The sequence below is a fragment of the Paenibacillus sp. SORGH_AS_0306 genome, from assembly GCF_030819345.1.
GTDB classification, from domain to species: Bacteria; Bacillota; Bacilli; order Paenibacillales; family Paenibacillaceae; genus Saccharibacillus; species Saccharibacillus kyungheensis.
Genome location: NZ_JAUTBP010000001.1, coordinates 4,650,001 through 4,707,671, shown reverse-complemented (window position 1 = coordinate 4,707,671; position 57,671 = coordinate 4,650,001). Strand labels below are relative to the sequence as shown.

Genomic DNA, 57,671 nt, shown 5'->3' with positions numbered 1-57,671 from the left:
GTACTTAACTCTTGTATCCCTTGTTCACGAATAGACAACGAAGAAGGATGATTTCCTATAGCCATAGACGCTGTAAAAGCAGGCAACAATAACTCTAACAACGATTTAAGCTTGCCTATGACTTGTTGATGATCGCTATCTCGTGACTCTTGCGAAAGACTCAAATTACTTGAAGAAATAGCTTTCGGTTGAATCTGCCATAATGTGACTACAGTAAGATCCTGCTTCACAGCGATCCATCCACTTTCTTCTAGACCTGCTTGATACGTATCCGCTTCCCAATCTTTCAAAGCTACAGACTGTTCTTCAATACGGTAATCTATGATTGATTCAATATGTTCTTTTAATGTACTCCAATGCATATCATAAATTCCTTCCATAGCTAGAATCGTACACTGATGGCTACCCTACACTATTAATCAGAAATAAATAAAATAAGACTACTCCCTCAAATTATACAAAAAAGCAGACAAAACAAAAAGCACCTTGCTTAATAGCAAGATGCTTTTTCATATGATGAGTCATGAAGGGCTCGAACCTTCGACACCCTGATTAAAAGTCAGGTGCTCTACCGACTGAGCTAATGACTCATATTAAGTTTAACGTAAATAAAACTGGTGGAGGCTGATGGATTCGAACCACCGAACTCGGAGAGAACAGATTTACAGTCTGCTGCGTTTGGCCACTTCGCTAAGCCTCCATAATGAACAAAAAAATGGTGGCTCGGGACGGAATCGAACCGCCGACACGAGGATTTTCAGTCCTCTGCTCTACCGACTGAGCTACCGAGCCATACTGTATTCATTACATTTTATTTAATTAAAAAAATGGCGGAACCGACGGGATTTGAACCCGCGATCTCCTGCGTGACAGGCAGGCATGTTAACCCCTACACCACGGTTCCAGGGTTATAATACATAGAAATAAAAATGGTGCCGGCGAGAGGATTTGAACCCCCGACCTACTGATTACAAGTCAGTTGCTCTACCAACTGAGCTACACCGGCATATGGTGGTGGAGATTGACGGGATCGAACCGCCGACCCTCTGCTTGTAAGGCAGATGCTCTCCCAGCTGAGCTAAATCTCCAGGATATGTATGGTAGCGGCGAAGGGAATCGAACCCCCGACCTCACGGGTATGAACCGTACGCTCTAGCCAGCTGAGCTACACCGCCACATTTAAAAACCAATCGTTATGAATTGCTATCCACTAAGAATTTATAAATAAGTTCTAGTGGCGGAGAGAGAGGGATTCGAACCCTCGCACCGCTAACGCAGTCTAACCCCTTAGCAGAGGGTCCCCTTATAGCCACTTGGGTATCTCTCCAATATTAAATCATATACAGACAGGTTAGTTGCTCCCTGAAAACTGAATCCGAAAACAAAAACATCGCGTGTTAGCTTATTGGATAAGCCCTCGACCGATTAGTATTGGTCAGCTCCATGCCTTACGGCACTTCCACCCCCAACCTATCAACCTCGTCGTCTACAAGGGGTCTTACATACTGGGAAATCTCATCTTGAGGGGGGCTTCACGCTTAGATGCTTTCAGCGCTTATCCCTTCCGCACGTAGCTACCCAGCGATGCTCCTGGCGGAACAACTGGTACACCAGCGGTGCGTCCATCCCGGTCCTCTCGTACTAAGGACAGCTCCTCTCAAATTTCCTACGCCCACGACAGATAGGGACCGAACTGTCTCACGACGTTCTGAACCCAGCTCGCGTACCGCTTTAATGGGCGAACAGCCCAACCCTTGGGACCTACTTCAGCCCCAGGATGCGATGAGCCGACATCGAGGTGCCAAACCTCCCCGTCGATGTGGACTCTTGGGGGAGATAAGCCTGTTATCCCCAGGGTAGCTTTTATCCGTTGAGCGATGGCCCTTCCATGCGGTACCACCGGATCACTAAGCCCGACTTTCGTCCCTGCTCGACGTGTCTGTCTCGCAGTCAAGCTCCCTTATGCCTTTACACTCTTCGAATGATTTCCAACCATTCTGAGGGAACCTTAGGGCGCCTCCGTTACACTTTAGGAGGCGACCGCCCCAGTCAAACTGCCCACCTGACACGGTCCCTGTACCGGATCACGGTACGAGGTTAGAACTCAAATGCGATCAGGGTGGTATCCCAACGGCGCCTCAACCGAAGCTTGCGCTCCGATGTCTACGGCTCCCACCTATCCTGTACAAATCGCACCCCAGTTCAATATCAAGTTGCAGTAAAGCTCCATGGGGTCTTTCCGTCTTGTCGCGGGTAACCTGCATCTTCACAGGTATTAAAATTTCACCGGATCTCTCGTTGAGACAGCGCCCAAATCGTTACGCCATTCGTGCGGGTCAGAATTTACCTGACAAGGAATTTCGCTACCTTAGGACCGTTATAGTTACGGCCGCCGTTTACTGGGGCTTCGGTTCATAGCTTCGCTTGCGCTAACCACTCCCCTTAACCTTCCAGCACCGGGCAGGCGTCAGCCCGTATACTTCGCCTTGCGGCTTCGCACAGACCTGTGTTTTTGCTAAACAGTCGCTTGGGCCTTTTCACTGCGGCCCCCTCGTGCTATTCACACTACCGGGGCACCCCTTCTCCCGAAGTTACGGGGTCATTTTGCCGAGTTCCTTAACGAGAGTTCTTCCGCGCGCCTTAGAATTCTCTTCTCACCCACCTGTGTCGGTTTACGGTACGGGCACCTGCTTCCTGGCTAGAGACTTTTCTTGGCAGTGTGAAATCATGACCTTCGCTACTCTAATTTTCGCTCCTCATCACAGCCTGGCCTTGTGGTATGCGGATTTGCCTACATACCAGCCTCACTGCTTGAACGGACATCCATCAGTCCGCGTCACTATCCTCCTGCGTCATCCCATTGCTCATAACGGCTTTCGGTGGTACAGGAATTTCAACCTGTTGTCCGTCGACTACGCCTTTCGGCCTCGCCTTAGGTCCCGACTTACCCTGAGAGGACGAGCCTTCCTCAGGAATCCTTGGGTTTTCGGCGGATCAGATTCTCACTGATCTTTTCGTTACTCATACCGGCATTCTCACTTGAATGAGGTCCAGCGCTCCTTGCGGTACACCTTCAATCTTCATTCAACGCTCCCCTACCCCTGATACTAACGTATCAAGCCATAGCTTCGGTGGTGTGTTTAGCCCCGTTACATTTTCGGCGCAAAGTCACTCGACCAGTGAGCTATTACGCACTCTTTCAATGGTGGCTGCTTCTAAGCCAACATCCTGGTTGTCTGTGCAACTTCACATCCTTTCCCACTTAACACACACTTGGGGACCTTAGCTGATGGTCTGGGCTGTTTCCCTTTCGACAATGGATCTTAGCACTCACTGTCTGACTCCCGGAATAAAGTCTGTGGCATTCGGAGTTTGACTGAACTTGGTAACCCTTGCGGGCCCCGCATCCAATCAGTGCTCTACCTCCACGACTCACCTTCCGAGGCTAGCCCTAAAGCTATTTCGGGGAGAACCAGCTATCTCCAGGTTCGATTGGAATTTCTCCGCTACCCCCACCTCATCCCCGCACTTTTCAACGTGCGTGGGTTCGGGCCTCCAGTACGTGTTACCGTACCTTCACCCTGGACAGGGGTAGATCACCTGGTTTCGGGTCTACGTCCACGTACTTAGTCGCCCTATTCAGACTCGCTTTCGCTGCGGCTCCGGCTTTTCACCTTAACCTTGCACGGGAACGTAACTCGCCGGTTCATTCTACAAAAGGCACGCCATCACCCAGTAATAGGGCTCTGACTTTTTGTAAGCACACGGTTTCAGGTTCTATTTCACTCCCCTTCCGGGGTCCTTTTCACCTTTCCCTCACGGTACTGCTTCACTATCGGTCGCTAGGGAGTATTTAGCCTTACCAGATGGTCCTGGCAGATTCATACGGGGTTTCACGTGCCCCGCACTACTCGGGATCCGTCTCGGAGAGAGCATCATTTCATCTACAGGGCTTTCACCTTTTTTAGCGGGCCTTTCCAGACCTCTTCAACTACGATACTCCTTTGTAACTCCAAAGAGACGTCCCACAACCCCAACAAGCAAGCTCATTGGTTTGGGCTGTTCCGCGTTCGCTCGCCGCTACTGACGGAATCACTCTTGTTTTCTGTTCCTGAGGGTACTTAGATGTTTCAGTTCCCCTCGTCTGCCTCTGCACACCCTATGTATTCAGGTGTGAGTAACTGGAGATGAATCCAGTTAGGTTTCCCCATTCGGACATCCCCGGATCACAGCTTGCTTACAGCTCCCCGAGGCCTTATCGTTGTTCGCCACGTCCTTCATCGGCTCCTAGCGCCTAGGCATCCACCGTGTGCTCTTAGTAGCTTAACCTAAGTGTTTCTAAATCAATAGAAACGGTGTATTTCAATTTCTCGCCTACCACTGTTTACACAGTTTGTAGAGAAGAAACCTTCTAAAACGCGATGTTTCGTTTTCGGTATCCAGTTTTCAAGGATCAACTTGGGTAAAAATAATATGGTGGAGCCAAGCGGGATCGAACCGCTGACCTCCTGCGTGCAAGGCAGGCGCTCTCCCAGCTGAGCTATGGCCCCATAATTGGGAAGTAAATCTATATGGTGGGCCCTAGTGGACTCGAACCACCGACCTCACCCTTATCAGGGGTGCGCTCTAACCAGCTGAGCTAAGGGCCCGTATTGTAAGATTCTTTTCGACATGAAAAGAATGCGCTTGGCGGCGTCCTACTCTCCCAGGACCCTGCGGTCCAAGTACCATCGGCGCTGGAGGGCTTAACGGTCGTGTTCGGGATGGGTACGTGTGGAACCCCTCCGCCATCGCCACCAAACGATGAAACATACGGTAAATATTGAGAAGATTGACCTCTCAAAACTAAACAACGAGTGAGTGGTGTCACCACTTGGGTGACCACAGATCCACCGGAGTGTTCTGCGTTTGTCTTTCCCGAAAGAAAGACGTTCGAATGTTTCCGTTGCAGGAAACGATTCTCCATAGAAAGGAGGTGATCCAGCCGCACCTTCCGATACGGCTACCTTGTTACGACTTCACCCCAATCATCTACCCCACCTTCGGCGGCTGGCTCCTTGCGGTTACCCCACCGACTTCGGGTGTTGCAAACTCTCGTGGTGTGACGGGCGGTGTGTACAAGACCCGGGAACGTATTCACCGCGGCATGCTGATCCGCGATTACTAGCAATTCCGACTTCATGCAGGCGAGTTGCAGCCTGCAATCCGAACTGAGACCGGCTTTTAAGGATTGGCTCCATCTTGCGATATTGCTTCCCGTTGTACCGGCCATTGTAGTACGTGTGTAGCCCAAGTCATAAGGGGCATGATGATTTGACGTCATCCCCACCTTCCTCCGGTTTGTCACCGGCAGTCTGCTTAGAGTGCCCACCATAATGTGCTGGCAACTAAGCATAAGGGTTGCGCTCGTTGCGGGACTTAACCCAACATCTCACGACACGAGCTGACGACAACCATGCACCACCTGTCTCCTTTGTCCCGAAGGAAAAGACTATCTCTAGTCCGGTCAAAGGGATGTCAAGACTTGGTAAGGTTCTTCGCGTTGCTTCGAATTAAACCACATACTCCACTGCTTGTGCGGGTCCCCGTCAATTCCTTTGAGTTTCAGTCTTGCGACCGTACTCCCCAGGCGGAATGCTTAATGTGTTAACTTCGGCACCAAGGGTATCGAAACCCCTAACACCTAGCATTCATCGTTTACGGCGTGGACTACCAGGGTATCTAATCCTGTTTGCTCCCCACGCTTTCGCGCCTCAGCGTCAGTTACAGCCCAGAAAGTCGCCTTCGCCACTGGTGTTCCTCCACATCTCTACGCATTTCACCGCTACACGTGGAATTCCACTTTCCTCTTCTGTACTCAAGCTCTCCAGTTTCCAGTGCGACCCAAGGTTGAGCCTTGGGCTGTGACACCGGACTTAAAAAGCCGCCTGCGCGCGCTTTACGCCCAATAATTCCGGACAACGCTTGCCCCCTACGTATTACCGCGGCTGCTGGCACGTAGTTAGCCGGGGCTTTCTTCTCAGGTACCGTCACTCCGAGTTCAGTTACTCACTCAGACGTTCTTCCCTGGCAACAGAGCTTTACGATCCGAAAACCTTCATCACTCACGCGGCGTTGCTCCGTCAGACTTGCGTCCATTGCGGAAGATTCCCTACTGCTGCCTCCCGTAGGAGTCTGGGCCGTGTCTCAGTCCCAGTGTGGCCGATCACCCTCTCAGGTCGGCTACGCATCGTCGCCTTGGTGAGCCGTTACCTCACCAACTAGCTAATGCGCCGCAGGCCCATCCTCAAGTGACAGATTGCTCCGTCTTTCCAAATTCGTTCAGGCGAACAAATCATGTATTCGGTATTAGCTACCGTTTCCGGTAGTTGTCCCAAGCTTGAGGGCAGGTTGCCTACGTGTTACTCACCCGTCCGCCGCTAAGAATGAAAGAAGCAAGCTTCCTTCATTCTCCGCTCGACTTGCATGTATTAGGCACGCCGCCAGCGTTCGTCCTGAGCCAGGATCAAACTCTCCATAAAGTGTTTGACTTGCTCAATTTGAAACTGGCGAGAACCGAAGTTCTCTATTTTGTAAAGGTCGGCTAAGACCTTCATTACTCACTCGTTGTTCAGTTTTCAAAGATCAAACATTTCGTTTGTTTTGCTTTTGTGCACCGACGCGTTATCGCATCAGCAACTCTTATAATATATCATGCTCATTTCATTTCGTCAACACTTTTTTTCAATCTTTTTTTTAGCTCTATAAGATGAAGCTTTATATTTAGATTAAAACGCTTTGTTAAGCATTGGTGTCAGAAATAAAATGACCGTTGATTAATATAGCACGAATATTTAATAAACGTCAACTATTTATTTAAACTGTTTTTACAATTGATATTGAATTGAGATCTATTGGTGGCTAACTTGCTTTGTATTTATAAATAAAAAGGCACTAAAGCCTTTAATACTGGGCTTTGTGCCTTTTTAAATATGTCTATTAATCCGTAAGAGATATCCATCCACCTCTTACAATTCTCGGCGTCCTTCTAATGCTTTGGATAATGTAACTTCATCCGCATATTCTAGATCTCCACCTACAGGTAATCCATGAGCAATTCTTGTGACTTTGATATTGAAAGGTTTGACCAGCCGAGAAATATACATAGCAGTCGCTTCGCCTTCAATATTTGGGTTAGTTGCCAGAATGATTTCTTGTACACGCTCATCGCTAAGACGATTTAATAGCTCTTTTAATTTGATATCATCAGGGCCAATACCTTCAATAGGAGAAATCGCTCCATGTAACACATGATAGTATCCATCAAATTCTCTAGTACGTTCCATCGCTACTAGATCTTTGGCTTCCTGTATAACACAAATAACAGAGGCATCTCTCGTCTTATCCTGACAAATCTGACATGGATCTGTGTCTGTGATATTACCACATACAGAACAGTAGTGGAGATTACGCTTTACATTAACCAGAGCCTTAGCAAAATCGATCACGTCGTCTTCCTTCATACGGAGCACATGAAAAGCAAGTCGCCCTGCTGTTTTGGGTCCGACTCCCGGCAAGTGTGTAAAGGCTTCTATCAGTTTGGCAATCGGTTCGGGATAATACAATACAGCGATCTCCTTTGAGAACAGTCATTTTGTTAATGACAATTCGTTATTTTAGAACAGGCCTGGAATATTCATACCGCCTGTAAATTTACCCATATCTTTATTAGCAAGCTCTTCCGCTTTGCCCATAGCATCATTAACAGCAGCGATTACTAGATCTTGTAGCATTTCTACATCGTCTGGATCTACTGCTTCTGGTTTGATCGTAATTGCTGTTACTTTTTTATGTCCATTGACTTGTACTGTAACTACACCGCCACCAGAGCTACCTTCTAATGTTTTAGTACCTAGTTCTTCCTGCGCTTTTAACATTTGTTCCTGCATTTTTTTAACTTGTTTCATCATTTGGTTCATGTTACCCATTATGATCATCTCCTCAATTAAAGTATACGTCTTTGTATTACAGCTATTCTTTGACAACAACTAAGCTTTCGCCAAATAGTTGAATCGCTTCGTCTACTAGCGGTTCGCCAGCATTTTCACCTTCGTGTTCTAGCTCTAATGCTTCTACAGGATCTTCATGAGCTCCTTCTATCGCTTCTAACCAATCTTTTTGCATCATAGTGACCAATCGGTGAGAACTTCCTAGAACTTCTTCTAGTACAGACTCTACGATCTGCTTATTCACAGACTTTTCAATCGTTTCCCGATGCATATCGTGTTTGAAAGCAACTAAAACGGCATCTTCATGAATCGAAACAGGTTCACAGTTCACAAACCATGCGTGAATTGTCACCTTCTCTTCTTTAACCCGTTGTAGGATTTTGCCCCATGATCCAGATACTTTTGTAAAATCACTATGATTGCGATTGCTTACATAGCTCTGAATCTGAGAAGGAATCTTAGCGGCTGAAGATACTCTTGCTGTTGGAGTGCGTCTGCCTGAACTTCCTGTTTGATTACGGTCGCTCGCCTCGCCACTCGCTGCTATTCCTGATTTCAAAGCTTTATCTAACTTTTGTTCTAATTGGGCTAATTGCTGTTTGAGTTGTCGAATCTCTGAAGCATCTGTGGGTGCGTGACTACTTGAGGAAGAAGCTACATCTGCTGTAGAACTTCCATTAGCTCCACTGTTCGGGATACTGCCTAATTTTAGTAAAGCGACCTCAAATAACATCTGAGGCTGAGCAGCATACTTCATTTCAGTCTGATAATGATTCAACGTATCAATCATGGCAAACAATTGTTCTTTTGTAAATGCGGACGCTGTTTCACGAAAAATCTCAGGATCTAGCATTCGCTCTGTCAAATCACCTGCTTGTGGAATCATCTTAATCATTAAAACATCCCGGAAATAATAAAGCAGGTTCTCCATACACTTCTCTGCACTTTTACCTTCTTGCATAAATGACTCTACCATCTGTAATACTTTGGCGATATCACCATGTAACAAAGCAGAAGCAAGTTCAGCAAACTGTTCAGAAGCGATACCACCTGTCATTTGCAACACTTGAGTATATGTTACTTTGCCATCTGTAAAAGCAGATACTTGATCCAGAATACTTACTGCATCACGCATCCCACCATCTGATAGGCGAGCAATATATTCTAATGCGTCACGATCGGCTTCAATCTGTTCTTCGCCTGCGATCAATGCAAGACGATCGGTCTGCTCAATCAAAGATACACGACGAAAATCAAAACGTTGACAACGCGATATAATCGTAGCTGGCAATCGATGAGGTTCTGTTGTAGCTAAAATAAAAACAACATGAGCGGGTGGTTCTTCAAGCGTCTTAAGCAACGCATTAAATGCTTCTGTTGTTAACATATGAACTTCATCAATAATATATACTTTGCGTCGTACTTCAGTAGGCGCGTATTTAACTTTTTCCCGTAGATCACGAATTTCTTCTACACCACGGTTGGATGCAGCATCAATCTCAAGCACATCCATAATATTGCCTGATGTGATCCTTTTGCAAGTTTCACATTCATTACACGGCTCTATAGCTGGCCCATGTTCACAGTTAATCGCTTTTGCAAAAATTTTGGCAGCAGACGTTTTACCTGTTCCTCTGGGACCACTGAACAGATAGGCATGTGAAATACGCTCTTCCCGAATGGCATTTTGCAGCGTCTGAATAATATGCTGCTGTCCAACCATGTCCTGAAACGACTGTGGTCGCCAAGCACGATAAAGTGCGATATGCTCCACTTGCTTACCCTCTTTCTTCTTTTAATACTTCACTTAATTATACTATAGATTAGAGCCAAGCAAAACAGCAGTAACCTTATTTAACAAACAAAAAACACCTGATGTCCTAAGACAAAAGGTGTTATTACATACAATTATAATATACCGTGCACCTGTCATTGATTATTGCGATCCAAGCGGTTCTTCTGAACCACGACTCAGGATAGGCACTCCTTCGGCACAAGAACAAAACTGCTTATGGCTGCTTTCTTCCGAACCTGACCAGATTCACAGACGTCCTTTGCGAAGGACCCAGCCGTCAACACCGTATTCAGATACCAGCCTCACATCGACAAAACCTAAAACAGGAATTCAACCTCGCTACAGCGGATTGCGAGTTACAGGGCACCGCTACCTCCCCGTCTAGCACGGCATTAAATTATTATAACCGAGAGAAGCTTCTATTGCAATGGACAGATATATTGTTTTCAAAAAATTCATTTTTATCCAATAAAATAGCGTTCCAAATGTAACCTGCTACTAGATTATAATCTGAATATTATTTAGTTGACGCTGAAGCAGTCGAACGTGTTGGACGTCTTCCAGGACTGCTTGAAGTACTGCTATTTGCTGGCTTTTTAGCACTGCTGCTTTTGCCTTTTGCATTTGTTTCTTCAGCGGTATCGAAAGATGCTAAGAACTCTTTGTTAGTCTCTGTATTGCGCATTTTTTTGAGGAAACCATCAACAAAGTCAGGGGTTTCGTTCATGTTTTTGCGAATATGCCAGATCGTATCTAATTCTTCTTTACCTAACAAATCTTCTTCACGCCGTGTACCGGAACGACGAATATCGATTGCCGGGAAAATACGACGTTCTGCCAATTTGCGATCCAAATGAAGTTCCATATTACCTGTACCTTTAAATTCTTCGTAGATAATATCATCCATACGTGAACCTGTATCGATCAAAGCTGTAGCAAGAATCGTAAGACTACCGCCTTCTTCTACATTACGGGCAGCACCAAAGAAACGCTTCGGACGATGGAAAGCCGCTGGATCTATACCACCACTTAGTGTACGTCCAGATGGTGGAATAACCAGGTTATACGCACGTGCCAGACGAGTAATACTATCTAACAAAATAACAACGTCTTTTTTGTGTTCTACAAGACGAAGTGCGCGTTCAAGTACCAATTCAGCTACTTTAATATGATTTTCTGGCAATTCGTCAAATGTAGAAGCAACTACTTCACCTTTGACCGAACGCTGCATATCTGTTACTTCCTCAGGACGCTCATCAATTAATAATACAAACAAATCAATCTCAGGATTGTTTGTGGAGATGCTGTTAGCAATCTCTTTAAGAAGCAATGTTTTACCTGCTTTGGGAGGTGCAACAATTAGACCACGTTGTCCTAGTCCAACCGGTGCAAGAACATCCATAATACGAGTTGATAGTTTATTTTGAGCGGTTTCTAATACTAATTTTTCCTGTGGATAAAGAGGAGTTAATGCTGGGAAATGAAGACGCTCTGCGGCTTGTTCAGGGCTTGTTCCATTGACTGCATTGACTTGAAGTAATCCAAAGTAACGTTCATTTTCTTTTGGTGCTCTACATTTACCAGATACTAGATCACCTGTACGAAGATCGAACTTACGAATCTGTGAGGCTGAAATATAGATATCTTCATGACTGGGAAGATAATTAATCGGTCGTAAAAATCCATAACCTTCAGGTAAAATTTCAAGTACACCTTGCATAAACATCAAACCGCTTTTTTCAGCTTGTGCGCGCAAGATAGCAAAAATCAATTCTTTTTTCTTGAGCTGTCCATAATAAGGAATCTGATACTGTTTGGCTAGCTTATACAGATCAGTCAGCTTCATTTCTTCCAAATCGGAAATTTGTAAATCCATAAAATAACCACCTATTCAATTTTATCAAGATTGTTGAGACAAATATAAGTAAACTAAAACAAAACTACTATTATTCGGAAGATTGAGAAACTACATGTAAAAGGAGTGGAATTTTTCAAATTTGTTCATAGGATAGCATTACCCATTTTGGGAGGAGATATTCAAGAGGTATGTATTTTATAAAAAATACAAAAGAGTTCTCCTCCCCAACAGAGGGATGACTTGAAATATGATGATATAACCTATTTAGACGATTTCTCTCCACACATCTGCGCCTAGATTACGCAAATTCTCGACCAAATGATCATAACCACGGTCAATAAATTCAACACCAGACACTTCTGTAATACCTTCAGGCACGGTTAAGCCTGCAATAACAAGCGCAGCTCCTGCACGCAAGTCCATCGCTTTGACTTTGGCCGCATTAAGTGGTGCGCCTTCAATGATAGCAGAACGACCTTCTACTTTGATCTTAGCGCCCATACGCGCCAGTTCAGGAACATGCTTAAATCGGCTACTATACACAAAATCGCTAAGTACACTCACACCTTGAGCTTGTGTAAGTAGACTTGTCATCGGTGATTGCAAATCAGTAGCAAATCCAGGATACGTTAATGCTTTTACATCAACATGGTTATACGTAGGTCTCCCCATCACGCGGATACCTTCATCTAACTCTTCTACTTGCACGCCCATCTCTAATAATTTGGCAGTAATAGCTTCCAAATGCTTAGGAATAACATTATCAATTAAAACATTACCACGAGTCGCTGCTGCTGCTACCATATAGGTTCCTGCTTGAATACGGTCAGGAATAATAGAATGTCTACAGCCATGCATTTCAGTGACACCTTCAATACGAATAGTCTCTGTACCTGCACCTTTGATACTTGCACCCATAGCATTTAATAGTGTTGCTACATCTATAATCTCAGGCTCTTTCGCCGCGTTTTCAATAATAGTATGCCCTTTGGCTCTTGCAGCCGCAAGCATAATGTTAATCGTTGCTCCTACACTAGCAACGTCCAAGTAAATCTTAGCTCCACGTAATTCTTTAGCATATAAATGAATCGAACCGTGTTCATTTGTTACTGTTGCACCTAACGCTTCAAATCCTTTGATATGTTGATCGATTGGACGAGGTTCAAAATTACAGCCTCCCGGTAAACCGATCGTTGCTTCTCCAAAACGTCCAAGTAATGCACCCATCATGTAATACGAAGCTCTTAGCTTTTTGACAGGGCCATTGGGCATTGGAATTGATCGAACGTCACTTGGATCAATGCGCATCTGGTTTTCACTTTCGTGCCAGCTTACACTTGCTCCTAAATTTTCTAAAATTTCTGCATAAACGGCTACATCGCTTAATAGCGGTAAGTTATCCAACACGACTTCCGATTCCGCAAGCAATGCCGCAGGAATAAGCGCAATGGCACTATTTTTTGCACCGCTGATCGTTACAGTTCCCTGCAACGGGCGTCCGCCACTAATCATTAATTTTTCCATAAAGCTTAATGTCCCCCTACGTGTTTTGCATCCGGTAAACGATACGTGATGTTGAATTTTGGTAATGAAAATGGAAAGACACCGACTAGGCGGTGTGCTTCCCACAATCTGTTATTTAAAATGTTTTTGACAAAAACAATATGATTACGCTTTGTTGCTTGTTCCAAACTCACGGATTTTACCAATAACTGTTTGTTTGATAGCGTCGCGACCTGGTGCAATAAATGTACGAGGATCGTAAGCATCTGGTTTAGCAGCAAGTACTTCACGAACTGTTTTTGCAAATACGATTTGGTTCTCAGTATTTACGTTGATTTTGGATGTACCCAAAGAGATTGCTTTGTCGATATCGTGTTTAGGGATACCAGTACCACCGTGCAATACTAATGGAATTTGAACTGCGTCACGCACTTCTTCCATTTCTTTGAATCCTAAGTTAGGCTCGCCGTGGTAAGGACCATGTACAGAACCCAATGCTGGAGCTAATGTATCGATACCTGTTTCTTTAACGATGCGTACACATTCGTTAAGATCAGCATACATGATACCACCGATAACGTCATCTTCTTGTCCGCCTACAGTACCAACTTCAGCTTCAACAGAAACACCTTTAGCATGTGCATAGTCTACTACTTTTTTAGTCATTTCGATATTTTCGTCGATTGAATGGTGAGATCCATCGATCATTACAGATGTAAATCCAGCGTCGATCGCTTCTTTACATTTGTCAAAGCTTGAACCATGATCCAAGTGAATAGCAACTGGAACAGTGATTTTCATGTCATGAAGCAATCCTTCTACCATTTTAACAACAGTAGTGAATCCACCCATATGACGTGCAGCACCTTCAGATACACCAAGGATTACTGGTGATTTTTCTTCTTCCGCTGCTCCCAGAATCGCTTGAGTCCACTCCAGGTTATTGATGTTGTATTGTCCAACTGCATACTTTCCTTCAAGTGCTTTGTTTAACATGTCTGTCATAGATACTAATGGCATAATGATATCCTCCTTGAGAATGATGGTATTTGTAAGCCGATACTCGCATACGTTGCTTATTATAACACAACCCACTTCAAATACTAAACAAGCAATTTAAAAAGGGCTATGCGTCTTTGCATAGCAAAAAACCTATCTTAGAGGATAGGATTTTATTTTTGCTGATCCACTTGATTACCTCTTAGGTTTTGATCTACTACATTTCTCATTTCATCAATATCAAATGGCTTGGTAAAATGGCTGATCGCCCCTAGATCTTTAGCTTGTTTGATGATGTCTAATTCTCCATAAGCTGTCATCATAATCACTTTAATATGAGGATGGGTAGATTTGATATGCTTCAAAATTTCCAGTCCATCCATACCTGGAATTTTCATATCTAGAAGAACAAGATCCGGGTTATCTTTCTCTACCACTTCAAGCGCTGCTTTACCGTTAGCTGCTTGATACATCTGATATCCTTCATTTCCAAAAAGCTCCATCAGTAAAATTCGAATTCCATTTTGATCGTCTACGATAAGTATTTTCTTTTGTTCCACTTGTCATCCTTCCCTTCATCGCTGCTAAAGTATTATGCTGTGATTTTTTTCTTAATTAGAATGATGACGAACACACAATTCAAACGGTTGTTAGATAGATGTCAAAGTTTATGTTGTATAACATAATATACAAATTCGCTCTGACTTGCGAAAGTCCTGCTTATTCTACAAATTTGTCCCAACAAAATTTAGGTTTACTTTCTAATAATAACCATTATTTATAATTACTCTTTTCTTCTATTAATTATAAACGGTGCATCGTATAGAAGAGAATATAAAAATATGTCACTTTGATGTATTGCAAAAAAAGACGATTTCTTCCTCTATAGTGAGAAAGAAATCGCCTGTTATCGATCTAATATATATTAGCCTTGATGCTTAATAGAAGCTTTGACAAATTCACGGAATAACGGTTGTGGACGGTTCGGACGAGAAGTAAATTCTGGATGGAATTGTACTGCTAAGAACCACGGATGTTCAGGAACTTCTACGATCTCTACCAGTCTACCATCTGGAGAAGTACCGGAGATTTTCATACCCATTTGTTCAATTTGTTCACGGTATTGATTGTTGAACTCATACCGATGACGGTGACGTTCATATACCAATTCTTCTCCGTAACATTCCATCGCTAGTGAACCTGGTTGTAATTTACAAGGATATAATCCAAGACGCATAGTGCCGCCTAGATCTTCAATATCTTTTTGCTCTGGCAATAAATCAATTACTGGATAAGGAGTAGCTGGATTAATCTCAGAACTATTCGCTCCTTCTAATCCTGCAAAAGCACGAGCGTATTCGATAACAGATACTTGCATACCCAAGCAAATACCAAAGTAAGGAATGCTACGTTCGCGTGAATAACGAATTGCACTGATTTTACCTTCAATACCACGATCACCGAATCCACCTGGAACCAGGATACCACCTACACCACCAAGCAATTCGTGTACGTTCTCATCAGTGATTTCTTCTGCATTAACCCAGCGCAATTTCACGTCAGCATTTGCATGATATCCTGCATGTGACAACGATTCAACCACACTCAAGTAAGCATCATGTAAAGCTACATATTTACCAACAATCGCGATCTCAACTGTTTTTTCCAAGTTTTTGATACGATTAAGAAGGCTTTCCCATTCTGTCATATCCGGTTGAGGAGTATCTAGTTTGAGATGATTGACAACGATCTCGTCCAGACCTTCATCACGTAAATTAAGTGGTACTTCATAAAGAGAAGAAGCATCACGACATTCTACAACTGCATTTGCATCAATATCACAGAACAATGCAATTTTGGCTTTCATATCTTCAGATAATTCATATTCTGTACGACATACAATCACGTTAGGTTGAATACCGATACTGCGTAATTCTTTAACGCTATGTTGAGTCGGTTTTGTTTTTACTTCACCTGCTGCTTTGATATAAGGAATCAAGGTAACATGAATATACATTACATTTTCGCGGCCTACATCGCTTTTGATCTGACGAATCGCTTCAAGGAACGGAAGGCTTTCGATATCACCAACAGTACCACCGATTTCGGTAATAACAATATCAGAACCAGATTCGCGACCTGCACGGAATACACGCTCTTTAATTTCATTTGTAATATGTGGGATAACCTGTACTGTTCCACCCAAATATTCACCACGACGTTCTTTGCTAATTACGGAGGAATATACTTTACCTGTTGTTACGTTACTATTTTTGGACAAGTTAATATCGATAAAACGCTCGTAATGTCCAAGATCTAGATCTGTCTCTGCGCCATCATCTGTTACGAATACTTCGCCATGTTGATAAGGGCTCATCGTACCTGGATCGATATTGATGTACGGGTCAAACTTTTGAATCGTTACTTTCAAACCTCTGTTCTTTAACAATCTACCAAGTGATGCTGCTGTAATCCCTTTGCCGAGTGAAGATACAACTCCGCCTGTTACAAAAATATACTTTGCCACTGTATGACCTCCTAATTATTTTCCAGAAATTCCGGCGATATATGGGGGGTTACACAGCCCCTTTTCCTTATAAAAAACAAAAAAAGTGACACCCGTAGCTACGGGGCACTTTTATTTATTACAGCATTTGAGAAAATGCGTATACGTTTAGTTATAGGTTTAAATGATAAGCCCAAGCAATAGTTTACTCTGTATCTTTGTACCATGTCAAGACATATCCGCAAGAAAAAAAGCCTGCCCAAAACAGGCAGACTTTCATCGTTCTTTATTCAAGATTACTCTTTATTGTCTTCTTCTACATATTCTTCATCTTCGTCTTCATCGTCGTCATCGTCATCTTCGTCGTCGATAACAAGATCAGCTTTGTCTTCATCGTCATCTTCGCCGTCAACAAAGATATCATCAGAATCTTCGTCTACTGCATCGTAGTTCTCATCTTCTGTTTCATCTGCATCAACAACATCTTCGTTGTTGAATTCTTCGTCTTCGATATCATCATCTTCTTCATCGTTGATGATACGAGGGCGCTTCGCATTCGCGATTGGATCTTCTGCACGCTCAAGCGGATACCAACGTTTAAGACCCCATAGGTTAGTACCTACACATGCAAAACGTCCATCTACATTAATTTCAGTATATAGTTGAGCGATATACTCATCAGTTTGTTCTTTAGTAAAGCCACGTAGTTCTGCAACTTCCTTCATAAGGTCACGGTAATATAGAGGCGTATTGATTTTTTTCAAAATAGCAACAGCCAAATCTACCATCGGAATTTCGTGTACCTTTTCCGGATCGATTTTTAATTCTTGCGGTGTACTCACTTACGGACACTTCCTCTCGGATCCATTTTCACGCTTTATTATTCACGTTTTTTCGCACAAAAAATGCAAAATGCTGAGTTAAGTAAAACCTATTTATCAGCAAAAATCAAGTTTTTTACAAAAAATCGGAAGTTTTGCGTGTTTTGAGATATAACGTTCTAGATTTACGACAATATCTGACGATTACATACGTTCTGGAGCAGATACTCCAACAAGGCGAAGTACGTTCACGATAACTGTACGAACGCTGCCTAATAGAGCTAGACGAGCAGCCGTTTGTGCTTCATTATCTGTCAATGTACGCTCTGCTTTGTAATAGCTATGCATCATAGATGCTAGCTCGTATACATAGCGAATCAAGCGATGTGGAGCATAGTTATCAGCAGCTAGAGCTATTTCTTGAGGCAATTCGCCCATTTTGTGCAATAGATTGTACTCATGCTCACTTGTTAACAAGCTGTAATCAATCTCAGACAATGGAGGTAATTGAATACCTTGCTCTTCTGCTTGACGATAAATACTACAGATACGTGCATGTGCATATTGAACATAAAATACAGGATTTTCATTCGATGTTGAAATCGCTAAGTCCATATCAAAATCAAGATGAGAATCGATACTGCGCATTGTAAAGAAGTAACGAATAGCATCTACGCCTACTTCTGCCATCAAGTCTTCCATCGTTACCGCTTTACCTGTACGCTTGGACATTTTAACTTTTTCGCCATCTTGGAACAGACTTACCATTTGTGCGATCAATACGACTAATTTCTCAGGATCGTTACCTAATCCTTGCATCGCTGCTTTCATCCGTGGAATATATCCATGATGATCGGCACCCCAGATATTGATCATTTTATCGTAACCACGACCGTATTTGTCTTTGTGATAAGCGATATCCGGTGTCAAATACGTATACGTTCCATCATTTTTGATCAATACACGGTCTTTATCGTCGCCATAAGCAGTCGTACGAAGCCATGTTGCACCATCAAGTTCGTAGACTTCTCCGCGCTCGCGTAGCTCGTCTAATGCATCCAGTACTTGACCTGTCTCATAAAGAGATGTCTCACTAAACCAGATATCAAACTTCACACGGAACGCTTCTAGATCACGTTGGATTTTTTGCAATTCTTTTTCCAGACCATATTGACGGAAAAAGGCAGCACGTTCTCCTGGTGATTGGGATAATAAGCGGTCGCCTTCTTGCTCTACTAACTCTTTGGCAAATCCTTTGATATCTGCACCATGATAACCATCTTCTGGCATAGCTGCATCTTGACCTAGCTCTTGCAAATAGCGTGCTTCAATAGAGCTACTTAAATTCGACACCTGATTACCAGCATCGTTAATATAATATTCACGGGTTACTTGATAGCCTGCAAAGTCAAAAATATTACATAATGCGTCGCCAAAAGCAGCTCCACGAGCATGTCCTAAATGTAGACTTCCTGTTGGGTTAGCACTGACAAACTCAACTTCTACTTTTTCCCCTTTGCCATGCTCAATACGACCATAATTTTCACCTTGCTCTGCTACCACTTGAATAACTGGATACAGATAACTTTTGTTCAATGTGAAATTGATAAATCCTGGCCCTGCGATCTCTGCATGTTCAATATCGCCTTGTTGAAGATCAAGATTAGCGATAATATCTTCTGCGATCTGACGAGGATTCTTTTTAGCGATGCGAGTTAATTGCATTGCAATATTCGTTGCTAAGTCTCCGTGCGCTTTGTCTTTGGGTACTTCAAGCACCACTTCTGGTACTTCTTCACTGCTTACAATATTCGCTGCGATTACCGCTGCATGCACAGCTTCTTTTACTGCACTGCGACTTTGTTCCAATGGATTACGTGTCATCTTCTACTGCTCCTCCTGTGTTCGCATGGCTCACATTTCTGCTACTTCATGTGTAGCCAATGCCTGTATATGTAAACTGATCTTAAATGTCCCTGTAAGCTCTTCGTGCACATACAATTCGTATTCCCAGTTTACACGTCCAAGATGTCCATCTAGCGCTTGTGTCAATTGTGTAGTGTGTGTCAAAAGTGTAAATGTCGTAAACGGTGAACGGTACGAACCCGGCAATCGCTCTTCTTGACGAAAAGTCTGATCCGATTCTACAGCACCACGTCTCATAATTTTCACTTCATGATCATCGATCTTCACGACAGTACGAACTTCCTGCTGAAGAGTATCTGCGGATTCGGTGTAACGAATATATAAACTGCTGCCTTTTTGAAAAGCCTGCCCGATAAATTGAGTTGTGCTTAGCTCTCCATCTTGATCGCTCTGCAATGTCAATTGTACCTGATTGAATTCAGTCATAAGATCCAGCTCCATTTTTGATGATGCGCCATGTTAGCTTGTTGAATATAGAACATTTTCACGATTAATTCAATAAGCTCAATCTTTTCTATTGTACCATTATATTGAACCGCACGTAGAGATTCTGAGCAAAAAAATCCGTTTTTATAGCCAAATGCGTATTTTGTTATCTTCATGAATAGTTTAACAATTAGCGATTGAAATTTAATTTCTTTTGTTATAAACTAATTTTACCTACCGGTAAGTAAAATAAAAGGAGTCATGATATCACTATGGTTAAAAAGTCGACTTATGCAGACATTTTAGAAATTGCGTATCGTTTATTTGCTGAACATGGTTTTGATAAAACCAGTATGTCTATGATCAGCAAGGAATTGAAAATGACCAAACCTGCTCTTTATTATCATTTCCCCTCTAAAAATTCTATTATTGACGCTTTATTTAATGAAATTTGCCAGAGTATTAGATTTGAATATTTTTTTGATATTACTAGCTATACCAAGCAAAATTTTGAGCAACAGTTTATAAATGATGGATTAAAAATCTTAGCTGCTCAACAGACAGACGAATATTATGCTCGAATTATGAATCAGTACCAAGCACTCGGTTATCGGGAAGTGCATTATGCTCAGACATTGATAAATATTTTGGAAGGATTTCAGACGGGTTTTGAAAAGTTACTGCAATACGGGGCTTCTTGCGAAGTTGTTCATACTCAAGATCTTTCTCTAGCCGCTCAAACGCTCACTATGATTATTGATGGTATGGACAACTTTGTAGGCTATGGATTTCATTACAGATACGAGGATATTTGGACTAAAACGGTTCAGACTATTATCAAAGGAGATTAAACATGAATACTAGGCTTTCTCGTATTGTAGCTCTAGATTATGCAAGAGCACTGGCGATTTTGGGTATGATTATTGTTAACTACAAAATAGCGATGGAAGCCACTCAGAGTCATTTAGCATGGCTCAACTTATTTACAGGAATCTTTGAAGGGAGAGCCTCTGCGTTATTTGTGATCTTAGCAGGGTTTGGCATTTCTTTAATGACACGTCGAGCCAGAATATCTAAGGAGCCTACACTAATACGTAAAAATCGCCAACAATTGTACTACCGCTCATTATTTTTATTGATTGCTGGATTCGTATTACTGCTTGTAGGTTGGAATGCAGATATATTGCATTATTATGCTGTATTTATGATTTTGGGTTCGTTACTTATTACGGCTTCAGATCGTCTACTGGTACGATTAACTATTCTGATTTTAGTGAGTTCGCAGTTATTTCTAATCGTTTTTAATTACGGTAAAGGCTGGGATTCTTCTTTTCATGAATATGTAGATTTCTGGACGCTCCAAGGATTTTGGCGCAATCTATTTTTAAATGGATTTCATCCTCTTTTTCCATGGTTCAGCTTTTTTCTAATCGGTATGTGGTTGGGACGTAAAGATTGGACTTCTCCGCAGTATCGCAAAAAGATATTCTTGTTATCATTAACAGGTACTTTTATCTTCGAAATCATTTCGTATCTATGTATTCGCTTTTCGTCTCCATGGTTAGATTATGAATCAGCCACTTATTTATTCACCACTAAGCCTATGCCACCTACCACACTATATATTTGTTCTGCTACTTGTTCAGCTTTATGTGTATTGACTGCTTGTTTTTATATTGTTGATAAAACGAGTCAATTCTGGTTAACAAGAAGCTTAATCTCTACAGGGCAACTTTCTCTTACGCATTATATCGGGCATATTTTGATAGGGTTAGAATTTTTGCAATTGATTGGATACTTAGAAAATAAAAATGTAGTGTTTTCTACGTGTTATGCATTTTTGTATTTTGTAGTTGCGCTGATCTTTTCTTCCTTTTGGCGTAAACGAGTAGATCGAGGTCCTATCGAATTCATTATGCGTAAATGTTGCTAAACTTTATCACAATGAAGTAGATAAAAACCAAAAGCAACCTATCTAAAAAGACAGATTGCTTTTGGTTATATTAATTATTATCTTTTGCTGTAAATTTTAATGTAGCAGACCATGTTTTACCGCCATCTTTGGTCATATAGATCGATGGAGTTAAAGAATCGGTAACAGCAAGATAACCTACATTTTGACTTAAAAATGAAATGTTAGCACTGCTACCGTCGATTGTAGCCGGCATATTTTTCCACGTTTTGCCGCTGTCTAGCGATCTTCCGACAGCTACTTTACCACCTGCTGGTGATCCACCTGCAAGATACGCTATTGTATTACCTACAAATTGCATATTACCTGGTTGTCCACCTGGCTGAGCAGGGCCTTCACCATTACCTAAAGCGCCTGTACCCGGTGCTTTACCGCCACCTGCTGTCGATTGTCCGAACACTTGACGCCAGCTTGTGCCACTATCTGCACTGGCATAGACCGAATACGATACTTGAGACATCCCTGATCCACTGTATAAGATTGCCCATACTTGCTTGCCACTAGCATAAATTTCGCCGCCAGATACTTCAAGCGAACCTACGCTAAGCGAAGTTGTCCATTTGTTTCCGCCATCAATCGTTTGCATAATACGGTATCCACTATTGCTACCGGATACTGTTTTGACTACCCATCCTGTGTTGCTATCCTGGAAATAACCACCGCGTGTATTAGCCGGTGTAGGGATCGCTGTCCATGCTGCTCCACCATTAATCGTTTTGTATACACCTGATGTGGTATATGCAAATCCAGTACTTCCAGATTTTTTATCGATTTTGGTAAAGCGAAGATTTCCGTTATATGGCTTTTTCCAAGTCGTACCACCATCGGTTGTCGTTAAAAAGACAGGTTTTTGTCCAGAAGCAGCGCTTGCCAGAGCCCAACCTTGTGTATTACTTGTAAATTCAATCTGACTAAACTGCCATGTACCTGTATAAATCTTCTGCCAGTGACATCCACCGTCAGAAGTACCGATCAAAAATCCATTTCCTGCTACTCGGCCTGTTGTCTGACTCAAAAAGTCGGTATCGGTAAAATGAATATCTTCTTGGATACTAGATGAACGTCCTTGTTCCAATTGAGATTGTAGCGTAGTTCCATTCACATCGCATGCTTTAGACGTTGCCGCAGATGCAGGTGTTCCACTCCATTCAACCATTCCTAACAACAATACAAATGCCATTATAATGCTAAGTGATGGATACGATCCATATTGAAAACGATTATCTTTCATCTTCATATATTCAGCCTCCTAGAATATGTTACATACATGGAATATTAGTCTATGTACTATAGTATTAACCTTAATCATACAAAAAGAAGACCTGTCTTCTTCTATATTATATAAAAGAGGATACAGATCTTCTTAATCAACTTATAAATACGTACAATCTATAATCCTTATTTGCAAAGGTCTTCTACAAATTTAGGCAACACAAATGCTGCTTTGTGTAGACGTGGTGTATAATATTTGTTGCTTTCCATTTCAGGAATCGCTGTCTCGTCCACTTGAAGTGGATCATGTACTTTACTACCCATTGTAAATGTCCATAGACCACTTGGGTATGTTGGAATATTCGCACCATATACATGTACGATCGGGAAGATTTCTTTAACATCTTTGTTTACTTGTTGAATAAGCTCTGCTTTGAACCAAGGGTTGTCTGTTTGCGCTACAAAGATACCATCTTCTTTAAGTGCTTCATAGATACCTTGATAGAATCCACGCTCAAATAGTGGCGCAGCAGGGCCTACAGGTTCTGTAGAATCAACCATAATGACATCATATTTATTTTTGCTTTCGATAATGTGCATATAACCATCATTCACCAAGACTTCAACACGCGGGTTGTCGAGTTCTCCAGCGATTTCTGGTAGGTATTTTTTGGAATATTCGATCACTTTACCATCGATTTCAACCAATACCGCTTTTTCAACTTCAGGGTGCTTCAAGACTTCACGAATAACACCACCATCGCCACCACCTACAACTAATACGTGTTTAGGATTAGGGTGTGTGTTTAATGCAGGGTGAGCGACCATTTCATGATAAACGAATTCATCTTTAACTGTAGTCATTACCATGCCGTCTAGTACAAGCATGCGTCCGAATTCTTCTGTATCGATCATCGCTAAATCTTGAAATTCTGTTTTTTCAGTCACCAGTGTCTCACGAATTTTAGCTGTAATGCCGAATACCGGCGTTTGTTTTTCGGTGTACCATAATTCCATATTTATTACCTTCTTTCGCATATATTTATCGGAATTGGAAAGGTCGATGTTACCACATTCATTTCGCATTATACGCGATATAACCCTAGACTGCAAAAGGAACTTTAAACCGATTTGTACAAAAGGATACGTTGCCAAAATATCTTACATTTGAAAAAGGAGTCGATTCGATGAACATCTCAGACATTGTCCAAATGAAGGCACTTGATGCGGCTCCACGTCTACTCGGTCAAATCATTAGCCGGATTACGCCAGCAGGTGAAATACGTTGTCGGATCATCGAGACAGAGAGCTATGGGGGCGCTGAAGATAAAGGCAGTCATGCTTACGGTAATCGGCGTACTGCTCGTACAGAAATGATGTTTAGACAAGGAGGTACTTCGTATGTGTATCTCATTTACGGTATGTATCATTGTGTAAATGTAGTTACTGGTGATGTAGATGATCCGCAAGCGGTATTGATTCGTGCGGTAGAACCTGTATCGACGCGAGACGAACAATTGATGCTGCAATTAAGACCGACTGATTCACGTCGGATTCGTAATTTATCAAATGGGCCAGGAAAGCTCTGTCAGGCATTAGCGATTGATAAGTCTTTAAATGGTCTGAATCTGTTAGCTAGCGGGGGTCTGCTTCGCTTAGAACAGTCATCTGATTTGGAGCAACATCCATTTGAAATCGAATGTGGCCCACGTATTAATATTGATTATGCCGAAGAATATGCAAGCAAGCCGTGGCGCTTTTATATCAAAGATCATCTCTATGTCTCTGCCAAAAATTCGACGCCCACTTCACTATTATTGGACTCTTAATACAAAAAAAGATGCCGCTTCATGCAGAATAGTTACTCTGCTAGCGACATCTTTTTGTCTATCGACTGTATCCATTGATCCATCTGTGAAATGGTCATCGGTCGGCCATAATAATACCCTTGTATCACATAACAACCTTTAGATTGTAAAAATTCGACTTGAGCTTGGGTCTCTACCCCTTCTGCCACTAAGTCTAAATTGAGATTATCAGCGATTGCTACAATGGTACTAATGATAGCTTGCTTGGAAGCGATATCGCTTTTGCGAATAAAAATCTGATCGATTTTGAGAATATCTATCGGAAGTTCATCCAAAATACCTAATGATGAATATCCTGTTCCAAAATCATCTAAAGAAATCTTTACTCCAAGTTGTTGAATATACTGCAACTGTTCTACTGTTCCTTCAATACCATCCATCGCAATCGATTCTGTGATCTCCAATTCCAAATAACGAGCTTCGATACCTGTTTCAGCAATGATTTGTTCTACCCGATTTGCAAATCCAGGACATTCGAACATACGCGCGGACATATTAACTGAAATAGGCACGTAGATATGATGTTGTTTTTGCCAGATCAAGTTCTGTTGACAGGTTTCTTCTAACATCCAATTCGTAATAGGCATAATCAAGCCAGTTTCTTCTGCTACAGGAATAAATTCAGCCGGAGATACCATACCTAATTCTGGATGGTTCCAACGTAATAATGCTTCCATTCCTGTCAGACGATTATTCTTTGAATCCCATTTCGGCTGATACACAATAAAAAGCTGGTTATTTTCAAAAGCTCGCCGCAGATCATTTTCAAGCTCCATTCTCCGAATCTGACGACGATTCATATCTTCACTAAAGATACTGTATTTGTTTTTGCCTGAATTTTTGGATACATACATCGCTGTATCGGCTGCACGCATTAAAAAAGAACGTTCATATCCATGTTGAGGTACTAGAGCAATGCCTATACTTACAGTTATAAATAATTCAATACCGCCCAATTGATATGGTTTTTTAACAACATCTAGAATATGCTCTGCAAGTTGTTCAATATCTTGGGTAATTCCTTTGCTAGTCGCAATCAAAAATTCATCGCCACCCAAGCGAAACACAATCCCTTGATCCACCATACAAACTTTAAGTCTTTGGGCTACCTGTACTAATAATTCATCCCCAATATCATGCCCGAGTGTATCATTAATCGATTTGAAGCGATCCAAGTCTAGAAATAAAACTGCGCCTTCTTTTTGCAGTTTAAATTCTTTTTCAAAATAACGCTGTAAGCCATGACGATTAGGCAGTCCAGTTAAAGGATCACTGTAAGCCATCCGTTCCAAAATATGACGTTCTACAAAAATCGCTGCCCACGAAATTGCCAAAATCAAAAAAGTCACTACGGCTACTCCTGTAATCAAAAACAGTTGTCCTTTCATTGACTCATCAGTGGAAGCCGTATGAGTATAATGAAATTGCGCTGCCGCCATACCAGTATAATGCATACCTGATATAGCAAAACCCATTACGATCGCGCTATACAATTTCCACAGGCTAAAATTAGGTCGACTGCGAAAACGCCGAAATAAAAATAAAGCAGCATAAGAAGCTCCCAAAGCTACAAGTACAGATAGCATCAAATAGAAAGGATTATACGTAATATCTGCATCCATCTGCATCGCCGCCATGCCGGTGTAATGCATCGTGACGATTCCTATGCCCATGGCTGCTCCACCGACAGCTATTTTCCATAAGCGCATTACTGAATCTAAAGTTACATAAAAGGCAATCAACGAAGCAGTGATACTGGCAAAAGCAGATAAAAATGTAGTTCCAACATCATAACGAATATTTACACCTGTATGAAAAGCCAACATGCCTACAAAATGCATAGCCCAGATTCCGCCACCCATGACAAAAGAACCTGAACTCAACCATATAATTTTATGCGTACCTCTCGATTGAGAGACTTTATTTGCCAGATTAAGCGCTAAATAAGAAGCGAATATCGAAATGATTAATGATAGTACTACAATTTCAGTATTATAATGAATATCCATATGTTCCATACTCATCCTCCTTTCAAACGACTCTCTACTTATATAAAACGGTTATTTTCCTTGTTTTAGTTATAGTAAATTATCCCAATTTTTATTTTAAAAAAATAGATGGCAGATTCTGTTACGAATCATACCATCTATTTGTTAATCAAAAGATATCACTCCACTGTAGTTATTCTGTGATGTTGAAGTGTGTTGCCATTTTGTCCATTAAACGTGAAATCGTCATCGCTGCTTCTGCACGTGTTGTATTATCTTTTGGTGCGATCTGTCCATTTGGTCTACCTTGCATAATACCTTGATTTACAGCTGTAGCAAGGCTATTTTTAGCCCAATTGGATGTGTTGTTGCGATCTGTAAATGGTGTAAGTGCCTGGTTAGCATCTGCTGCAAATGAAGTAGACGGCTCCAAGTAGCTTAATGTGTTATTAAGAATATTCGACATTTCTTCACGTGTAATCTGTTGATCTGGTTGATATGAATCGTCTGTATATCCTTTAGTGATACCCGTAGCGGATACAGCATTAATCGCATTATAGTACCATTTATCAGGTGCAACATCTGCATACGTTACATTGTCAGTATTAGACGACACTTGTAATAAGTTATTAATCATTTGTGTGAATTGTGCACGCGTAATCAAGGCATCTGGATTATACTGATTATCGCCTACACCATTTAGAATGGACAAGTCTTGTAGTCTATTAATCTCTGATTCTGCCCAGTGTCCACTCACATCATTAAAGTTTTGTTTATTTGTCGTTACTAAAGTAACTTTTGTAGTATTATCTAGCTCTACATCTGTCGCTTCTCCACTAGCTGCTTCTACAGCATTGTCAGCTGGTGGTGTTACTGGTTCTTCTACAGCAGGCACTGGTGTATCTACTGTAGCAGCAGTTACTGGTGCCGGTATTCCTAGAACTCCTGGTGTACGATTAGAACCTACATTATCGTCATCATCCGATGTTCCAGGATTCGTTGGTGGATTGGTTGGCGGCGGTGTTTCTCCTTCACGATAATTAATCGTCTGAAGTACACTTGTATTGCCATTACGATTCAGTGTAATTACCAATTGTCCTTCAGAGGCTGGAAGTTGAATATTAAGATTTCCGTTACCATCTGCTCCAATCGTAATCGTTCCTAGTTGTACTGTACCTTGCTCATACACATCGCTTTGTACAGTAACAATATCTCCGGCTTGTAGACCACTCAATTGAATAGTTCCTTGCGTTCCTTGTACATCAACCAAATTGACAACTGGTGTCGGTGGTGTAGTAGGTGGAACTTCAACTCCATTGTATGGCAATGTTCCTATTTCGGTTTCCGTTCCATTGATCGTTACTCGTACCGACAGTTCACCTTGTGCATTCGGGAAGGTAAACGTTAATACCGCTTCTCCATTTGCATTCGCTGTTCCTGTTGCCAATACTTCATTAGCATCACTATAAACCGAAACGGTATTGCCTACTGCTACTCCACTTACTGTTACTGTTCCTTGATTTCCATTGATCGTTGTTAAGTCAGCGGCTGGGGTTGGTGTCGTTGGAATGTCGATTCCGCTGTATGGCAATGTCGCAATTTCCGTTTCCGTTCCATTAATCGTTACTCGTACAGATAACTCGCCTTGTGCATTCGGGAAAGTAAAGGTTAACACCGCTTCTCCGTTTGCGTTCGCTGTTCCTGTTGCCAATACTTCATTCGCATCACTATAAATCGAAATCGTGTTGCCTACTGCTACTCCACTTACCGTCACTGTTCCTTGATCTCCATTGATCGTTGTTAGGTCAGCGGCTGGGGTTGGTGTTGTCGGAATATCAATTCCGCTGTATGGCAATGTCGCAATTTCGGTTTCCGTTCCGTTAATAGTTACTCGTACAGAAAGTTCACCTTGTGCATTCGGGAAGGTAAACGTTAATACTGCTTCTCCGTTTGCGTTCGCTGTTCCTGTTGCAAGTACTTCATTCGCATCACTATAAATCGAAATCGTGTTGCCTACTGCTACTCCACTTACCGTCACTGTTCCTTGATCTCCATTGATCGTTGTTAGGTCAGCGGCTGGGGTTGGTGTTGTCGGAATATCAATTCCGCTGTATGGCAATGTCGCAATTTCGGTTTCCGTTCCGTTAATGGTTACTCGTACAGAAAGTTCACCTTGTGCATTCGGGAAAGTAAAGGTTAACACCGCTTCTCCGTTTGCGTTCGCTGTTCCTGTTGCCAATACTTCATTCGCATCACTATAGATTGAAATCGTGTTGCCTACTGCTACTCCACTTACCGTCACTGTTCCTTGATCTCCATTGATCGTTGTTAAGTCAGCGGCTGGTGCTGGTGTCGTTGGAATATCGATTCCGCTGTATGGCAATGTCGCAATTTCCGTTTCCGTTCCATTGATGGTTACTCGTACCGACAGCTCGCCTTGTGCATTCGGGAAAGTAAACGTTAATACCGCTTCTCCGTTTGCGTTCGCTGTTCCTGTTGCGAGTACTTCATTAGCATCACTATAGATTGAAATCGTGTTGCCTACTGTTACTCCACTTACTGTTACTGTTCCTTGATCACCTGCAATATCGGTGATCGCAGCACCTGGTGTTGGTGTGGTTGGAATATCAATTCCACTGTATGGTAGTGTAGCAATTTCGGTTTCCGTTCCATTAATCGTTACTCGTACGGACAATTCTCCTTGTGCATTCGGGAAAGTAAATACGATCTGGGCAGATCCATTACTTCCTGCTACTGCTGTTCCTAGAACGTTATTATCTTCGTCATACACTTTGACCACTTCACCAACAGCTACGTCTGTAATGTTCACTGTTCCTTGATCGCCTGTAATATCAGCGATCACAGCACCTGGTGTTGGTGTCGTTGGAATATCAATTCCACTGTATGGTAGTGTAGCAATTTCGGTTTCCGTTCCATTCACCGTCACTCGTACAGATAGTTCCCCTTGTGCATTCGGGAAGGTAAATATGATCTGGGCAGATCCATTACTTCCTGCTACTGCTGTTCCTAGAACGTTATTATCTTCGTCATACACTTTCACGACTTCGCCTACAGCTACTCCTGTGATATTGATAGTTCCTTGATCACCCGTAATATCAGCGATCACAGCACCTGGTGTTGGTGTCGTTGGAATATCAATTCCACTGTATGGTAGTGTAGCAATTTCGGTTTCCGTTCCATCCACCGTCACTCGTACAGATAGTTCCCCTTGTGCATTCGGGAAGGTAAATATGATCTGGGCAGATCCATTACTTCCTGCCACTGCTGTTCCTAGAACGTTATTATCTTCGTCGTATACTTTGACCACTTCACCTACAGCTACTCCGGTAATGTTCACTGTTCCTTGATCACCCGTAATATCAGCGATCACAGCAGCTGGGGTTGGTGTCGTTGGAATGTCGATTCCACTGTATGGCAATGCAGCAATTTCGGTTTCAAGTCCATTTACGGTTACTCGTACGGACAGTTCTCCTTGAGCGTTCGGGAATATGAATGTTAATGTTAACTGCCCACTTCCATCTACTGTTCCTGTAGCAAGCACCTCATTAGCATCACTGTAAATAGTAACTGGAGAGTTTGCTGTAACTCCAGTAATATTCACTGTTCCACGACTACCAGTAATATCAGTAATCACAGCATTAGGAGACGGCGTCGTCGGAATATCAATTCCGCTGTACGGTAGTGTAGCAATTTCCGTTTCTGTTCCATTTACTGTTACTCGTATCGACAATTCTCCTTGTGCGTTCGGGAAAGTAAATACGATCTGGGCAGATCCATTACTTCCTGCTACTGCCGTTCCCAACACATTGTTATCTTCGTCGTATACTTTCACGACTTCACCAACAGCTACGTCTGTAATGTTCACTGTTCCTTGATCGCCTGTAATATCGGTAATCACAGCACCCGGTGTTGGTGTCGTTGGAATATCAATTCCACTGTATGGCAATGTGGTAATTTCTGTTTCCGTTCCATTCACCGTTACTCGTACCGACAATTCTCCTTGTGCATTCGGGAAGGTAAAATCGATCTGGGCAGATCCATTACTTCCTACTACTGCGGTTCCTAAAACATTATTATCTTCGTCGTATACTTTCACGACTTCTCCTACAGCTACGCCTGTAATGTTCACTGTTCCTTGATCACCTGTAATATCGGTGATCACCGCACTTGGTGTTGGCGTGGTTGGAATATCGATTCCGCTATAAGGTAATGTAGCAATTTCTGTTTCCGCTCCATTGATAGTTACTCGTACGGATAGTTCACCTTGCGCATTCGGGAAAGTAAAGGTTAATACCGCTTCTCCGTTTGCATTCGCTGTTCCTGTTGCGAGTACTTCATTGGCATCACTATAGATTGAAACAGTATTGCCTACTGCTACTCCACTTATTCTTACTGTTCCTTGATCACCTGTAATATCAGTAATCACAGCATTAGGAGACGGCGTCGTCGGAATATCAATTCCGCTGTACGGCAATGTGGTAATTTCCGTTTCCGTTCCATTCACTGTTACTCGTACGGACAATTCTCCTTGTGCGTTCGGGAAAGTAAATACGATCTGGGCAGATCCATTACTTCCTGCTACCGCTGTTCCTAGAACGTTATTGTCTTCGTCGTATACTTTGACTACTTCACCTACAGCTACTCCTGTAATGTTCACTGTTCCTTGATCACCCGTAATATCAGCGATCACAGCAGCTGGTGTTGGCGTTGTTGGAATATCAATTCCGCTATAAGGTAATGTAGCAATTTCGGTTTCCGTTCCATTTGTAGTTACTCGTACGGATAGTTCACCCTGAGCGTTCGGGAAGGTAAATACGATCTGGGCAGATCCATTACTTCCTGCCACTGCTGTTCCTAGAACGTTATTATCTTCGTCATACACTTTCACGACTTCGCCTACAGCTACTCCTGTGATATTGATAGTTCCTTGATCACCTGCAATATCAGTAATCACAGCACCTGGTGTTGGCGTGGTTGGAATATCGATTCCGCTATAAGGTAATGTAGCAATTTCGGTTTCCGTTCCATTGACCGTTACTCGTACGGATAGTTCACCCTGAGCATTCGGGAAGGTGAATATGATCTGGGCAGATCCATTGCTTCCTGCCACCGCTGTTCCTAGAACGTTATTGTCTTCGTCGTATACTTTCACGACTTCTCCTACAGCTACGCCTGTAATATCTACAGTTCCTTGATCACCCGTAATATCGGTAATCGTAGCAGCTGGTGTTGGTGTGGTTGGAATATCGATTCCGCTGTATGGCAATGTAGCAATTTCGGTTTCTGTTCCATTTGTCGTTACTCGAACAGACAGTTCCCCTTGAACATTCGGGAAAGTAAAGTTCAAAATCGCTGTTCCGTCTGATCCAATTGTAGCTGTACCTAATACTTGATCATCATCGCTGTACACTTTTACAATATCGCCTGTTACACCATTAGCAATATCAATTGTTCCTTGTGCACCATCGATATCAGATAATACAGCTGTTGGTGTCGTTGGATTTACTGGAATTGGGATACCTTGATAATCAAATGTGTTTACTGTTGTTTCTACTCCATTTACAACTGTGCGAACAAACAATCTACCTTGAGCTTTCAAGAATTTGAAATTAATGATCGCTTGTCCATCGATATTAGCTACTCCTGTACCTAATACTTGATCATCGTCATCGTAGACTTTGGCTGTTTCTCCTTCAGTCATACCGATCACTGTGATTACTCCATCAACACCTTGTACTTGCGTGATCTCTGCTGTAGGTGTATCTGCTGGTGGAGCTACTTCTTCCGCTATATAATTAACATTTACAAGATTACTATTAATTTGATTACGAGATAAAATAACAGATACTTGTCCACCTTCAGGCAACAGAGCAAGTTGGATAGTCACTAATCCGCTACTATCAGCTAATCCTGTACCCAAAACAGTATTATTGGCATCTAGAACCCAAATCATATCTCCAGACTGCACATTACTTACTTTGACTGTATCGTTGATACCAATATTATTAATCACTTGTACATCTGCTGCTAATAAAACTGGACCAGGTTCAGTCAGATACACAACAGGTGTAGGCACACTGTCTATATTGCTATGCGTATTTATCGCTGAAATCGTACCGCCTGTTGGATTTAAAGTAAGATTGATAGTGACATCTCCAGATGACGTTACTGTTCCTGTACCTAAAATTGATCCTGCTTCAGATATAGTGACTTTATTACCTTCTGGTAAGCCAGTAACAGTCACACTATCTGCATTGCCGGCATTATTGAGAACAGTAATCGCTGCGGCTGGGATAGGAGGTACAATTTCTGTTGGATAGTTTACAGAGACTGGCTGACTTTCTAATCCTAAATATTCTAAAGTAGCACTGACAGAGCCACCAGTTGGTATTAATGTTAAGTTGATAACAGTATTACCATTGGCTGGAGCTGTTCCTGTACCGATAAGATCTGAGCCAGAATAGATATTTACTTTTTGACCTTCGTCCAAACCTTCAATAGTTACGGTATCGTTATCACCATAATTGTTAGCTGGCACTATATCTTCTGAAGGAATAGCTGGTATTAAAACAGCAGCATATCCAACCTGAATCGCTGTACTTTCTATCGTGTTGCGAACCAGACTTACACTGATTACACCACCGTTAGGTGCCAAATCTGTATTTACTTTTGCTAATCCATTTGCATCAGCAGGACTTGTACCAATTAGTGTACCGTTAGCATACACATTGATAATATCTCCTGATTGTAATGCTTTGACAGTGACTGAGGAGTTGCCTGCAATATCATTCACAATAGCTACATTTTCTTGTAAAAGAGCAGCTACTACTTCTGTCGTATAGTTTGCAAGCGTAGGTGCACTTTCGACTCCATTACGAATCAAAGTCACTCCCACCGTACCACCAATCGGCAATAAAGTTGTATTTAATGTAGCTTTGCCATCAGCTTGTACAGTTGCAGTTCCTAATAATGATCCTGCTCCATACACATCAATACTATCGCCTGCTGTTAAGCCACTTACTTGCACAATATCGTTATCACCCGAATTATTTGTCACTAAAATAGCATTAGCAGAAATAGCAGGAGTCACTTCTGCTCCATAAATCACTGTTGACGCAATACTTTCGACTCCTTGATTTGTAATCGTTACGCCAATCGTTCCTCCAAGAGGTACCAACGTAACATTTAATAATGCAGTTCCTTGAGCATTGACTACACCTGTTCCAATTACACTTCCATTTCCATATACGGTTACAATATTTCCCGCAGTCTGTCCTGTAATTTGAACAGTATCCGAGTTACCAGAAGCATTGTTTACAGTAATATTAGCAACTGGAATAGCAGGTACAACAACGCCACCATATGTGATCGAAGTCGTTACACTATCAATTCCATTTCGTGTAATGCCTACTCCAAGGCTACCACCTAAAGGATTAACCGCGACTGGAATAGCAACAGTTCCTGTCACTCCAGCGGTCGCAGTTCCCAAAACAGTACCATTTCCATAGACTTTCACAATATCTCCATTGGTCAAACCACTAATTGTTGCTGTTGCGTTCCCTCCAACAATAGGAGAAAGTGAAATCTGATTAGTTAATAGTGGTGTCACCACTTCTGCCAGATAACTGACTGCTGTTGGAGCACTATCTACTCCATTATGATTCAAACCGATATTTACACTCCCACCGATAGGAGTTAATACTACTGGAATTGTCACAGTACCTTGAGCATTGACGGTTCCTGTACCTAATAAACCATCAGCATTGTATACATTAACAGTATCGCCTGCCAATTGACCTGTCACGACAACCGTATCTGAAGTATTACCTGAACGATTGTTCACCTGAATATTAGCTGATCCAATAACAGGAACAGTAATCGAAGGGTAATTGACTGTTGTTGCTGCGCTTTGTAATAATCCTTGCTTGATAGTGACACTTAAACTGCCACCTGTAGGAGCCAAAACAACTGGCAAACTTAGGCTACTTGTTGTTGCTGGAGCAGTAGCTAATACGGTATTCCCTGAAGAAACCGTAACGATATCTCCTACTGTCAAACCACTTACTTTAACCGTAGAAGTACCTCCATACGAATTGGTTACTGTAATATTTCCAGAAACGATAGGTGGAATAACCTGCGCTCCATAACTTACTGTAGTTGGAGTACTTTCAATCGTATTTCGTTTTAAAGTAACACCTACGCTACCCCCATCAGGAGTTAATGTAGTCGTTACAGTAGCAACTCCACTTGCGTTTGCTGTAGCATTGCCAATAGCTGTTGTACCATTATAGACAGTGACTACATCTCCAGCACTTACACCTGTAACGGTCACTGTATCTTGATCGCCATATTGATTATCAATAGCAATATTAGCGGCTGGAATAGAATTTAGTACAGCACTACCATACGTAAAAGATGTTTTAGTACTTTCAGCAGTACCTCGAACCGTACTAACATTGATTGTGCCACCACTTGGAACTAGCGTTGCTGCGATAACGGCTGTTCCTTGCGCATTGACGACTCCAGAACCTAGCAATGTATTGCTAGTGTTATAAACAGAGATAGTATCTCCTTGAGTCTGTCCTGTAACTGTAACCGTTGAAGAACCGACGACTACATTGTTTACACTGATTTGTGCAGAAGAAGGGGCAGTAGGAGCAGGAAGTATAGTAAAGGTTCCTTGCTGTGTTGCACTGCCTATAGAAACATTTAATGTATTTTTAGAAGTTCCGGTAAATTGATAATTACCAGCGGCTGGTAATATTTTATTATTGAGGGTCAACGTTGTAGAAGGTAATAAAAGAAGAGCTGCGGTAGTAATCGTAACTGTTTGTCCATTATTCGTAATTTCACTAGCTACCAAATTTCTACCGTTAATCTGGTCAGCTGTTGTTGCTTTAATTCCGGCAGGTAAAGTATACGTGATACTGCCCAGAAGACTAATTACATCTCCTAAATTATAAGTAACACTCAAATTAGCTGATTGTCCCACAACTTGTACTCCATCAGCAGAAGTAATAGTCATCGAACCTGCAGCTGCACTTGCGTACCGAGGCAAGCCTGTAAAAATCAAAGTTACGATTAAAAATACTATAAAAACCGAGTAACTCCGTTTCTTCATATTTTTCTCCCCTTTTGTTTTAGTTAAATTGCCTGTCGCAACAAATAACACATCTTGTTATAGCTTACAGATTCATTTTCCTAGAAACAGCGGCAGTTATATATAGACTTTATTTCCTATTTTATACATTTTAGGAAATAGGAAAACCCTCCTCTTTCTTTTTTTCGCCTATAAAAAGGAAAAAGATCACCCTTTTTGAAATAAAGGTGATCTTTTTTATTTAACCTATACTTTTGTTAAAAACAGCCGCAATTGCTTGTGCACGGTCGGTTACACTCATCTTATTAAAAATATTCGTTAAGTGATTTTTGACAGTATGTTCACTAATAAATAGAGCCGCAGCAATCTCTTTATTACTGGAAGCTTTGACGACTAGCTCCAATACTTCTTTTTCCCGTGGAGATAATCCAAATTCTTTGACGATCGCTTCCAGACCACGTCCCTCTGCTACTTCAGCAGTTAACGCACGAGGAACAGGTTTTTCTTCCATTAAGCTAATTTCCGTTTGCAAAGTATGACGACTAAGCATGAATAAACGGAACTGACTAATCAAAGCAGGATCAATATTAGTAAATTGGGAATCATTCATGAGCTGGATATCGTTATCGCCTGAAGCAGCCAGAGCAAATACTAATACCATTGTTTGCCCGCCTTTACTATATGGATGAGAGGCTGGGCTATTTTGATTCTGTTGAATTTTTCTAAAATCTTCAATCATTTCTGCTTCTTGTTCAAACAAGTGAGGAAAACTACGTAAAGTAGCCGGATCTGAGAACGACATCAGACAGGCACGTGCAATCGTTTCTCCTTCGTCCTTACGTAATCCGCCCCATAATGCAAATTCCATCACGATTTTCTGTGCATCGGTAGCCAGTTGATATTGCGCTACATTCCACTCCCGAATCGATTCATGTAAAATATGAGCAAATCGATTACTGTTCGATAAAAACTGTTGTCGATCATAAAGTAGCTTCATAATGACACTGCCCATCGTTGCCAGAGCAGACAAAATCTCACGACATTCTTCGCCTTCTTGCTCATCTGCTATCGCTACAGCAAGTACAGCTCTAGTTTTGTCTGCATAAACGATAGGATATTCAATCATTAATGATGAAGGCACTGAACGATTTAGATATGAATTTGTTGCCGGTTGATTATTTCCATTTTCCAAATAGCGACGAGCAATATCGCGGGCATACGTTTCTCCGCGCGGGCTTTCCATACCACGAGCGACCATCTGTACTTTCTCATCTTCACTTGCCCGATGAACAACGATTGACGCAGATGGACTCCATACCAGATTCAGACTCATATCCACCAGCATAAATAGAACCCGCTGAATATCCTGCACAGATACCATTACACTGGCTAGCTCCATTAATGGCTTAAAGCGCTGAATCTGCTTTTCCATACGGCTATGAGTAATATGGTTACCAATGTACCAACCAATTAAAGAGATCAATGTTTCTTCAAAACGAATATTGGTATTTGTTGATAATTTTTCTTCCAAACCGATTCCAAATAACAACCCGTAATTTTCATCGTCATACCGAATCGGAAAACATTGTACTTCATAGATCGAAGCTAATCCTTTTTGTAGAAAAAAGTGACTGCGTGGATCTCTACCTACATCTTTCCAGTGGCTTAATTGCTCGCTAAGTACTGCTTGACCAAGAAAACCTTCGCCTTCGTGGAAAATAGCTCCTTTTAACTCAGCCGCGGCAGGCCCTGTACTGCTCACAATACGATAAGTACCAGAAGATGTTTTTAAAGCAAATCCGAATACATCTGCCAGATCGCTAGAAGCAAGCACCGCTCGTGTCACTTCTTCTATAGGCATATTGCGACTGGAATCCGACCGCAATGTTTCATTAAGAGTCGTCAGACGTTCTGCGAACTTTTTCTCTTTATACCCTGATTTCAAGATAAGAGCGATAGCTTTAGATAATTTATGAATCTTATCTTTTTTATATTCTATTTGCGTAACATCGTCTTCTGGTGTACTTTGTATTCGTTCTCTCATAAGACGGAAAAGTTCCGCAGGCCCTTTCAAATCAGGGCTATTGTAATTCACATGATCGATAATGTTTTGTCTGGTATTTTCTTGAATAATAATGCCTGCCCAGATATACATCTCAATCGGTTGCTGATCAATACTAACAGGTGAAATAATCCACTTGATCCCAGGTATCCATTGATCAGATAAAGCAGTAACTCGAAGCCTTTTCAACTTATCGATTTCTGTTTTTAACATACTTTCAAGTTCTTTGGGATACGTGATGAACAAATTAGCGATTTCAGCATCTGAAGGTGTACTTAACAAATGCCCTTCATGATTTGTGATAAAAATAAATAAACCTGTAAGTTCTGCATATACATTTTGGAGTTCCTGACAGCTGTCCAAGTTATCATTTATAAAATAGCTTTCAATCATAAGCATTCATGTCCACTTCTGTTTGAATATAAGGCGTTTTATAACGATAAATAGCACGCGTACCCTGACCATTTTTTTCTAAAATCGATAATTCAGTCAAACGATCAAGCGCACGTTCAATTAAATGTGCATTGCGTCCAAGTCGTTTGGACATGCCCGTACTGGTTTCTAATGCATAAGGATTATTTTCAAAAAATAAGGTACATTCCATCTGTAATGTGATTACATCGCTTTCTGATACCATAAAAGCTTAATCCCTCCTTATACCAGCCGGACAAATGGTGTTTCTGAAATATTAGCTACGATGTGTGGTGCTGACACTCTTCCGCTTGGTGATTTAGTCACTTGTAAATACTGATAATTACCATCAACCCATGTTCTGATTACTCCATTACAGGTACGTTCCAAAAATGAAGCCGTCTCTGTTCCAATTTCACTAAAGTTACAATGCGCCATTACAGTAATACCTAGCGCCCGCCAAAGTGAAATTTCTTCTGAGAAGTATTTCACAACAAAATCTTTGCCACGTTCTGAAATAATTGTATTTAGATCATAATAAATGAACCAACGCTTATCACAAAGCTCTTCACATTCAAAAATAGGAGAAAGCTTTTCATTTAACGTATTAGCATATTCATCATTCTCTACATCATCTACACGAATAAGCGCTTTTTCTAATCCACTGTCTACAGCACGCTTATAGTGCTCAATAAAATGAGCTTTCCCTTCATCGGCAGCCTGACGCAAAGACACTCCAAACAAATCGATCGTATCGGCAAACATATCTAAAGTGGTATTACCAGACATCATCGTTACGGTACAATCATCGTCTTTGATACGTTGTGCATAAATAGAAGAAAGTAGGTATCTATAGTTGGCTTTACTATTCGTATCGATCATAAAGACACTGCCTTTAGGAATACCACCCATCAACAGATCATCTAATGAATCAATACCTGTGGATAGCACTTCAGTTTCCTGTACCAATATTTTATCTTCTGCCATTGATAACGAAGGAATGATATATACTCCATCTTCGATAAACTTATAAGTATGTTCGCCTTCCAAAATTCGGGTACCACGCATTTTAAGCACTTCAATAGTACGCTTACGATACTTTTCCATTAAAGGCTTTAACGAAAGTCTGATAATCCCATCACAGATATAATTCTCGAAAGGAATATTCATCCCTTCTACTTCTGAATATTCTCTTATAAAAAAAGAAGTTAAAGCATGCTTGCGCATAATGTTACGAATGGTATAAACATTTGTCCTGGCTTCTTGTTCACTACTGAGTAAGCGAAATAAACTGATACTATCCATAACTACGCGTTTACAACCAATTTCTTTGATCATATGTTCAAAAAGACCGTTCGGTTCGAGCATTTGCTCTAATAAAATCTCGGGTTCTATACAGATCACACGTAATAAGTTACGCCGTTCCAATTCTTTCAAATTCCAACCAAACCGTTCCATATCATCGTAAATTTGTTCAGGAAGTTCTTCAAATGTAATGTATATCCCCGGTTCATTATGTTTAATAGCACCTTCAACCAAAAATTGCATGCCTATTGTAGTTTTTCCTGTGCCTGGTTCGCCTTCCAGAATCACGACGCCTCCTGGCGGTATGCCTCCACATAAAATATCATCCAGTCCCGGGATACCTGTACTAATTGGCTGTTTTAATGTACTAATATAAGCAGCTTCACTTTTTTGCATGTAGTGTTCCCTCCATCTGTAGAATATTTTAGTCAAGCAAGGGACAGCTTCTTACGATGATAACTTTATCTTAATTATAGCAAGGCTTTATCGATAGAAGAAAGCAAATTTCCAATTTTGGTAAGGGCAGAAAAAGACGCATTGTATTCACAACCTTTTTTACCATATTTTACTTGTTATTATATGATATAAATAAAGATAATCCTACTATTTTGAATCCTGAATAATTGCTTTTAAAATATAATTCTTCTATAGAAGCTACATATTTGGAGAATGCTTCAAAACACTACGAATAATAAAAGACCGACGATCTGAGGGTCGTCGGTCTTTTGTGTAAATAGTAGACTATATAAAGTATTATTAACCTTCTAATGCTGTTTTAAACTCTTCAGAAGATTGGTTCCACCATTCTTCGTTATGAGCGACCAATAATTTTTTAAGTGCAGCTTTTTCTTCGCTTCCCAAACCTTCTAACATAATGCGACGCTTGATAGCATAATCCAATTTGTTCACATGCTCTGCGAGGATTTTCCAGCCTTTTTTCTCTTCTTCGTTAATCCACATTTCGCAAGCTGTAGCACCAGCATAATTGACACCTTCAGCTAATTTATCGACTGCTACCCATACTAGCCATACTTGACGACCACCATTTACTTCTTCGCGGTTAGTCGTAAATTTGATCCCTTTTTCTACTTTACTTTTGGCATGCATTGCACCAACATCGATTTTTGCTTCGCCATGGTCTATAATGATAGGGGACACATTATTGAGGTTAATCGCTCCTGCTCCAAAACCTTTGTGTTTACTGCTTTTTGCACTACTACTTACAATATTAAGTGACATCGACTTTTTACTTGGTTGATTTTCATCCATATCGTTCAAATACTCCTTTGTGGGGTCAGTATAAATAAGGTTATTATACATAGATTTATGGTTCGATTTATTATTCATATTGTATCGAATATTGCCTTAAAAGCCAATAAAGTCGATTATTGTCATCAATTTTCATAAAAAAAGGAAAAAAACGTTCATTATTGAGATCGATGAACCGAATAAAGTATATATAGTGATCACAATTCTTCATCAAACGTCACTATATGAGCAAAAGATTAAAATTTTTTAACTTTTAAAAAGACGATAACCATAGGCTTTCACAGAGATTTAACACTAAAATACAAAAGTAAATCTTAAAAACAGATGAATAAACGTTTGCCAAAGTAAAAAACCTCTGGTAGAATAAATCCAGTGAGATTTTAGTAACAACTTTGTAAACTTTAAAACTAAATGCTGTAACCTTTATAGCAACTGAAAATTTTGTCGTTTTGTCGTAATGATCCGTGTACGGTACACACCAAGCTTTGAGCCAAATTCCGTGGTACCGGGAAACGGGGGAACCGTTTTGGGTGAATTGATCTTGTTTCGGAGGGATCATAGGGGAATACCTTCTACCGAATCCTTAAGCTAACCTCGTAGGCAATTGGAAGGGGGACAATTGATTTTGAACATGAAAAAGAAACTAACAGCCGCAGTAATGGGACTTGCTATTGCATTTACGTCACTTGGAGTAACAAGTGCGCATGCAGATTCTAAAATGGATCAAGTTATCGATGGAGCTATTGGAACACCTTATCGTATTGGTGGAACATCTTTTAGCGGTTTTGACTGCTCAGGATTTACACAATATGTATTCAGCAAAATGAACATTGATCTTCCTCGCCAATCTAGCTCTCAATATCAAGTAGGCGAGCCTGTATCAAAAAGTGATTTAATTGCTGGAGATCTGTTATTTTTCAATACTACTGGGGCTGGCGTTTCACATGTAGCAGTTTATGTAGGAAATGGTAACTTCGCACACGCTTCTACTTCCAAAGGTGTGAGAATTGACAGTTTGAGCATGGATTACTATCAAAATCGTTACGTTGGTGCTAAACGTGTTATGAGCGATTCCACATATAACACCTTCGCAACTGACAATTAATCATCGTATTTACAACTCATATAAATGAACCTATAAACCATTGAAGATTCCCGCCAGAATCTTTAGTGGTTTTTTTATGTTCCTATATAAGTAAGACGTATTAAACATCCAATAGGTTACATAAAATAATAAATTTATATCAATTGTTCTTTATAATTATGTCTACTTATTATTAACCTACTCGTAATTATGGTAAACAGGATATTGCAAATTTTTTAAGTTTTTTTTATGGTATATATAAAGTACAGTCAGAGGAGGTTATGTCATGAGCTCACTGTCACATTCTATTTTTCATACGATTCCTTTGACAGAACAACATGCTGCCCAAGTATGTACATGGATATATGATCCTCCTTATAATATCTACGGCTGGATGCCCTGGGATCAAATGAAAGAATTAGGGATTGAGTTCGGTGATCCTGAGATTCGGCAACAACAGTATGTATCGGTATTGGATCAGACAGAACAGTTAGCCGGATTTGCTCAACTTTTTCCATTAGGAGATACGATACGCTTAGGGATTGGTATGCGTCCTGATCTTTGTGGTCATGGTTATGGAGAAGCTTTTGTAGAAGCTATTGTAAAAACGGCTCAAAACCGTAACGCGACAGCCGAAATCGATCTGGAAGTGTTGACCTGGAATCAGCGGGCTATCCGTACGTATCAAAAAGCAGGCTTTTATATTACAGATATGTATGAGCGTAGAACGCCTGATGGTATGAAGCCTTTTTATTGTATGGTCTATCAAGCACCTACTGATGCACGTTATCTTGATATATAAACAAACAAAAAGCACAGCGTAGATGATCTTCTAGTTCATCTGCTCTGTGCTTTTGCTATATACGTATTTTATTAATCTTTTGTTAGATCAAGGTCACAAATGTCATTTCTTCTTTGCCAATCAAAATATCAATGCGATGTGTGTCTGCATCATAGATAACGACCCCACTACCTACATGGATCATAGATTGTGAACCGAGTGCAAAAAATAAGTCTTCTGCCAACGCTTCATTTACTTCATTTCGTTCACCTTCAGCAAGCACTTCCCACTCTTGAGGTTCCATATCAAAAAACAAATAACTGTCTGGAATCATGGCTACTGCTGATGTTAAATCACTCAATATCTCTTCATAATCTCTTCCATGCTTAACGCCCATACTCAACCTCCCGATCTGTCGATATTGTTACAATTCCCAACTTATTTACATTATAACGCAAATATACACTAAAAAACTCTTAACAATGCAGCATATCTTGTCGATAAAAGAGTATCAGATGTTTTTGGAAAACACATCATTACATGGAAGTGGATGATGAGAGAGATAAACTATATACTCACGGACGAGGTGTATTATGCAAATTTCAACAATTATTGGTCTAATACTTGGTTTGGGTTCACTTATATTCGGTATGCTTCTAAAAGGTGCCCCCCTTATCAATCTGGTTAATAACCCGGCTGCTTATGTCATCATTTTTGTTGGTACAGCAGCAACAATCTTTATGGCTTTTCCAATGAATGAAGTTAAACGTCTTGGCAAATTGTTCAAAGTTGTTTTTGTTCAACAAAAATTAATGGACAAAAAAGATCTAGTAGGTATGTTTATGGAGTGGGCTTCTATTACGCGTCGTGAAGGTCTACTTGCATTGGAATCCAAAGTCGAAGAAATTGATCATCCTTTCCTTCGTAACGGAATGCGTATGATTATTGATGGTAATGATCAAGAGTTTGTACAAGATGTATTGATGGAAGATATTAATGCGACAGAAGAACGTCACCGTTCAGGCGCACTTCTTTTCTCACAAGCAGGTATGTATGCTCCTACACTGGGTGTACTTGGAGCGGTAGTAGGTCTGATTGCTGCGATGGCGGATTTGACTGACTTGGAAAAGCTTTCTCATGCGATTGCAGGGGCTTTTATGGCAACATTGCTCGGTATCTTTAGTGGTTATGTATTATGGCATCCTATTGCAACGAAGCTTAAACGTTTATCCAAAGCTGAAGTAGAAGTGAAATTAATGATGGTAGAAGGCTTACTATCTATTCAATCCGGTGTATCTACTATTGCGATTAGCCAGAAATTAGCTGTGTTCTTAACACCTACTGAAAATGCAAAAATGAACAGCGAAGAAAGTAGCGGTGGGGCTGTAGGGGAGGCGGTAGCCAGTGAGTAAAAAAGGTAGACACGAGCCTCATGAAGAACATCCAGATGAAAGTTGGTTGCTTCCTTATTCTGACTTAATGACCCTTTTGCTAGCATTATTTATTACTCTATTTGCTATGAGTTCATTGGATGCATCCAAATTTCAACAAATGGCAGCAGCGATGAATGCAGCGTTCACCGGTGGTACAGGTGTTTTGGATCAAAATGCTATGGAAGAAACCAGCGGACAAACACCTAAATCCGACGATAATGAAACACCTGCTTCTGCGGCTTCACCGGCAGACAATACTCAAAAAAGCAGAGAAAGTTTACGTGAAAAACTCAAACAGCAAGAACAAGAAAATTTAGAAAAACTAAAAAAACAATTAGATAGTTATATCAAAAACAATGGATTGAGCCAGCAGTTAGCTACCAAACTCAATCAATCTCAATTAAGTATCACAATCAGTGATAATACGTTATTTGCTTCTGGACGAGCTACCGTAAAACCAGAATCTCGTATACTGGCCAAATCGATCTCTAATATTTTGCAACAATTCCCGAATTACGATATTATCGTGTCTGGTCATACAGACAATATTCCAATCTCGAACTCGCAATATGAATCGAACTGGAATCTAAGTTCAGACCGTGCACTCAATTTTATGAAAATTCTATTGTTAAACAACAAATTAGATCCTCGTAAATTCAGTGCAATCGGATATGGACAATATCGACCTGTGGCTAGTAACTCTACTAATCTAGGACGTGCAGAAAATCGCCGGGTAGAAGTATCGATTATTCGTAAGTATGTAGACGAAGATGTGAATCCTACACTTCAATCTATGGCGAACAACGGTAAATAACAATCAAACTAAAAAAAGAAACTTTAGAGATCTCTCTAAAGTTTCTTTTTTATTTCAAAATAATAACGATAGATTGAAAATAGACAATAGTTTGCCTAAAATAGAATACAGGCTAATTTTTATCATTTAAATATAGTTATCCACAACTTTTTCCGCTAAAACGGTATCATTTTCGTTTTTCAAGAGTTATCCACAGTTCTATCCACAACGTGTTAACAACGAATATCTGTTCGATGTACAAGTAAAGAAAGTATCCACAGTGAAAGGTTGGGTTTATTATTTCTCAAGAAGTACATGAGTATTGGATGCGAGAAGCGATAGCCGAAGCTCGCAAAGCTGAACAGCTCGGTGAAGTACCGATCGGAGCGATTGTAGTCAAAGATAATGTGATCGTTGGCCGGGGTTATAATTTACGTGAAACTTCATTCGATGCTACTGCTCATGCCGAAATTATAGCGATTAGACAGGCGAGTGAAACATTGGGCGCCTGGAGATTATTAGATTGTACCCTGTATGTTACTTTAGAACCTTGCCCGATGTGTGCAGGGGCGATTGTACAGAGTCGTGTACCAACTGTAGTCTACGGAACTGTAGATCCCAAAGCAGGCTGTGCTGGTACATTGATGAATCTGCTACAAGAACCTAGATTTAACCATCGTACAGAGATCATTACAGATATATTGCAACCTGAATGTGCGTTACTATTAACTGACTTTTTCAAACAGCTACGCTTGCGACTCAAAAAGCGCAAACCGTTACAATCATAATTCTGTATAAGGAGGGGTTGTATGTCGCTAGAATTGTCTGATCGTACATTAGGTATTTATATTCGTTTACTTGAGCCAGAGGATGCCTCTGCCCTTCTCCAGTTACGAGTCAATAGTCGTGAAGCCAATCAAGTCTTTGAGCCAAGATATCCTAATGAGTTTTTTACACTTCCTAGTCAATTGGACTTGATCTATCGCAGACAACAAGAAGCCTGGGAAGATAAAGCGTATCTGTTTGGCTTATTTTCTTCAGAAGATCATGAGTTACGAGGTACGTTATCTCTGACACATCTAGTACGCGGTGTAGGTCAATTTGCAGACATCGGTTATTCTATGGATTCTAGTTTTCAAGGTAAAGGGTATATGACTGGCGGTGTAAAATTGCTTTTAGCGTACGCTTTTCGCTCTCTAGGGCTTCACCGGGTACAAGCAGGTATTTTGCCTCATAATATTGCTTCAAGGCGTGTACTGGAGAAATGCGGCTTTCAAGCAGAAGGAATTGCACGCAAGCTGGTCAAAATCAACGATCAGTGGGAAGATCATCAGATGTTTTCGATTCTAAAAGAAGAATTTACGCGTCTCTCAACAGATTCTACAGCAGATACTTCTACATTATAACTAAACTGACTGGTATCTATATTGATTTCACACATAAAAAAAGCTCACTGCGTATAAGCAGTGAGCTTTTTGCTATCAAATGATTAGTTACCACCGTACATAGAACCAACTTGTTTTTGGAATTCATCCATTGTTACAACATCAGCATCTGCTGGGATACCGATAGCAAATGTTTGTTTTTCGTTGATTTTGGAATACTGACTGCTACCATCTACAGACAATTTCACATTCTGCTTAGTATCAGGATCAGAGAATACAGCATCCATTACCATTTGTTGATATACAGGGAAATCATCTTTGTTGATTGCTGTATTGATATGGAATTGGTTTAGTGTTAAATATTTATCCAATTCGTTGACAGATTTACTGAAGCTGTTTTGAGAATCTTCAGATTGAAGTTCTTTTTTCATTTCATCAATATCTGTTTGTTTGATATTCAAAGCATTACGGTATTCTTCTTTAGACAATACATCCAATACAGCTGGCAATGCTTGTTTTACGAAGATTGTTACTGCTTCTTTAGCATTGTCATTTGTTACTGCGAATTGAACTACTTGTTTTGCATCTACACCTTCAGGAAGCGCAGCATCTTTTGTATCTACATCTTTGAAGTATTTAGCTTGGTCATATTTGTCTAACACTGCATTAGACAAGTCTTGAGTTAATTGTTGTGTTGTAGCAGGGCTTAAAGGTTTGTATTCTTGACCTTGTTGAGCAGCCAATTCTTTTAGATCCAATTTCAAGAATTTACCTACTAATGTATCAGGCAAAGCCAACATTGGGATTTGTGGAATTTTGATATACAGAACTTCTTGAGTCATAACCATAGGCACTGTAAATGTCATTGCCATATCGCCACTCAATTTCAATTCCATCGTCAATTCCGTTTGCATAGGGTCACCTTGATATACCCCTGTTACGTTAAATTCTGCATTTTTAAGTAAACTTGCGATTTGTGCACTTTGAGCATCTGTTGTAGCTTTGCCATCAGCAGTAGTAAAAGATAATTCATTTACTTTCAACTTAGTTGCAATTGCATAAGATGTCATTTTAGCTGCGTTGGTTGTTGCCGCCTTTACCGCTTCTTTCGGTTCAGCTTTCTTTGTACAACCTACAAGTGCAACTGTAAGTATCATGAGCATAACTAACAGCCCAAGTGTCATTCTTTTTTTCATTTTGTTACCCCTCTCTTTTTTTACAGCGATGAAGTTTTACTTCATTTTCAAAATACGACAGGTATAAAGCCAGCATACATAATAACCCATTTTAGCTAATTTTGAAATACAAAAACTCAAAATTGGTTATTAATACTTACTTTTTACGAATATACTGACGATGAAGCTTTTACCAACATACCATACATTCTGGAAAATGAAGTTACACTTTGTTAATGGATATCTTTTTTCTTGAATCTTCCACCTTTAACATCATGGATATTACCAACAGCCATAAATGCGGTTTCATCAAAATGATTCACAATTTCTTTTAACTTGGCTTCTTCTAAGCGGGTGATTACACAGAAAATGACTTTCTTCTCTTCTCCGGAAAATCCACCTTCACCGGACAGATAGGTGACTGTTCGTCCCAGACGATGAATAATAGCATCTCCGATATCCTGAATACGATCACTTATAATCCATACGGACTTGGATTGATCCAGACCATCAATTGTAATATCGATCACTTTGGTGGCAATATAATACGCAATAATAGAATACATTGCTCGATCCCAGCCAAATACAAAACCTGCTCCGCATAGAATAAACACGTTGATAATCATAACAATCTCGCCTACTGAAAAAATAGACCGTCGCGACAATAAGATTGCTACAATCTCTGTACCATCTAATGATCCGCCAGAACGTAGTACAAGTCCTGTACCTAATCCGAGAAACATACCTCCAAATACAAAAGCAAGTACGGTTTCTTTTACAAATGCTTCTACAGGGTGCAATAAAAATGTGCCTATCGACATCACAGTTATACCTAACAAAGTAGACAAAGCGAATGTTTTACCTATTTGCTTATAACCAATAATCAAAAACGGAATATTAATTACAAATAGAAACAGACCTAATTGCCACTTTGTGATATAGGACAAAATAATAGATATGCCTGTAATTCCGCCATCTGTAATATTGTTAGGAACCAGAAACAGCTCTAACGCGACAGCTACAATCATAGCACCGAGCACGATAAGCAATGTACGCATCACTGTACTTTTCAAAGACCGTCTACCGTGCTTGATCGGCACGAATGTGGATAAATCGGGAGGTTGATTCATATCTACCATGGTATGTCCTCCTATTCTTATGTACGTAGAGATATAGAGTTTGGTAACATCTTTTTCTTGCAGTAGATGATAATGGGTGAAATGAACACATACCATATGATCAGGAGTCCATAATCTATATATCAGAGTAGTCACTATTTATTATGACATAAAATAGTTGGTTGTCCTACAAAAATCAAATGCAGATAGTATAAAAATACTTATAGTTTATAAATGAACAACAAAAAAGCCGCTCCTGTAAAGGAACGACTTGGATTTAAATATATGGCGGAGAGGGTGGGATTCGAACCCACGTGGAGTTGCCCCCTAACGGTTTTCAAGACCGCCCCGTTATGACCGCTTCGGTACCTCTCCAGAAAAGCTTTATCAATCTTGCACAACATAAATATCATATCATGGATTCTAAGATTTGACAAGCTTTTTATAAAAAAAGATTTTAAAAATTATTTTTTGCTTGTAATTGCTTCTGCCCCACGCATATATGGACGCAATACTTCAGGAATAATAACACTGCCATCTTCCTGCTGATAGTTCTCTAGAATCGCTGCAACCGTACGGCCTACAGCCAATCCTGATCCATTCAACGTATGCAAAAATTCAGGTTTGCTCTTCGTATCTTGACGGAAACGGATATTGGCACGACGTGCTTGGAAATCCTCTACATTCGAGCAAGAAGAGATTTCGCGGTACATATTACTCTCAGGCAACCATACTTCCAAATCATACGTCTTAGCAGCTGTGAAGCCCATATCCCCTGTACATAGAGCAAGTACACGATAAGGTAGACCCAATAACTGCAATACACGCTCTGCATTAGCTGTCATTTTTTCTAATTCATCATAAGATGTCTCTGGTTGTACGATTTTGATCATTTCAACTTTGTTAAATTGATGTTGGCGAATCAAGCCACGAGTATCACGACCTGAAGCACCTGCTTCAGAACGGAAACAAGAGCTATATGCTACGTAATGTTTTGGTAATTGATCGGCTGGCAAAATCTCTTCACGATGATAATTGGTCACCGGTACTTCTGCTGTAGGAATAAGATAATATTCTGTATCATTTAGCTTAAACAAATCTTCTTCGAACTTAGGTAATTGTCCTGTACCTACAAGACTATCTTTGTTTACGATATATGGAGGTAGAATTTCTTCATATCCATGCTCACTGCTATGCAAATCCATCATAAAGTTAATCAGCGCGCGTTCTAAACGTGCTCCAAACCCTTTATAAAAAGCAAAACGTGAACCTGTTACTTTAGCAGCCGCTTCAAAATCAATAATATCTAGATCTTGAGCAACATCCCAGTGTGCTTTTGGAGTAAACGCGAACTCACGTGGTTCTCCATGACGACGAATCTCTACATTATCGTCTTCAGAAGCACCAATAGGTACACTGCTATGAGGAATATTAGGAATCGATAACATCATCATATCGATTTGTGCTTCCAATTGACGAATCTCTTCATCTAATCCTTTAATACGATCAGATACTTCACGCATTTCAAGAATTAATTCTTCTGCATCTTCTTTGTTCTTTTTACGTTTAGCTACATCACCTGATACTACATTACGGCGATTTTTAAGTAATTCTGTTTCTTGTAATAATTCACGACGCTTGGAATCAAGTGCAGGAAATTCTGCGATTAAATCTAACGATTTGCCACGGCTTTGTAATGCTTGTTCTACGCGTGCATAGTCATTACGTAATATCTTTACGTCTAACATCAATAAACCCCTCCTAATGAAAATAACCTTAACTCCTGGTTCTCTTTTCCGCCGTCAAGCTTCATTCTTTTACAAAAAGAGTGAACGCTTTATACCGGGCAAGTGAGAACTTGCCGCCATCTGTATCAGGAGCAATTCCTAATCACAGAAGCTGCCAAGAGTTAAGGTGTAATGTATTTAAACGATCTAGCTAATTACAACATGCGATTACTTATGAGAGACGTACTCTTGCACCATGTCTGCGAAATACTGATGCAAGCGATAATCATCTGTTAACTCTGGATGAAAAGAACAAGCTAACAAATGCCCTTGTCTTGCTGTTACAATCTCATCGTGATACGTAGACAATACTTGTACGCCTTCTCCAACTTCTTGAATAAGAGGAGCGCGTATAAATACTGCACGAATCGGCTCGTCAATTCCAACCACATCTAGATCGGTTTCAAAGCTTTCACGTTGTCTGCCAAAAGCATTACGTGAAACGGTCATATCCATTAAAGAAAGATGAGGTTGATCTTGCCCGGCAATTCGTTCTGATAATACAATCAGTCCTGCGCACGTTCCAAACAGTGGCTTTCCTTGCTCCGAAAATTGCTGAATCGCTTCGATAAATCCATACTTACGCATTAATTTACCGATCGTAGTACTTTCCCCACCAGGGATTACTAATCCATCAATCTCTTCTAATTGCTCGATACGCTTAATACTGATCGCTTCTGCACCCGCCAGTTGAAGGCTTTTCAAATGCTCTGCAACAGCACCTTGTAATGCTAATACACCAATCTTCATGGTCTACCTTCTTTCTTACCAGCCACGATCCTGCATACGTTCTGAAGGAGCCAATTTGGAGATTTCGATACCTTTCATAGGAGCACCCAAGTTTTTGGATACTTCTGCAATCAATTTATAATCATCAAAATGTGTAGTTGCTTCAACGATAGCACGTGCGAATTTCTCAGGGCTATCTGATTTGAAAATACCAGAACCAACAAATACCCCGTCTGCTCCCAAATACATCATCAATGCTGCATCTGCTGGAGTTGCAATTCCACCTGCTGCAAAGTTAACTACTGGAAGGCTACCTGCTTCGTGTACACCTACCAATAGATCGTAAGAAACACCAAGATTTTTCGCTTCAGCATATAACTCATCTTTAGACATATTCGTTACTTTACGAATTTGGCTATTGATAAAGCGCATATGACGAACCGCTTCTACAATATTACCTGTTCCTGGCTCACCTTTCGTACGGATCATTGATGCACCTTCACCGATACGACGAAGAGCTTCACCCAAATCTTTAGCACCGCACACAAATGGAACTGTAAATTCATGTTTATCAATATGGAACACTTCATCCGCTGGAGTCAAAACTTCACTCTCATCCAGATAATCTACGCCTAGGGATTCTAATACTTTAGCTTCTACATAATGACCGATACGAGACTTAGCCATTACCGGAATTGATACAACTTTCATAACTTCTTCTACGATCGTTGGATCAGCCATACGAGCTACGCCACCAGCGGCGCGAATATCAGAAGGCACACGTTCAAGAGCCATAACTGCTGTAGCACCAGCAGCTTCTGCAATCTTAGCTTGCTCTGCATTCATAACGTCCATAATGACGCCGCCTTTTTGCATTTCTGCCATACCTCTTTTAACTCTGGATGTACCGGTTTCCATGTTCATGCCCCCTGAATTCGATATATAACATAAGATTATTCTTCGATTACAAAGACTATTTATACTCCATAAGGAATCATAAATAACTGGATGCTTACGTCTCAAATTCATCGTTAAATTTGAGACAGAATCTAACTCATCATTTTACAGTAGAGCTATTGAATATACAATACATTTGATAGGATCATCTATATTGCATTCAGCCAACTTTTAGGTATTAAAACATATTTTTAGCGGAATCGAATAAATCAACGAACAAATCACCAATAGCCCGGAAAAATAATCGTATCCAGCTACCTTTTTCTACAGGTTCTGCGGCAATCAAGTTTACCGTTTCAACTTGATCTTCTGGCATATTGGAATCTTTATACGTGTACGTAATTGTTCCTAATGCTTTACCTGCTGCTATTGGTGCTGTACGTGTTGCTTCATTTGCCGCTGCTACAGTATACGTAACATTTTTAGGTGCTGTACCTTTAGGAACAACCACATTGACAGCTGCATCTGTAACAACAGGAACTTCTTTCGCTGTACCTTTTACAACCGGTAGAGAAGCAAGACCTGATACAGCCGCTTTTGCACCAACTACTTGTTTGACTTCAAAATTATCAAATCCATAATCAAGAATCTTTTTCGTTTGAATAAAGCGTTCAGGTTCAGACGTTGTACCCATTACGACGCTAATTAGACGCATACCATTACGCTCAGCTGTACCTGTAAAACATTGTCCGGCTGCATTCGTATGTCCTGTTTTTAGACCGTCTAATCCTTTATAAGCATAAGCTTTAAAGTTAGTGATCGAAGCATTGGATTCTAACATCCAGTTCCAGTTTACAACCGGATCTTTATCAGTCGGACGGAATTTGAACGATTGAATTTTAGTAACATCGTTAAAATCAGGATGATCATCTACAATATGTTGAGCTAACAACGCAGTATCCATTGCGGACATGATCGTTTCTTGATTTGAATCCGGTCTTGTTGCAGCAGGCATATCTGCAATATCTAAGCCTGTAGAGTTAGCAAAATGAGCAGTTTTCATGCCAAATTCTTTTGCTTTTTCATTCATAATTTTTACAAAGTCTTGTTCTGTTCCACCAATAAATTCTGCTAGCGCTACCGAAGCATCATTTGCTGATCCTATAGCCATCGCTTTATAAAGATCAAGTACTGTATGCTTATCGCCTTTAGCCAAAAATACTCGTGATCCGATTTGAGCAGCAGCATTTTCAGATACAGTTACTACATCGTCCCATTTAATTTTACCTTGTTTGACATAATCAGATACTAGATATTCTGTCATCATTTTGGACATACTAGCAGGTGGTAATGCTTCATCTGCATTAATAGACAATAAAATCTTACCGGTAGAAGCTTCCATTAAGACAGCCGATTTCACATCCAAACCAAGTGATTCAGCAGTAGGTAATTTGCCTGTAGCATTTGAAGTAGCTGGTGTAGATTTACTGTCTGTAGTAGTGCTCTTCGAATCTGTAGCAGATGCCGCAGCCATAGTAACTGTAGGAATAACCGCCATACAGAACATATTTGCCACCATAATAACTGTAATTCCTTTTGTAACCATTTGACGTTTCGACTTATTCCAAATTCCGTTTTCTAACCATTTGTTGCGTTTCAATGTGCTGATGCTCCCCTCAAATGTTTAAGCATGTGAATATTGTTCAAAGACTACCTACTACTTGATTGCAATTCAATTCAAAATAAACTTGGTATATATGAATGTACCAAGACCTTATTAGGAGTCTATTCCAAATAAGTAGCTTACAGTTATATGAACGGTACAATTTAACCTAAATTAAATTCAAAAATAGTCATACAATCCAATAAATTCGTATAAATCCCTACAATTTCTTGTTCTTGGTCATTATGTATCACCATATAGAGGTATATACCGAAAATTACCGAATATCACAACGACTTTCTCATTTTAACATACGGTTAAACGCAAAAAAAGACAAGCTTGTCTTAAAATCACAAGCTTGTCTAAACGTCAATTAAAATGTAAAAGAAGAAGCTATAAAATCTTCATTCTTTTGCTTATATTGGCTTATTTATATCTATACGTTAGCTTTAGTCAAAACTACATTATAGAATAAACGCAATTACATCGAATAGTTAGGAGCTTCTTTTGTAATTTGAATATCATGTGGATGACTTTCGCGTAATCCAGCACCTGTAATACGAATAAATTGAGTATCGTTACGTAATTCAGTTAGATCTCCTGTACCACAGTAACCCATACCAGAACGAAGACCACCAATCAACTGATGAATCGTCTCAGATAAAGGTCCTTTATAAGCGACACGTCCTTCAATACCTTCAGGAACAAGCTTTTTATCATCATCTTGGAAATAACGATCTTTACTTCCTTGTTTCATTGCCGCCATAGAACCCATACCACGATACACTTTAAAGCGACGACCTTGATAAATTTCAGATTCGCCCGGGCTTTCTTCTGTTCCAGCAAATAGACTTCCTAACATAACAGCATCCGCACCAGCAGCCAGAGCTTTAGTGATTTCACCAGAATACTTGATACCACCGTCTGCAATGATCGGAATACCATATTCACGAGCTACTGTTGCACAATCATAGATCGCGGTAATTTGCGGTACACCAATACCTGCAATAACACGTGTTGTACAGATCGAACCTGGGCCAATACCGACTTTAACGACAGAAGCGCCTGCTTGGATCAGATCACGAGTTGCTTCGCCAGTAGCCACATTACCTGCTACAATAGTAAGTTCAGGGAACATCGAGCGTAGTTTGCGTACAGCATCCAAAATATTAATATGATGACCATGAGCCGAATCCACTACTAACAAATCCACGCCTGCATTTACTAATGCTTCCGCACGTACAAACGAATCTTGAGATACGCCAATAGCCGCACCTACTAACAAACGTCCTTGAGCATCTTTAGCTGCATTAGGGAATTGAATAGCTTTTTCAATATCTTTAATCGTAATAAGACCTTTAAGAATATTATTCTCATCTACCAAAGGTAATTTCTCGATTTTGTGTTGTTGCAATAATACTTCTGCTTCTTGTAAAGTAGTTCCTACAGGAGCAGTGACCAATTTCTCGCTAGTCATCACTTCTGTAATATCAATATTGTAATCGTGAATAAAACGAAGATCGCGGTTAGTAATAATACCTACTAATGCATTATTCTCATCTACAATAGGTACACCAGAAATACGATATTTCGCCATTACTGCTTCAGCATCAGATACTTTTTTGTCCGGTGTCAAAGAAAATGGATTAGTGATAACGCCACTTTCGGAACGTTTTACACGGTCTACCTCTTCTGCTTGTTGTTCTACAGACATATTTTTGTGAATGATACCAATACCGCCTTCACGAGCCATAGCGATAGCTAAAGCTGCTTCGGTTACTGTATCCATTCCTGCACTGATCAAAGGAATATTTAATTTCACGTGCTTGCTAAGAACTGTAGCAACACTTACCTCTTTTGGTAAAACTTCAGACTTACGGGGTACCAACAAGACATCATCAAATGTTAGTCCCTCTTTAGCAAATTTTGTTTCCCACACAAGGATGTTCCTCCCTTATTCTTTTTTTATTCTATAATAAAAAAACCTTACACAAATAAGGCGTTAAAATAGCTGAAAATGAGTTTCTGCATTAGTTTCTGAAAATATATTATTGCAATCTTAGCAAAGCGTATTACAGACTGTCAAGAATGTTAAAGTATTATCTACAATTGATTTCTCCTCGCAAACGAATGTCCACCTAGTAGAGACATTCACCTACGTTTTCCCTTATTTATCAAGGAAAAGAAATATAAGTATGATGCATAAAATGATTATTCTACTTGTACTTTTTCTAGCTGTATATAGATTATAAAATGATAATATTTTTATATTTAGCTTAATGAGTATGCATATAGATGATAAGAGATAGAGAAACTAATTATACTCTTTTTCCTCAAACAGTAGAAAGCTGATAGAAATAAACACAATTTAGAAAAGCAAAGTGAAAAATACCTAAGGAAAGTTATCCAACAAACCTAAAGCATAAAAACAGAGCACTCTACTAATATATATGTAATGTACTATCAGAAAATCATAAATGACAGTAGGAGCAAAAAAGGGCAGTATTTAGGCAGAGCCGATCAGTAGAGAGAACGGAGTATCAACAGTACATAGAAATAATGGAACATGAGCGCGGGTATCGGAAACGTTTTTTTAGAGAGACAAAGGAACGCCCACTAAAAAACTACTTGAAGAAGGTTAGAAAGACTCGCCAGACGACTCATCAAACGAAGCGATCCAGCCACCAGACTTTGCATATTCCTCGCCTATAACAGCAACAGTAAATCATCTATGCCTACACCTGTCCCTCCACCCCGTTCATCAGACTTGTTCCAACACCATGGTTTCCATTCTTTTATATACACAAAAAAAGAGCAACTCCTACAATCAGGAATCACTCTTTTGGGTCTTGCTCGTTGCTTGGCAACGTCCTACTCTCCCAGGACCCTGCGGTCCAAGTACCATCGGCGCTGGAGGGCTTAACGGTCGTGTTCGGGATGGGTACGTGTGGAACCCCTCCGCCATCATTACCAAACAGGCAGGTGTGTTGCTCCCTGAAAACTGAATCCGAAAACAAAAACATCGCGTGTTAGCTTGTTGGATAAGCCCTCGACCGATTAGTATTGGTCAGCTCCATGCCTTGCGGCACTTCCACCCCCAACCTATCCACCTCGTCGTCTACAAGGGGTCTTACATACTGGGAAATCTCATCTTGAGGGGGGCTTCACGCTTAGATGCTTTCAGCGCTTATCCCTTCCGCACGTAGCTACCCAGCGATGCTCCTGGCGGAACAACTGGTACACCAGCGGTGCGTCCATCCCGGTCCTCTCGTACTAAGGACAGCTCCTCTCAAATTTCCTACGCCCACGACAGATAGGGACCGAACTGTCTCACGACGTTCTGAACCCAGCTCGCGTACCGCTTTAATGGGCGAACAGCCCAACCCTTGGGACCTACTTCAGCCCCAGGATGCGATGAGCCGACATCGAGGTGCCAAACCTCCCCGTCGATGTGGACTCTTGGGGGAGATAAGCCTGTTATCCCCAGGGTAGCTTTTATCCGTTGAGCGATGGCCCTTCCATGCGGTACCACCGGATCACTAAGCCCGACTTTCGTCCCTGCTCGACGTGTCTGTCTCGCAGTCAAGCTCCCTTATGCCTTTACACTCTTCGAATGATTTCCAACCATTCTGAGGGAACCTTAGGGCGCCTCCGTTACACTTTAGGAGGCGACCGCCCCAGTCAAACTGCCCACCTGACACGGTCCCTGTACCGGATCACGGTACGAGGTTAGAACTCAAATGCGATCAGGGTGGTATCCCAACGGCGCCTCAACCGAAGCTTGCGCTCCGATGTC

37 protein-coding genes, 11 tRNA genes, 5 rRNA genes, 1 other RNA gene and 1 riboswitch (2 of these 55 only partly in view) are annotated in these 57,671 nt (G+C 40.8%); of the genes, 9 read left to right on the top strand and 45 right to left on the bottom strand.

Annotated features, from left to right (window positions below; genetic code table 11):
• The 26 genes from QE450_RS20820 to QE450_RS20695 all read right to left on the bottom strand — a co-directional run.
• Positions 1-362, bottom strand: partial view of a PucR family transcriptional regulator gene (locus tag QE450_RS20820; protein WP_307301786.1) — the start only. The gene continues 799 nt to the left of window position 1, outside the view; only the first 362 of its 1,161 coding nucleotides appear in the window; its start codon is at positions 360-362; the stop codon falls past the left edge of the window.
• A 155-nt stretch (positions 363-517) separates the two neighbouring features.
• Positions 518-590, bottom strand: a tRNA-Lys gene (locus QE450_RS20815).
• Between the two features lie 25 nt (positions 591-615).
• A tRNA-Tyr gene (locus tag QE450_RS20810) sits at positions 616-700 on the bottom strand.
• A gap of 16 nt (positions 701-716) precedes the next feature.
• A tRNA-Phe gene (locus QE450_RS20805) sits at positions 717-792 on the bottom strand.
• A gap of 36 nt (positions 793-828) precedes the next feature.
• Positions 829-904: transfer RNA gene (locus QE450_RS20800), tRNA-Asp, on the bottom strand.
• 26 nt (positions 905-930) lie between these two features.
• A tRNA-Thr gene (locus QE450_RS20795) sits at positions 931-1,006 on the bottom strand.
• Positions 1,007-1,012: 6 nt separating this feature from the next.
• A tRNA-Val gene (locus QE450_RS20790) sits at positions 1,013-1,088 on the bottom strand.
• Positions 1,089-1,098: 10 nt separating this feature from the next.
• Positions 1,099-1,175: transfer RNA gene (locus QE450_RS20785), tRNA-Met, on the bottom strand.
• A 60-nt stretch (positions 1,176-1,235) separates the two neighbouring features.
• Positions 1,236-1,327 (bottom strand) — tRNA-Ser (locus QE450_RS20780).
• Between the two features lie 78 nt (positions 1,328-1,405).
• Positions 1,406-4,329, bottom strand: a 23S ribosomal RNA gene (locus tag QE450_RS20775).
• A gap of 145 nt (positions 4,330-4,474) precedes the next feature.
• Positions 4,475-4,550 (bottom strand) — tRNA-Ala (locus QE450_RS20770).
• Between the two features lie 22 nt (positions 4,551-4,572).
• Positions 4,573-4,649, bottom strand: a tRNA-Ile gene (locus QE450_RS20765).
• 35 nt (positions 4,650-4,684) lie between these two features.
• Positions 4,685-4,801, bottom strand: a 5S ribosomal RNA gene (gene rrf / locus QE450_RS20760).
• A gap of 167 nt (positions 4,802-4,968) precedes the next feature.
• Positions 4,969-6,521: ribosomal RNA gene (locus tag QE450_RS20755) — 16S ribosomal RNA — on the bottom strand.
• The 16S, 23S and 5S rRNA genes sit together here with 10 tRNA genes alongside, the layout of an rRNA operon.
• A 486-nt stretch (positions 6,522-7,007) precedes the next feature.
• Complete coding sequence (gene recR / locus QE450_RS20750; RefSeq protein WP_273614369.1) at positions 7,008-7,604, bottom strand: recombination mediator RecR; 597 nt, start codon at positions 7,602-7,604, stop codon at positions 7,008-7,010.
• A 51-nt stretch (positions 7,605-7,655) separates the two neighbouring features.
• Complete coding sequence (locus QE450_RS20745; protein WP_069328593.1) at positions 7,656-7,967, bottom strand: YbaB/EbfC family nucleoid-associated protein; 312 nt, start codon at positions 7,965-7,967, stop codon at positions 7,656-7,658.
• Positions 7,968-8,010: 43 nt separating this feature from the next.
• Positions 8,011-9,762 (bottom strand): DNA polymerase III subunit gamma/tau, encoded by a 1,752-nt coding sequence (gene dnaX, locus QE450_RS20740; protein ID WP_307301782.1) that lies wholly within the window; start codon positions 9,760-9,762, stop codon positions 8,011-8,013.
• 144 nt (positions 9,763-9,906) lie between these two features.
• An RNA gene (ffs, locus tag QE450_RS20735) (signal recognition particle sRNA large type) lies at positions 9,907-10,173 on the bottom strand.
• Between the two features lie 127 nt (positions 10,174-10,300).
• Positions 10,301-11,659 carry a transcription termination factor Rho gene (rho, locus tag QE450_RS20730; protein WP_273614367.1) on the bottom strand — a complete coding sequence of 453 codons (1,359 nt, stop codon included), beginning with the start codon at positions 11,657-11,659 and terminating at the stop codon, positions 10,301-10,303.
• 246 nt (positions 11,660-11,905) lie between these two features.
• Complete coding sequence (locus QE450_RS20725; RefSeq protein ID WP_273614366.1) at positions 11,906-13,165, bottom strand: UDP-N-acetylglucosamine 1-carboxyvinyltransferase; 1,260 nt, start codon at positions 13,163-13,165, stop codon at positions 11,906-11,908.
• Positions 13,166-13,309: 144 nt separating this feature from the next.
• The gene (gene fba / locus QE450_RS20720) at positions 13,310-14,164 is read right to left on the bottom strand and encodes a class II fructose-1,6-bisphosphate aldolase (protein ID WP_204827334.1); all 855 of its coding nucleotides are present in this window, start codon (positions 14,162-14,164) and stop codon (positions 13,310-13,312) included.
• Positions 14,165-14,316: 152 nt separating this feature from the next.
• The gene (locus QE450_RS20715) at positions 14,317-14,703 is read right to left on the bottom strand and encodes a response regulator (RefSeq protein ID WP_273614365.1); all 387 of its coding nucleotides are present in this window, start codon (positions 14,701-14,703) and stop codon (positions 14,317-14,319) included.
• A gap of 365 nt (positions 14,704-15,068) precedes the next feature.
• On the bottom strand, positions 15,069-16,670 hold the full coding sequence (locus tag QE450_RS20710; RefSeq protein WP_204827335.1) for a CTP synthase: 1,602 nt from the start codon (positions 16,668-16,670) through the stop codon (positions 15,069-15,071).
• 275 nt (positions 16,671-16,945) lie between these two features.
• Complete coding sequence (gene rpoE / locus QE450_RS20705; RefSeq protein ID WP_273614364.1) at positions 16,946-17,491, bottom strand: DNA-directed RNA polymerase subunit delta; 546 nt, start codon at positions 17,489-17,491, stop codon at positions 16,946-16,948.
• Between the two features lie 183 nt (positions 17,492-17,674).
• Positions 17,675-19,354, bottom strand: a complete 1,680-nt coding sequence (argS, locus tag QE450_RS20700) for an arginine--tRNA ligase (protein WP_273614363.1) — start codon at positions 19,352-19,354, stop codon at positions 17,675-17,677.
• A gap of 30 nt (positions 19,355-19,384) precedes the next feature.
• Positions 19,385-19,822, bottom strand: a complete 438-nt coding sequence (locus tag QE450_RS20695) for a YwiB family protein (protein WP_307301775.1) — start codon at positions 19,820-19,822, stop codon at positions 19,385-19,387.
• A 272-nt stretch (positions 19,823-20,094) separates the two neighbouring features.
• Here QE450_RS20695 and QE450_RS20690 point away from each other — a divergent pair, with 272 nt between their 5' ends.
• Positions 20,095-20,673: a TetR/AcrR family transcriptional regulator gene (locus tag QE450_RS20690; protein ID WP_307301773.1), complete on the top strand. Its 579-nt coding sequence runs from the start codon at positions 20,095-20,097 to the stop codon at positions 20,671-20,673.
• A gap of 2 nt (positions 20,674-20,675) precedes the next feature.
• A complete protein-coding gene (locus tag QE450_RS20685) occupies positions 20,676-21,755 on the top strand; it encodes a DUF418 domain-containing protein (RefSeq protein WP_307301771.1) in 1,080 nt (359 codons plus the stop codon).
• A 70-nt stretch (positions 21,756-21,825) separates the two neighbouring features.
• On the opposite strand, the gene QE450_RS20680 is transcribed toward QE450_RS20685, so the two are convergent.
• Together QE450_RS20680 and speE are read right to left on the bottom strand one after the other, a co-directional pair.
• Positions 21,826-23,031, bottom strand: a complete 1,206-nt coding sequence (locus QE450_RS20680; protein ID WP_307301770.1) for a WD40/YVTN/BNR-like repeat-containing protein — start codon at positions 23,029-23,031, stop codon at positions 21,826-21,828.
• A 161-nt stretch (positions 23,032-23,192) separates the two neighbouring features.
• On the bottom strand, positions 23,193-24,023 hold the full coding sequence (gene speE, locus QE450_RS20675; protein WP_274171306.1) for a polyamine aminopropyltransferase: 831 nt from the start codon (positions 24,021-24,023) through the stop codon (positions 23,193-23,195).
• A gap of 170 nt (positions 24,024-24,193) precedes the next feature.
• Here speE and QE450_RS20670 point away from each other — a divergent pair, with 170 nt between their 5' ends.
• A complete protein-coding gene (locus QE450_RS20670; protein WP_307301767.1) occupies positions 24,194-24,835 on the top strand; it encodes a DNA-3-methyladenine glycosylase in 642 nt (213 codons plus the stop codon).
• 32 nt (positions 24,836-24,867) lie between these two features.
• Here QE450_RS20670 and QE450_RS20665 read toward each other — a convergent pair whose 3' ends face one another.
• The 6 genes from QE450_RS20665 to QE450_RS20640 all read right to left on the bottom strand — a co-directional run bounded on the left by QE450_RS20665 (position 24,868) and on the right by QE450_RS20640 (position 41,030).
• Positions 24,868-26,892 carry a putative bifunctional diguanylate cyclase/phosphodiesterase gene (locus tag QE450_RS20665; RefSeq protein ID WP_307301766.1) on the bottom strand — a complete coding sequence of 675 codons (2,025 nt, stop codon included), beginning with the start codon at positions 26,890-26,892 and terminating at the stop codon, positions 24,868-24,870.
• A gap of 163 nt (positions 26,893-27,055) precedes the next feature.
• The gene (locus QE450_RS20660) at positions 27,056-36,004 is read right to left on the bottom strand and encodes an S-layer homology domain-containing protein (protein ID WP_307301764.1); all 8,949 of its coding nucleotides are present in this window, start codon (positions 36,002-36,004) and stop codon (positions 27,056-27,058) included.
• Between the two features lie 220 nt (positions 36,005-36,224).
• On the bottom strand, positions 36,225-38,444 hold the full coding sequence (locus tag QE450_RS20655) for a LuxR C-terminal-related transcriptional regulator (protein WP_307301762.1): 2,220 nt from the start codon (positions 38,442-38,444) through the stop codon (positions 36,225-36,227).
• Positions 38,431-38,682, bottom strand: a complete 252-nt coding sequence (locus tag QE450_RS20650; RefSeq protein ID WP_273614353.1) for a hypothetical protein — start codon at positions 38,680-38,682, stop codon at positions 38,431-38,433. The genes QE450_RS20655 and QE450_RS20650 overlap by 14 nt, the downstream gene beginning before the upstream one ends.
• A gap of 17 nt (positions 38,683-38,699) precedes the next feature.
• Positions 38,700-40,157 carry an ATPase domain-containing protein gene (locus QE450_RS20645; protein ID WP_273614352.1) on the bottom strand — a complete coding sequence of 486 codons (1,458 nt, stop codon included), beginning with the start codon at positions 40,155-40,157 and terminating at the stop codon, positions 38,700-38,702.
• A gap of 360 nt (positions 40,158-40,517) precedes the next feature.
• Positions 40,518-41,030 (bottom strand): YwhD family protein, encoded by a 513-nt coding sequence (locus tag QE450_RS20640; protein WP_204827347.1) that lies wholly within the window; start codon positions 41,028-41,030, stop codon positions 40,518-40,520.
• A 478-nt stretch (positions 41,031-41,508) separates the two neighbouring features.
• A riboswitch (cyclic di-AMP (ydaO/yuaA leader) is annotated at positions 41,509-41,648 on the top strand.
• Between the two features lie 13 nt (positions 41,649-41,661).
• On the opposite strand from QE450_RS20640, the gene QE450_RS20635 reads away from it, so the two are divergent.
• Positions 41,662-42,135, top strand: a complete 474-nt coding sequence (locus QE450_RS20635; protein WP_204827361.1) for a C40 family peptidase — start codon at positions 41,662-41,664, stop codon at positions 42,133-42,135.
• Positions 42,136-42,400: 265 nt separating this feature from the next.
• On the top strand, positions 42,401-42,916 hold the full coding sequence (locus tag QE450_RS20630) for a GNAT family N-acetyltransferase (RefSeq protein WP_273614351.1): 516 nt from the start codon (positions 42,401-42,403) through the stop codon (positions 42,914-42,916).
• 82 nt (positions 42,917-42,998) lie between these two features.
• Here QE450_RS20630 and QE450_RS20625 read toward each other — a convergent pair whose 3' ends face one another.
• Entirely contained in the window at positions 42,999-43,292 is a 294-nt protein-coding gene (locus QE450_RS20625; RefSeq protein WP_273614350.1) for a hypothetical protein, read from the bottom strand.
• Between the two features lie 196 nt (positions 43,293-43,488).
• On the opposite strand from QE450_RS20625, the gene motA reads away from it, so the two are divergent.
• From motA to QE450_RS20605, 4 genes are all read left to right on the top strand, one after another.
• Positions 43,489-44,307, top strand: coding sequence for a flagellar motor stator protein MotA (gene motA / locus QE450_RS20620; RefSeq protein WP_273614349.1), 819 nt, complete (start codon positions 43,489-43,491; stop codon positions 44,305-44,307).
• Positions 44,300-45,142, top strand: coding sequence for a flagellar motor protein MotB (gene motB / locus QE450_RS20615; RefSeq protein ID WP_273614348.1), 843 nt, complete (start codon positions 44,300-44,302; stop codon positions 45,140-45,142). Before motA ends, motB begins: the two co-directional genes overlap by 8 nt.
• A 278-nt stretch (positions 45,143-45,420) precedes the next feature.
• On the top strand, positions 45,421-45,909 hold the full coding sequence (tadA, locus tag QE450_RS20610; RefSeq protein ID WP_273616211.1) for a tRNA adenosine(34) deaminase TadA: 489 nt from the start codon (positions 45,421-45,423) through the stop codon (positions 45,907-45,909).
• A gap of 21 nt (positions 45,910-45,930) precedes the next feature.
• A complete protein-coding gene (locus QE450_RS20605) occupies positions 45,931-46,527 on the top strand; it encodes a GNAT family N-acetyltransferase (protein WP_307301755.1) in 597 nt (198 codons plus the stop codon).
• A gap of 83 nt (positions 46,528-46,610) precedes the next feature.
• Here the strand turns inward: QE450_RS20605 and QE450_RS20600 are convergent, their stop codons facing one another.
• The 10 genes from QE450_RS20600 to QE450_RS20555 form a co-directional block, all read right to left on the bottom strand.
• The gene (locus tag QE450_RS20600; RefSeq protein ID WP_273614346.1) at positions 46,611-47,702 is read right to left on the bottom strand and encodes a hypothetical protein; all 1,092 of its coding nucleotides are present in this window, start codon (positions 47,700-47,702) and stop codon (positions 46,611-46,613) included.
• Between the two features lie 212 nt (positions 47,703-47,914).
• Positions 47,915-48,739: a YitT family protein gene (locus QE450_RS20595; RefSeq protein ID WP_273616210.1), complete on the bottom strand. Its 825-nt coding sequence runs from the start codon at positions 48,737-48,739 to the stop codon at positions 47,915-47,917.
• Positions 48,740-49,085: 346 nt separating this feature from the next.
• Positions 49,086-49,174: transfer RNA gene (locus QE450_RS20590), tRNA-Ser, on the bottom strand.
• A gap of 89 nt (positions 49,175-49,263) precedes the next feature.
• Complete coding sequence (gene serS / locus QE450_RS20585; protein ID WP_301263908.1) at positions 49,264-50,547, bottom strand: serine--tRNA ligase; 1,284 nt, start codon at positions 50,545-50,547, stop codon at positions 49,264-49,266.
• 207 nt (positions 50,548-50,754) lie between these two features.
• Positions 50,755-51,336 carry a pyridoxal 5'-phosphate synthase glutaminase subunit PdxT gene (gene pdxT, locus QE450_RS20580; RefSeq protein ID WP_273614344.1) on the bottom strand — a complete coding sequence of 194 codons (582 nt, stop codon included), beginning with the start codon at positions 51,334-51,336 and terminating at the stop codon, positions 50,755-50,757.
• Between the two features lie 15 nt (positions 51,337-51,351).
• The gene (pdxS, locus tag QE450_RS20575; protein ID WP_273614343.1) at positions 51,352-52,233 is read right to left on the bottom strand and encodes a pyridoxal 5'-phosphate synthase lyase subunit PdxS; all 882 of its coding nucleotides are present in this window, start codon (positions 52,231-52,233) and stop codon (positions 51,352-51,354) included.
• A 217-nt stretch (positions 52,234-52,450) separates the two neighbouring features.
• Positions 52,451-53,872: a D-alanyl-D-alanine carboxypeptidase family protein gene (locus tag QE450_RS20570; RefSeq protein ID WP_373462013.1), complete on the bottom strand. Its 1,422-nt coding sequence runs from the start codon at positions 53,870-53,872 to the stop codon at positions 52,451-52,453.
• 484 nt (positions 53,873-54,356) lie between these two features.
• Complete coding sequence (gene guaB / locus QE450_RS20565) at positions 54,357-55,814, bottom strand: IMP dehydrogenase (RefSeq protein ID WP_273614342.1); 1,458 nt, start codon at positions 55,812-55,814, stop codon at positions 54,357-54,359.
• Positions 55,815-56,733: 919 nt separating this feature from the next.
• A 5S ribosomal RNA gene (gene rrf, locus QE450_RS20560) occupies positions 56,734-56,850 on the bottom strand.
• Positions 56,851-56,912: 62 nt separating this feature from the next.
• A 23S ribosomal RNA gene (locus QE450_RS20555) occupies positions 56,913-57,671 on the bottom strand (it continues 2,165 nt past the right edge of the window).

What these genes read in the sequence shown, in the direction of transcription:
- QE450_RS20745 (WP_069328593.1), bottom strand. Translation starts at nt 7,967, where the DNA reads ATGGGTAACATGAACCAAATGATGAAACAAGTTAAAAAAATGCAGGAA.
- rho (WP_273614367.1), bottom strand. Translation starts at nt 11,659, where the DNA reads ATGGATTTACAAATTTCCGATTTGGAAGAAATGAAGCTGACTGATCTG.
- QE450_RS20725 (WP_273614366.1), bottom strand. Translation starts at nt 13,165, where the DNA reads ATGGAAAAATTAATGATTAGTGGCGGACGCCCGTTGCAGGGAACTGTA.
- fba (WP_204827334.1), bottom strand. Translation starts at nt 14,164, where the DNA reads ATGCCATTAGTATCTATGACAGACATGTTAAACAAAGCACTTGAAGGA.
- argS (WP_273614363.1), bottom strand. Translation starts at nt 19,354, where the DNA reads ATGACACGTAATCCATTGGAACAAAGTCGCAGTGCAGTAAAAGAAGCT.
- QE450_RS20695 (WP_307301775.1), bottom strand. Translation starts at nt 19,822, where the DNA reads ATGACTGAATTCAATCAGGTACAATTGACATTGCAGAGCGATCAAGAT.
- QE450_RS20690 (WP_307301773.1), top strand. Translation starts at nt 20,095, where the DNA reads ATGGTTAAAAAGTCGACTTATGCAGACATTTTAGAAATTGCGTATCGT.
- QE450_RS20685 (WP_307301771.1), top strand. Translation starts at nt 20,676, where the DNA reads ATGAATACTAGGCTTTCTCGTATTGTAGCTCTAGATTATGCAAGAGCA.
- QE450_RS20680 (WP_307301770.1), bottom strand. Translation starts at nt 23,031, where the DNA reads ATGAAGATGAAAGATAATCGTTTTCAATATGGATCGTATCCATCACTT.
- speE (WP_274171306.1), bottom strand. Translation starts at nt 24,023, where the DNA reads ATGGAATTATGGTACACCGAAAAACAAACGCCGGTATTCGGCATTACA.
- QE450_RS20670 (WP_307301767.1), top strand. Translation starts at nt 24,194, where the DNA reads ATGAACATCTCAGACATTGTCCAAATGAAGGCACTTGATGCGGCTCCA.
- QE450_RS20665 (WP_307301766.1), bottom strand. Translation starts at nt 26,892, where the DNA reads ATGGAACATATGGATATTCATTATAATACTGAAATTGTAGTACTATCA.
- QE450_RS20660 (WP_307301764.1), bottom strand. Translation starts at nt 36,004, where the DNA reads ATGAAGAAACGGAGTTACTCGGTTTTTATAGTATTTTTAATCGTAACT.
- QE450_RS20655 (WP_307301762.1), bottom strand. Translation starts at nt 38,444, where the DNA reads ATGCTTATGATTGAAAGCTATTTTATAAATGATAACTTGGACAGCTGT.
- QE450_RS20650 (WP_273614353.1), bottom strand. Translation starts at nt 38,682, where the DNA reads ATGGTATCAGAAAGCGATGTAATCACATTACAGATGGAATGTACCTTA.
- QE450_RS20645 (WP_273614352.1), bottom strand. Translation starts at nt 40,157, where the DNA reads ATGCAAAAAAGTGAAGCTGCTTATATTAGTACATTAAAACAGCCAATT.
- QE450_RS20640 (WP_204827347.1), bottom strand. Translation starts at nt 41,030, where the DNA reads ATGGATGAAAATCAACCAAGTAAAAAGTCGATGTCACTTAATATTGTA.
- QE450_RS20635 (WP_204827361.1), top strand. Translation starts at nt 41,662, where the DNA reads ATGAAAAAGAAACTAACAGCCGCAGTAATGGGACTTGCTATTGCATTT.
- QE450_RS20630 (WP_273614351.1), top strand. Translation starts at nt 42,401, where the DNA reads ATGAGCTCACTGTCACATTCTATTTTTCATACGATTCCTTTGACAGAA.
- QE450_RS20625 (WP_273614350.1), bottom strand. Translation starts at nt 43,292, where the DNA reads ATGGGCGTTAAGCATGGAAGAGATTATGAAGAGATATTGAGTGATTTA.
- motA (WP_273614349.1), top strand. Translation starts at nt 43,489, where the DNA reads ATGCAAATTTCAACAATTATTGGTCTAATACTTGGTTTGGGTTCACTT.
- QE450_RS20605 (WP_307301755.1), top strand. Translation starts at nt 45,931, where the DNA reads ATGTCGCTAGAATTGTCTGATCGTACATTAGGTATTTATATTCGTTTA.
- QE450_RS20600 (WP_273614346.1), bottom strand. Translation starts at nt 47,702, where the DNA reads ATGAAAAAAAGAATGACACTTGGGCTGTTAGTTATGCTCATGATACTT.
- QE450_RS20595 (WP_273616210.1), bottom strand. Translation starts at nt 48,739, where the DNA reads ATGCGTACATTGCTTATCGTGCTCGGTGCTATGATTGTAGCTGTCGCG.
- serS (WP_301263908.1), bottom strand. Translation starts at nt 50,547, where the DNA reads ATGTTAGACGTAAAGATATTACGTAATGACTATGCACGCGTAGAACAA.
- pdxT (WP_273614344.1), bottom strand. Translation starts at nt 51,336, where the DNA reads ATGAAGATTGGTGTATTAGCATTACAAGGTGCTGTTGCAGAGCATTTG.
- pdxS (WP_273614343.1), bottom strand. Translation starts at nt 52,233, where the DNA reads ATGGAAACCGGTACATCCAGAGTTAAAAGAGGTATGGCAGAAATGCAA.